Origin of the sequence: Gilliamella sp. B3783 (genome assembly GCF_026536125.1) — a bacterium.
Classification (GTDB): domain Bacteria; phylum Pseudomonadota; class Gammaproteobacteria; order Enterobacterales; family Orbaceae; genus Gilliamella.
In genome coordinates this window covers 1-57671 of record NZ_JAFNOU010000010.1, presented here as the reverse complement: position 1 = coordinate 57671, position 57671 = coordinate 1, and the positions used below count along the sequence as shown (strand labels likewise).

Below are 57671 nucleotides of genomic sequence, written 5' to 3'. Positions count from 1 at the left end.
AGAGGATCATTAGCCGGTTTACTCGCTTATGGTAATGCCAACGAAATTGTTATGGATATGGCAAAAGAGGTGTTACCGGTAGTTAAAAATACCCCTGTGCTAGCTGGCGTAAATGGCACCGATCCATTTTGTCAATTTGATCAGTTTTTAGATAAATTAAAAGAAACCGGTTTTGCAGGCGTACAAAACTTTCCAACTGTTGGTTTAATCGATGGTAACTTTAGGGCAAATCTTGAAGAAACAGGCATGGGGTATGCGTTAGAAGTTGAGATGATTCGTCAAGCAAATCAAAAAGATTTACTGACAACACCTTATGTATTTAGTGAACAAAATGCTATTGATATGGCAAAAGCCGGCGCAGATATTTTAGTACCTCATATGGGACTAACAACCGGCGGAAGTATCGGGGCAGAAACTGCACTAAAACTTGCTGACTGTGTACCACTAATTAATCAATGGGCAAAAGCAGCGAAGGCAATTCGACCTGATATCATCATACTATGTCATGGTGGTCCAATTGCAACCCCTGAAGATGCTGAGTATATTTTACAAAATTGTCCAGATTGTAATGGTTTCTATGGTGCAAGCTCAATGGAACGTTTACCGACCGAAATTGCTCTAAAACAGACCACCCAGCAATTTAAAGCGATTCGTCGTTAATCTATAATCGCCAAAAACTGCACAAAATTATTAAAGAACGGCTCAATCATCCTAGAGCCGTTACTTTAACATTAAATACCTCAAGCAATATTCTTTATAAAATACGTATAGCCATAGTATCCAAAAGATCGCGATAAAGATTCAATCAAATTTGATAAAATAATTGATAACAGATAAAAGGCCAAGTATAACTACACATAATAACTTGATTTAACTTCGTATAAAGGTAGCAAATGCTAGACATTCTTAATTTTATTGAATCATATCAGAAACATCATTCTGTATTTGATCGAAAGTTAGCGTTAATAAAACAGTTAATTATTTATCTCGATAAACATGATTTTCAAGGTCATATTGACAACATTTTGCCCATTTTGGATCAGCACACCGGTTACAGTGAATTCCGAATCATGAATGATTGTGAATCGAACAATCCGAATTTATGGATAGAATACCAATATCATGGCAAACATATTCGACTTAGTCCTGGCGATATTGTCATTACCATGAAAAAATGATATCAATGCTAAGTGATATCATTTTTCATAAATTTATAATGATTTTTTAATTTATTTAATCATCGGTAATGAAATTAAAAATGATAAAAACCATTACGTTGATAATGTCATTGCAAATGAGTGAGTCATTCAATTAAGAATTAACTTGACTATCATGGATTTCAACAACGAGCACATTACCTTCATCTTTTAGGAAAGATTCATCATTATTTGGTGCGCGTAGAGACATCATTTTGTCATCGCCACATTCCATTGTATCGCCCGCAACCATGGTTGCACCACTTTCACGTAAATAATTGAGCACATTACTAAATAACGTAAAGTAGTATTCGCTTTCATCATGACTTTTCGCTAATACAGCAAAATCTGGCAGCCCAAATGCATCGGCACCATAGGTACGCATCCAGACACCGTCGACGTTTTCCACTTGATATTTAACAAACCCACAGAACAATGTTGGTAAAGAAGTGGATAGTAAATCAATTCCATCTTCATCAGTAACTAATTCTAACAGTGATTCAATTGGGAAAGAAGTATGAGCTTGCTCATTTATGACGGCTAACGCATTAAACGTTGCAAAACTTGCTGCTAAACGCGCCAATGCTAAATATTGTTCGAGGACATCTTGCTCATAGCCTTTATAAAATAACATTAAATGACTATCGTGATGACGAACTTGTTCTTTGATATCTTGGCTATAATGTGCTGAGGCAATACAAGGCTCTAACGCATTGGCAGGATAAGGATGATTCATACCAATTAATTGAATAACATGTTTATCCCAACCAATTAACAAGTAACATCCTCCATCTAATTGCTCGAATGGTGTTTCATATTGAATATTTTTTATTGAAGGATCTATCTTAAGTAGCGCTTCTTTTAATTGATTTTTATCAAAATCCAATTTGCCCTTAAACAAAACACTTAGGCTTATGGCATTGTCAATATTTGGATTAGCCACTAATGTGCCACTCTCTAACATTGATTTGTTTTTTTTACCAAAAAGACGTGAAAAAAAATTCATTGATACCTTCCTTTATCATATACAATCAAAAAATAAGCACTAAATTGTCATTAGTGCAGGATGTTATTGAGAATTATACTTTACGATATTGCGCCACTAATACCAAACTTCCATCTTTTAAAAAGCCCTCTTCTGCTGAGGGTTCACGCAAAAGCATTATTTTACCGCGATCATCTTCGATAGTATGCCCTGCTGCTATTTCTGCATGAGTCTGATGCAAATACAATAATAGATTATTGAATATATTTAGGTATTTATCTGTTTCATCAAAACTATCAGCAAACGCAGCAAAATCGGGAAATCCTAGCTGACCAGCACCATAAGTTCGCATACAGATGCCAGTATGAATATCTACTTTCATGGCTTTAAAACCGACAAAAAATAGGGGTAAACATTCACAAAGTAATTCAATCCCATTATCGCTCTCGACTAACGCACTAACCACATGAGTTGACAAAATAGTCTGTGCCTTTAGGTTAAGTAGCCCTACCATATTAAAATGTTCAAAACCAATAGCAAATTGCGTTAATATCAAATACTGTTTAATAAGATCGTCTTCATAGCCATGATAAGAGATGATAATATGGCTATTATGATTTTTAATCGTTTGAATTAAATCTTGATTATCCTTGGCAAATTCAATACTTTGCTTTATTACCTCGGGTGAGCAAGCCGTATCAAAACCAACAACTTTAATTAAGTGTTGGTTCCAGCTCGCTAAAGCATTAAATGCTTCACCCTTGCCACAAGGCAAAGACTGGAACTTGACTTTCTTCATTGAAGAATTAATTTTGCCTAGAGATCGAGTTAATTTATTGAAATCAAAAGAGAGAGTACGATCAACTAAAATAGTTAATGAAAGTGGATTTTTTATAGCGGGATTTTCAATGATCGCACTGTCTGATTGCGCTACATTACTTTTTTTAAAAGTAAACAGTCTAGACAAAATACTCATGAAAATTTCCTAATACATTGTTGTGTTATAACATTATTTATAACAAAATATGACTTTAATCATTTTTATGTATACATTATATTATTTATCTATTTTTTTCAAATAGTATCGTTTTTTTCAACAACAACTTTACCACTGTACCTGTTCAAGCTCACTGATTAAAAAGTCGATTAAGCAACGAGTACGAAGTGGCAATAATTTACGGCTTGGATACATTGCATAAATATTATAATCTTCAACATAATAATTAGTTAAAACCGAAACTAACTGGCCGGCTTTAACATCTTGACCAATAATGAAGTCAGGCTGCTTTGAGATACCACCACCTTGAAGTATTATTTGCCTGCATGTATCGCCATTATTACAATAGACATTTGCACTCAAATTTACAGAATAACAGCGATTATTTTGATAAAAATTCCATTGCTCTTTTTTTGCCCAGTGACTGTACATAATAATTTTATGTTGTTTAAGATCATCGGGATTTATTGGCATGCCATAGTGAGCAATATAATCAGGGGAAGCGGCTACAATCATTTTAGTTGTAGCTAATTTACGACTAATTAAAGAAGAATTGTCTAAATTACCAATTCGAATAGCTAGGTCATATCCCTCTTCCAATAAGTTAACAAAGCGATCGGATAGAGTGATATCTAAAATGATTTGAGGATATTTTTTGCTAAATTTTTGCCATAATGGCGCTAAATGCAAAACACCAAAACTAACAGGAACATTAACTCGTAAAATACCTTGTGGGCTAGCTTGCTTTAAACTCAGACTTTCTTCTGCTTCTGCTGTAGCATTAATAATGGCTTTTGCTTGCCAGTAAAAGGTTTGCCCTTCATTAGTTACAACCATATTACGTGTTGTACGCTGTAATAATCTTACTTGTAGGCGATCTTCTAAAGCTTGAATATAACGGGACACCGCTTGTTTAGACAAATTTAATTTACCCGCTGCTTCAATAAAACTGTTACAATCAACAACGGTGACAAAAACTGTCATCTCCAAAAATTTATTTGATTTATTCATCCATTTTCACCTAGTCAAGTAATTGTTCCACTTAATGAGACAATAAGTCACATAATAGCTTATTTATCTACAAATAAATAACCATTATGATGAACTTACCATTTAAATGATAATAATTGTTAACATATAGGAAAAATAAAATGAAACAATATCGAATTGATTTAGCCTCACTTATTTTACGCATTACGCTTGGTGTCATGTTTTTAGCGCATGGTTTTACTAAATTAGTTGTGTTTACCCCTGCTGGCACTGCCCAATATTTTGAGTCACTTGGTTTTCCAGGTTTTGTGGGGTATTTAACTATTTTGTTTGAAATTGGGAGTGGTGTTTTATTATTGTTAGGGATTTTCACACGCATAATCAGCTTTTTAGCCGTAATTCAGATGATTGTTATTACTTATATTCATTCAGCAAATGGATGGATGTTTACAAATACGGGGGGCGGCTTTGAATACCCTGCATTTATGGCAATGACAGCATTAAGTTTATTGCTATTAGGTACTGGATGCTTTAGCCTTTTCTCTAAAAGGTATCAATTAATCAATCAGCTATAAAAATCAAACAATAAATTAAAAAGTTAATAAGAAAAAACAAAGGAAAGGCAAAATTAAGCAACAAGCTTATTGCCTTTCCTAATACAGTTGCAATGAAAATATTAAGGAAATTAATTTACGCTCATCTCTTCAATAATAGCACTAACAATTTTGTGCGCTTTGTGCGCTTTTTTTAATCACTTTACCACGTTGTTCATGCCCAATTACTGTCGGCAATATCATGGGACAATTTAAGCTTAATTGCTAAGATTTATCCTCCCCTTATGTTACCGAGTTAATATAATAATTTTTTTGATTTACTGTGGTTACCGAATCACAAAAATTGACAGTTGAAACATCAGTAGAATTGATCCCAAAATTTGCATCATAACCCTACTTGAGATAAATACGATAAATCGTATCGTTAGAAAAAAGACTAACCGCTACTTTGTTAACATTCATTACTTGGAAGTTTACTCAATCATAGTAGGGATAATCAGATAAATAGGCCAAAAGCATGTAGACAAAAACGGTAAGATAAAATAGATCACATCAAAAAATTTCTGTTTTTTACCTTGGTACGTTTTTCTATGTAATTGATAATATCGAATAGCAAAGGCAAAAAGAATACCTGTTATTGGAAATAATAAAAGGGAAAATTCCCTATAACATAGACTGTATGATAACCATCCAATGATAAGTAATGTCGCAACTTGAGTACAACGATACAAATCAACTTTATAATTATTAGATTTATTTAATCTGTTAGCACGATGGTATCGAATTGTGATCGGAAAAAGAATAGTAAAAATGGATAACAGCACTAATACCATCACACCCATATCCATATAGATATAATCAAACAAGTCAAAGCAAAGTAAACCAATAAAAATGACTAAACAATATTTAACAAACCAATGATATCTAATCCCAAAAAACAAAAAAGCACTTAAATAGGGTAAATAAAAGAAAGGAAACATAAACAGCCATACGAATATATAGCTATCGGTATGATCTGAAGGATGCAACATGACGAATTCTTATAATAAATAACCTTTTTTCATATAGTTAAATTATATCACATTGCAAATCAACAATAAAATTCAATAAAAACATCAAAAGAATCGATTTAATAATTGTTCATTCTATGACTTAACTAATCTCAATAAACTGTTTACAACTTATTACAGATGCAAAATTCATTAAAGCAGACATAAAACTGTTATGGACAGTTTTAGCCGGTATCAATTCACCATTAAACTCAAGATCTCGAGTAGTGCAAGCATCATCAATCAATATTGGTTGATAACCTAATTCGCTGGCACATCGCGTCGTGGAGTCAATACACATATGACTCATCATGCCACAAATAACTAATTGTTTAACATTTTGCTGCTGTAATTTTTTTTGTAAATCGGTTTGAAAAAAACTATTGGGATAAGACTTTTGTATAATTTGCTTATATTGATTGCTCGAAGCTAGCAAATCTGGGTGAATGTCGGCACCATGACTCCCTTTGGCAAAAAAAGTTGCATTAGGATCTAATTTAATATGTTGAATATAAAAAATGGGTAAGCCATTTTCGGAAAAATATTTTTGTATTGTTAAGATGTTGTTTAGAACACGTTCAGTATCAACTAATGTAAATTTACCTTGCGGAAAATAGTCATTTTGTACATCAATAATTACTAATCCTTGTTTCACTGCTTTCTCCTGTCATTGTTTTATACAACTAAATTATGCGATAATTTGTCATTGCCTAACATAGTGTATTGAAAGCATTTAGATAAATTAACTTTCAGCGTGAAAAAATGGATAAAAAAGATCGAGCTATTTTAAATGAACTTAAAAATAACAGTCGACAATCCTGGAAAGAGATTGGTGAAAAAATCTATCTGTCTGGTCAAGCAGTCGGTCAACGAGTAGTAGAGTTACAAATTAAAGGTATTATTGAAAAATTTACAATCAAAGAAAAAACCAAACATCTGCAATTCATCACTATTTACATGAACACGAATCAATTTGAATCTTTCGAGCAGCTAATTAAATCTTATTGCGAAATAATTGAGTTTTATAAAATTACCGGAGATGGCTGTTATTTTATAAAAAGCTGTTTTGATCCCCAAACACTAACAACTTTTTTAGAAAAAATAGAATATTTTTGTCGTTATAAGGTCAGCCACCAGCTAAAAAATATTCTATAAAATGGTCATGTTTATTCACAATAAAGAGGTCAAATCGACGTTAAGGTAAATTTTTTTTAGATTTTTTTGATCAAAACTAAAAAAACAGTTGCCAGTGAGCAAAAACTGTTATATTTTGTACAACAGTATTTATAGTCAATTAAATTATTGGTTTATTTTATGAATTGTTTTTGCGCTTTAGTTATTAAACATCATCACCATCATCATTCCTGAATAGTCTTCGGGCGATAGGTGCTGGAAGACATTTGATCTTCCGGTGATAACGCAAAAGCAAATAGAAAACCCTCGGAAGATCAAACTTCCGAGGGTTTTTTGTTTTTAGTTGATAAATTTTGGTTAAGTTGGAGAATAAATATGTTGGATAATTCACGTTTACGCATTGCTATGCAAAAATCAGGACGCTTAAGTGATGAGTCAAAAAAATTGCTTGCGCAGTGTGGTATTAAAATTAATCTTCAAGAGCAACGTTTAATTGCTTTTGCTGAAAATATGCCAATTGATATTTTACGTGTTCGTGATGATGATATACCTGGTTTGGTAATTGATGGAGTCGTAGATATTGGTATTGTTGGTGAAAACGTTTTAGAGGAAGAAGTGCTAGACCGTCAAGCAGAAGGTGAAAATCCACAATATAAAAAATTACGACGTTTAGATTTTGGTGGCTGCCGTTTATCAATCGCTGCGCCGCGTGATTTTGATTATACTGGCCCTGAATGTTTAAATGATTTACGTATTGCCACTACTTACCCACACTTATTGCGTCGTTATCTATCTCAATACAACGTCAACTTTAAAACTTGCTTGCTAAATGGTTCGGTCGAGGTCGCTCCGCGCGCTGGACTTGCCGATGTGATTTGCGATCTTGTCTCTAGTGGCGCCACGTTAGAAGCCAACGGGCTACGAGAAATTGAAATTATTTACCAATCTAAAGCTTGCCTGATTCAGCGACAAGGTGAAATGCCACAAGTCAAACAAGCCTTAATCGATAAAATAATGACACGTATTCAGGGTGTTATTCAAGCACGAGAATCAAAATATATAATGTTACATGCTCCAACTGAAGTGTTAGACCAAGTCGTTGCATTGTTACCCGGCGCTGAGAATCCAACAATCCTCCCGTTGACGGGCGAACAAAATCGAGTTGCGCTGCACATGGTTAGCAGCGAGTCACTGTTTTGGGAAACCATGGAAAAATTAAAAGCATTAGGTGCCAGCTCTATTTTGGTATTACCAATTGAAAAAATGATGGAGTAATAAAAATGAAAATCTCATATTGGCAACAATGTTCAGATAAACAACAGCAAGCACTACTCATGCGACCTGCCATTGCTGCATCAGATACTATCAGTCAGGCTGTTACGGCAATTTTAGAACAAGTAAAACAAGACGGTGATAAGGCACTAATAGCACTTAGTAATAAATTTGATAAAGTCCAAATTAAACAAATAAAATTAACTGAAGCTGAAATAAAAGCGGCAACTGCTCGAGTCAATCAAGAATTGAAGCAAGCCATGCAGTTAGCGGTATCAAATATCAAAAAATTCCATCAAGCCCAAGTTAAACCTGTCATCAATGTTGAAACGATGCCAGGCATAAATTGTCAACTAGTCACTCGACCTATTGATTCAGTAGGGTTATATATTCCAGGTGGTTCAGCCCCCTTATTTTCAACGGTATTAATGTTGGCCACTCCAGCAAAAATTGCCGGATGTCGTAAAGTAATTTTATGTTCGCCCCCTCCAATCGCTGACGAAATTTTATATGCTGCTGAACTTTGTGGCATAAGTGAAATTTATCAATTAGGTGGAGCCCAAGCTATCGCGGCAATGGCATTTGGCACAGAATCCGTCCCTAAAGTTGATAAACTCTTCGGACCCGGTAATGCTTTTGTGACCGAAGCTAAACGCCAAGTGAGTCAACGCCTTGATGGTGCTGCTATTGATATGCCAGCGGGCCCTTCTGAGGTTTTGGTCATTGCTGATAGTTTGGCAAATCCAGCCTTTATCGCAGCCGATCTATTATCTCAAGCAGAGCATGGCCCGGATTCACAAGTGGTTTTGCTTACCCCTGATGAAAAAATCGCGCAAGCAGTATCTACTGAAGTGGACAAACAACTTAGTACATTATCACGACATGAGATCGCCCAAAAAGCTTTACAAGAAAGCCGTTTGATTGTGACTAAAGATTTAGAAGAATGTGTAACAATTAGTAATCGCTATGGGCCAGAACACTTAATTATACAAACCCGAAATGCAGATGACTTAGTTGATAAAATAAACAGTGCTGGATCAATCTTTTTAGGTGATTGGTCGCCGGAATCTGCTGGTGATTATGCATCGGGTACCAACCACGTACTACCCACTTATGGTTATACAGCAACTTACTCAAGTCTTGGGCTAGCTGATTTTCAAAAACGTATGACAGTGCAAAAACTCACTCAAGAAGGGTTGAAAGAGATTGGTCATGCCGTTGAACTCATGGCAGAAGCAGAGCAGCTAACCGCCCATAAACAAGCGGTTAGTTTACGATTAGCGACACTAAATACAACCAAGTAAAATTAGGGATAAACAATGGACATTAATCAACTAGTCAGAAAGAATGTGCAAAAACTGACCCCATATCAATCCGCCCGTCGTATTGGTGGTAAAGGTGATGTATGGCTTAACGCTAACGAATACCCTGTTGCGCCTCATTTTGAATTAACTGAACAAACCTTAAATCGCTATCCAGAACCACAACCTGAACAGGTAATTAGCCGATATGCGCAGTATGCAGGAGTCACTAATGAACAATTAATTGTCAGTCGAGGGGCAGATGAAGCGATTGAACTATTAATGCGAGCATTTTGTGAGCCAGAACAAGATAGTATTTTATATTGCCCGCCAACTTATGGTATGTATCAAGTTAGCGCTGAAACACTCGGAGTTCAAACCAAAACAGTCCCTACTAAGGCAGATTGGCAACTCGATCTTGACGCAATTAAACAAAATCTTGATAGCGTAAAATTAATTTATGTCTGTTCACCCAATAATCCAACCGGTAACCTAATTAATCCTGATGATATTAAATCATTACTTAATATGGCAAAAGACCGCGCGCTAGTTGTTATTGATGAGGCTTATATCGAGTTTTCGCCTGAATCTTCTGTGATCAAATGGTTAGCGACCTATCCACATTTAGTGATTTTACGGACTTTATCTAAAGCATTTGCTTTGGCAGGATTACGCTGCGGGTTTACCATCGCTAATAAACCGGTGATCGATGCTTTACAAAAGGTCATTGCTCCCTATCCGTTAGCAACCCCAGTAGCAGACATTGCCGCTCAAGCTTTAAGTAAAGACGGCATAAATACCATGAAACTTCACGTTATCAATCTCAATAACCAAAAAGAAAAATTTGCAAACGCACTGAATCAATTATCGATTGTTGAAAAAGTTTATCCTAGTCGATCTAATTACTTATGTGTTAAATTCCAAGATGATAAAGATGTATTTAAGACCCTTTGGAATCAAGGTATCATTTTGCGAGATCAAAGCAAATCCATTGGACAAAAAAATATTATTCGAATATCTATTGGCACACAAGCCGAATGTGAAGCTGTAATATCAGCACTCAAAGCGATAAAATAGGAGCAATAATGTTACAAAAATATTTATTTATTGATCGTGATGGTACATTAATTACCGAACCACCTATTGATTTTCAAGTCGATCGTTTTGAAAAATTGGCTTTTGAACCTAATGTTATTCCTGCCCTACTTAAACTCCAATCAGCAGGCTATAAATTAGTCATGGTCACAAATCAAGACGGACTTGGCACTAAAAGTTATCCGCAACAAGATTTTGATGGACCGCATAATTTAATGATGCAAATCTTTACATCACAAGGAGTTAACTTCGAAGAAGTCTTGATCTGCCCTCATTTTCCTGAAGATCATTGTCAGTGTCGTAAACCTAAAATACAACTGGTTCTTCCTTATCTTACCAGTGGCAAATTAGATAAAGCGCATAGTTATGTAATTGGTGACAGACTTACCGACATGCAACTTGCCGAAAATATGCAAATAAAAGGATTGCACTATAATCCCGAAACACTTAATTGGAGCGAAATAGCCCAAAGGCTAACCACAGCTGATCGTTATGCTAAAGTTGAACGTAATACTAAAGAAACTAAAATTTTAGTTGAAGTCTGGCTTGATCGTCAAGGTGGTAGTCAAATCAACACCGGTATTGGTTTTTTTGACCATATGTTAGATCAAATAGCGACACATGGCGGAATTAAACTCAATATTCAAGTACAAGGTGATTTACATGTTGACGATCATCATACTATTGAAGATACTGGACTTGCCTTAGGCGAAGCCTTAAAACAAGCTCTAGGTGATAAACGGGGTATCACACGTTATGCTTCGGTCATTCCAATGGATGAATGTTTAGCAAAATGCGCGATGGATATCTCGGGCCGACCATATCTTGTTTTCTCGGCACATTTTACTACACCAAAAGTTGGCGATATGAGTACACAAATGGTTGAACACTTTTTTTACTCACTAAGTTATGCAATGGCAATTACTTTACATATCGAAACTGAAGGTGTTAACGATCATCATAAAGTAGAAAGCTTGTTTAAAGCTTTTGCCAGAACATTAAAACAAGCTATTAAGATTGAAAGTGACAGATTACCAAGCTCAAAAGGAGTCCTGTAATGAATATTGTCATTTTAGATACCGGTTGTGCTAACCTTTCATCAGTAAAATATGCCATAGATCGATTAGGTTATAAATCGATAATCAGTCTTGATCCTAATGTGGTACTTAATTCAGATAAACTGCTTTTACCTGGCGTCGGCTCGGCTTCATCGGCAATGCAAAAACTCAAAGATCGCGATTTAATTGATCTCATTAAAGTTTGCACCCAACCAGTATTAGGGATTTGCCTTGGCATGCAACTTTTAGCTGATTTTAGCCATGAAGGGCATGTTCATACTTTAGGCATTATCCATGAAACAGTAACTGAAATACCTGATCGTGGATTGCCACTACCTCATATGGGATGGAATCAGGTCTATCCCAAAGCCGGACATCATCTGTTTCGTGATATTCCAGATGGTGCTTATTTTTATTTTGTACATGGATACGCGATGCCATTATGCTCAGCAACTATTGCAGAAACCAATTACGGCGAAAGCTTTACCGCTGCCGTACAAAAAGACAACTTTTACGGCGTACAGTTTCATCCCGAGCGTTCTGGCTCGGTCGGTGCAACGTTGCTAAAAAACTTTTTGGAGATATAACAATGTCAACATTTCCAAATATTATACCGGCACTTGATTTAATTGATGGTTCAGTTGTCCGTTTACATCAAGGTGATTATGATCAAAAACGCAATTACGGTAACGATCCTTTAACTCGGTTACAGTCTTATGAAAAGCAAGGTGCAAAATTACTACATCTTGTTGATTTAACTGGTGCCAAAGATCCAAACGCACGGCAGATAGCCTTGATTAAAACGTTAATAAGTGGCGTTAACGTACCGGTTCAAATCGGAGGTGGCATTCGCACACAAGCAGATGTCACAGCCCTGCTCGATGCTGGCGCTGCACGGGTAGTTATCGGCTCGACAGCAATAAAGCAACCAGAAATGGTTAAACAGTGGTTTGAGCATTACGGTCCTGAAGCTTTGGTATTGGCACTCGATGTTCGAATTGACAGCCAAGGCGATAAATACGTTGCAATACATGGCTGGCAAGAGGACTCAAAGCAAAAACTTGAACAAGTTATTGATAACTACCTACCATTTGGTTTAAAGCATGTTTTGTGTACCGATATTTCGAAAGACGGAACCTTAAGCGGTTCAAATGTTGAATTATACCAAGAAATTAGTCAAAAATACCCACAAATCGAGTTTCAAGCCTCTGGTGGGATTGGTCAATTAGACGATGTTAAAGCATTACAAAACAGTGGTGTAGCAGGCGTAATTGTTGGGCGAGCATTACTTGAAGGTAAATTTACAGTTCAGGAGGCAATTTCATGCTGGCAAAAAGGATAATTCCTTGTTTAGATGTTCGTAATGGTCAAGTAGTAAAAGGTGTACAGTTTCGCAATCACGAAATTATCGGTGATATCGTACCTTTAGCGAAAAGATATGCCGAAGAAGGCGCTGACGAACTGGTATTTTATGATATTACAGCCTCATCTGATGGTCGAGTTGTTGATAAAAGTTGGGTGGCAAAAGTTGCTGAAGTTATTGATATTCCTTTTTGTGTTGCTGGCGGGATTAAAACGGTTGAAGATGCAGGTCAGATATTAACATTTGGGGCCGACAAAATTTCGATCAACTCACCCGCATTAGCTAATCCAGATTTAATTACTGAATTAGCAGATTGTTATGGTGTGCAATGTATTGTTGTTGGAATCGATACTTGGTATGACCAACAATCTCAACATTATCATGTTTATCAATTTACAGGTGATGAAAAGCGTACAGTTGCGACCAAATGGACTACCTTAGATTGGGTAAAAGAGGTACAAAAACGCGGCGCTGGTGAAATCGTATTAAATATGATGAACCAAGATGGTGTGCGTAATGGGTACGATTTGACACAACTACAAGCTGTGCGTGATGTTTGTCATGTGCCTTTAATTGCCTCAGGCGGCGCAGGCACAATGGCGCATTTTTTACAAGCGTTCAGGGACGCAAATGTGGATGGCGCTTTAGCCGCTTCTGTTTTTCATAAACAAATTATCAATATTGGTGAACTTAAACAGTATTTAGCTCAACATGGAGTAGAAATTCGATTATGCTAATTCCAAATTCCGATACCAAATTAGACTTAAGCAAACTTGATTGGCAAAAAGTGGATAATTTAATGCCTGTTATCATCCAACATTATGTCTCGGGTGATGTCTTAATGCTTGGCTATATGAATCAAGATGCACTAACACAAACACAAAATAGTGGCAAAGTAACCTTTTATTCACGCACTAAACAGCGTCTATGGACTAAAGGTGAAACATCTGGCAATTTTTTAAATGTAAAAAGCATTTCAACCGATTGTGATAACGATACATTACTTATTTTAGTTGATCCTGTGGGTCCAACTTGTCACACGGGCACTAACAGCTGTTTTGCGCAGGCACAAACGACATGGGGTTTTTTATTTCAACTAGAACAGTTGCTTGCAGCGCGCAAAAGTGCTGATCCAACATCATCCTATACAGCTAAATTATATCATGATGGAACAAAACGGATTGCACAAAAGGTAGGTGAAGAAGGCGTTGAAACTGCTTTAGCAGCTACCGTTCATGATAAAGAAGAGTTAAAAAATGAATCAGCTGATTTGATTTACCATTTACTGGTATTATTGCAAGATCAAAATCTATCACTACAAGATGTGATAGGTATTTTAAAAGCACGCCATAAAAAATAGTGCTAAACGAAAAAGTGCGAATGATTTCGCACTTTATTTGATTTGATTACTACGGACTTAAATAGATAGCGCTATTATTTCAATCTCATTAACGAATCGGTAATTTCACCCCATTGAACATAGTTTGAACATCAACGTTATTTTCGCACAAAATAAGGCGATCAACGGTTGATTTATTTAAATGTGGAGAAAATTGTCTTATAAAATCATACATGTAACTGCGCAAAAATAGTGAACGCGAAAATGCAATATACGTCGTACTATAAGGAAAGATATGCCCTGCACTCAGTACCACAAAATCATTATCCTCATTTTGACTCACTGCCATCTTTGCAACAATACCAACACCAACCCCCAATTTAACATAGGTTTTAATCAAATCGGCATCCGTTGTACTAAACACAATATTAGGTGATTGATTAGCCTTATTAAAAGCCTGATTCAAATCAGACCCATCATTCGAAAAATCATAACTAACTAATGGGTATTTAGATAACTCAGCAATCGAAATTAAACGACTTTTTGCTAAAGGATGATCTTTCATCACTATCACAGCCTGATTCCAGTGGTAACAAGGCAGTGCAATCATATCTTCACTTAATTGAGAGAGATCCGTCACAATAGCAAAATCGGCTTGTCCGGTTTGCGCTTGCAATAAACATTGTGGTGATGAACCCTGCTCCATATGTAAAGTAATATTGGGATATTGTTTCATGAACTGCTGAATGACAACCGGAAGTGTATAACGAGCTTGTGTATAAGTGGTGGTGATGGTCAAGGTACCTTGATTTGGCTGACTATACTCTTTGGCAACAATTTTAATATCATTGGATTTATTTAGAATTTCTCTTGCCAAAGTTATAATCTGTTCGCCAACATCAGTGACTTCGGAAAGATGCTTGCCAACGCGGGTAAAAATTTGCACACCAAGTTCATCTTCTAATAACTTAATCTGTTTACTAATACCAGGCTGTGAAGTATACAGCTTTTCTGATGTTAACGATACGTTAAGATCATTATTAACAACCTCAACTATATAACGCAGTTGTTGCAATTTCATGACAAAGGTTCCTTTCTTTTTATTCCCTTCACCTTTTCGATTAACAAAGAGGTAAAGGGACAAAATAACTCCTTTCACACTTTAGCACAAACGTAAACTCATTTTTATACTAAAACGCATGCATTACCTAAAACAACTTGGTAAACATATTAGGTTTTGTGACCTATTTTTTACTCTTTATCCATTGACCGTCAACGTATTGCATCACCCAACCTGTCGATTTTCCGTTAACTTCGGATGTGACATATTGCTGTTTGCTTTTACGACTAAAACGAACAATGGCAGGATTACCATCCGGATCTTTATTCGGTGCTTGCGTTAAATAGATAAACTTTTCGGGCAACCGATCTTTAAAACGTTGTAATTCTTCAATTAATGGTGCACGGGTTTCTCTTGATTTTGGAAAATTATGTGCAGCCAAAAAGATACCTGATGCGCCATCACGTAACACAAAATGAGCGTCAGATTTGCTACATTTAAGTTCAGGCAAATCGACTGGATCTTCTTTAGGGGGCGCAACATCACCATTTTTTAAAATTTTACGGGTATTTTTACAATCAGGATTAGTACAGCCCATATATAACCCAAAACGCCCTGATTTTAAATGCATCTCAGATCCACATTTTTCACATTCGATAATTGGACCTTCATAACTTTTTACTTTAAAGTGACCTTTTTCAACAACAAAGCCATCACAAATTGGGTTATTACCACAAATATGTAATTTACGTTCATTATCAAGTAAATAGCTATCCATTGCGGTATGACATTTTGGACAACGCTTACGGGCTCTTAATGCATCGGTTTCAGCGGTTTCCGACTCTTCTAAAATATTGAGAGTTTCGTGCTCTGGAATTAAATTAATCGTTTGTTTACAACGCTCTTTAGGCGGTAGTGCATAGCCTGAACACGCTAAAAATACGCCCGTTCCTGCTGTTTTAATGCCCATTTCGCGTCCACAATGAGGACACTTAATTTCAGGGGTGAGCACCAAAGGATTAAGTTGCATACCACCTTTATCGGGTGATTGCTCTGCCACTTCAAGATGTTTACTAAAATCACTAAAAAACTGATCGAGCACTTCTCGCCACTCTTGTTTTTTATTAGCAATCTGATCGAGTGCATCTTCCATACGCGCGGTAAAGTCATAACTCATGAGATCATTGAAGTTTTCATTTAAACGATCAGTAACAATTTCACCAATTTTTTCGGCATAAAAACGACGATTATCTAAACGCACATATCCACGATCTTGAATAGTTGAGATTATCGTTGCGTAAGTCGATGGGCGGCCTATTTCACGTTTCTCTAACTCTTTGACTAACGATGCTTCGTTATAACGTGCTGGTGGTTTAGTAAAATGCTGATTAGGATTAAGCGCAATCAAGCCCAACTTATCGTTAATTGATACAGCGGGTAAAATTTTATCATCATTATTTTTGGCCAATTGCGGTTGCACTTTAGTCCAACCATCAAAACGCAAGGTACGTCCTTTAGCTTTTAATAAGAAATCACCAGATTTAACAGTAATTGTTGTCGAGTTATATTCGGCTGAAGTCATTTGACAGGCAACAAATTGACGCCAAATCAATTGATAAAGTTTACACGCATCAGCTTCAACATCACTTATATTATCCGCCAGTAATTTAACGTCTGACGGGCGGATTGCTTCATGCGCCTCTTGAGAGTTCTTTTTGCTACTGTAAACATTTGGTGATTTAGGCAAATATTTATCACCAAAATTTTTACCAATATAATCACGTACCATGGCTAATGCATCTTGGCTCAAATTAGTCGAATCGGTACGCATATAGGTAATATAACCAGCTTCATAAAGACGCTGTGCAAGCATCATCGTTTTTTTGACGCCAAAACCTAAGCGCGTGCTCGCCGCTTGTTGCAAGGTCGAAGTAATAAATGGCGCAGTTGGATTGCTCTTAGTTGGCTTTTCTTCGATATTGGTCACTTGATATTGGCTGTTGTTTAATTCAGCTAGTGCAATATCAATGGCGACTTTATCTTTAGGTTCGAACGCTTCATCTTGATAATGAGTAACTTGTAAAGTGAGTTGCTCGTTATTCGCTGTACTTAAATCAGCAAAAAGATCCCAATACTCTTCAGGAATAAAGGCATGAATTTCGCGCTCGCGTTCTACCACAAGTCGAACGGCAACCGATTGAACACGACCTGCTGATAATCCTCTAGCAACTTTCTTCCAAAGTAAAGGTGATAGCATAAAACCAACAACGCGATCCATAAAGCGACGGGCTTGCTGGGCATTAACTCTATCCATATCAAGCATGGAAGGATGATTAAACGCATTTTTGATCGCTGTCTTGGTGATTTCATTAAATACCACACGACGATATTTGCTATCTTCACCGCCAATAACATCTTTCAGATGCCATGCTATTGCTTCCCCTTCTCTATCCAAGTCGGTTGCGAGGTAGATCATATCGGCATCTTTAGCGAGTTTTTTTAGTTCTGAAACAACCCTTTCTTTACCAGGTAAAATTTCGTAATGAGCTTTCCAACCGTTATACGGATCAACACTCATACGATCAACTAAAACCTGTTTTTCAGAACGTTTTACTTTTTTTTCGGCTTTATCTTTTGTGGTTTTTTCAACTCGATGGCTACTGCCACTTACTGGAAGATCGCGAATATGCCCTACGCTTGATTTAACCACAAAATCTTTGCCAAGATATTTATTTATTGTTTTTGCTTTGGCAGGTGATTCCACAATAACAAGGGATTTTCCCATAATTAAACCTATTTTATCCTGTAATTTACGTTATTTACTGTCTTGTTTCACATCAAGTAATGACAGTAAATCATCTTTTATTGTCGATACTTTCGTTGCATATTGCTCTTTTTGCTCAGCATCCTCAATAAGTTGTGTAATGGTCTGTGACAACGTGCAACCTCGGCGTTTTGCCAAATTAGCTAATCGTTGCCAAACTAAAAATTCCAAATCAATAGACTTTTTTCGTGTATTTTGTTGCTCAGCGTTAAAATGTCGTTTTCGTTTCGCACGAATGGTCTGCTTCATGCGATTATCTAAATCAGGGTTTAGATGCTGTTTTATCCATTGCACAACACCTATTGGATTATGTTCTAAAAGTAATAATTCATTTACGGCGTGCTGAGCTGCGCTCTTCTCGATATAACGAGTAATCAACTCGCCTTCTAAATGCCTTTTCACAAGATAGTGCCATTTCCATCCACATTCAAGGTTTTCGAGTTGTTGATATTTCATCTTTTCACCTTGTGACGCTGTAACTAAAGGTTGTAGTTGTAGCATAATCTCATCACACAATAAAGAAAATTATTGCATTTGACAAATTTTTTATAAATCTGCTATCGTTCACGTTTATTTAGAACTTGATTTAAGGAAATCACCAATAATGGCTAAAGCTGATGTTATTTATATTAATGGCTATATTTATACTGCAGACAAACAAGACAGTGTTTGTCAGGCTATTGCTATCGAAAATGGCTATATTATTGCAACGGGGAGCACGCAACAAATAAATAGCAGTCAGTATGTCGATAATAATACGACAGTTTACGATTTACAAGGAAAAACGATGATTCCCGGTCTTATAGATGCGCATTTGCATACTTTTTGGGGGGGAATGCAACTCTCTTCTTGTAATTTAAATTATCAAAGTTTAACCGTTGATCAAACTTTAGCTATTATTCAAAAATATTTAGATCAAGACTCAACCGATAATGATACCAATTGGTTACAAGTACGAGGATGGCTACGTCAAGAAGTGTTGCCAATAGGTACCGATATTACACGTTTCGACCTTGATAAACTTAATACCCAGCGCCCGGTAATTTTGTTTTCAAATGATTGCCATACACTCGTTGCCAATAGTCTGGCATTAGAAAAATTTGGTCTTAATAAAGATACGCCTGAACCATCAGATGGTAAGATTGGTCGAACTAATAATGGCGAACTTAATGGCATTTTAGAAGATGCACCGGCGATGCGTGCATTTGACAGCATATCTAAACTGACCGATCAGCAAGCGGTGAATATTGCAAAATTATCACAAGCAGAACTGAATAAACAAGGCGTAACGGCAGTGATGGATGCTCGCATTACTGAAACCATTGCTGATGCTTTTTTGACCCTTAAGCAACAAGACGCACTTTCAATACGCCTATTTGGTGCACATGAGTTACCACCCGATGATGTATCTTCAATAGATCAAATTCCGCTGTTATTGGACAAAGTTAAGCAATTTGCTCATCATTATGATGATAAAAACTGGCAACCTAAACCAGGTATAAAAATTTCGCATACTAAATTGTTTGTTGATGGTGTTATGCAAGCACCATTAATGACGGCACGGCTATTAAAACCTTATCAACTTGAACACGAAAAAGATCGTTACGGCGATCTTTACTATTCAACAGAAATGCTTGATGCGTTAATCCTTGAATCAGCAAAAGCAGGCTTTCACCCACATACGCATACAGTAGGAGAAGGTGCAATTGAAGTGGTACTCAATGCTATTGAAAAAATGCGAAAAGCATTGCCTGATGCGGATATAAGACCAAGTACGGCTCACAATGAGCTTAGTGCTGCGCATCAATTTGCACGCTATCAAAAATTAAAAGCTTGTGTGGTGTTTTCGTTCCAATGGGCTGGATGCAGCGCAACAATGGTTGAACAATATCATACGCTTTTTGGTCCAGAACGTTATAATGGATTAGAAGCACATGGCCAATATATTGATGCTGGTGTGAATTGTGCATTTGGTAGTGATTGGCCAATCGATCCCCTTAATGAATGGTACGATTTTCAAGTGGCAATGACCCGACAAATAGATACCGATCACCCTCGTTTAAACAGTGATCGAAATTTGACAGTAACAGAAGTGCTGCGTTGTGCAACCATAGGAGCCGCTTATATATTGAAACAAGAGCAATACATTGGTTCAATTGAAAAAGGCAAATTTGCCGATCTAATCATTTTAGATCGTAATCCATTTACCATACCGGCAACAGATATACAAAATGTTAAAGTATTAACCACGATCGTTGGTGGTAAAACGGTATATCAAGCATCGTAATTGTTCATTTAAAGAATCGAGTTATTTATCACGACGCCAACAAAACGGTAGCGTCGTGATAAACAGTTATTCAGCTTCGATTTCAATTGGCTCGGCACTTTCTACTGCTCTCTTTTTCGTAAAATGTAATATTGCGGCAATAATCAATGCACCAATAAACATGTCAATAATATACCACATTGCACCTTTTGTTACGCCACCCAAGGCAACCAGCCCACCAAACGCTACTAATGACTCAATACCATTAATCATGCCTAACATACCTGCCACTGCCGTACCGATAACAATAGCGATAATCACACGTTTTGGATCTTTAGCGGCAAATGGGATTGCACCTTCGGTTATACCGGCTAATGATAAAAAGAAAGCGGTAATGCCAAACTCTTTCTCTTCTTTAGTGTATTTAGAACGAGAAATAATCAATGATGAAATCGCTAAGCCTAATGGTGGAATTGCACAGCACATACGAAACACACCATTTGGTCCATAAACACCTTCTGCCATAGCTGCCAAAGTAAAGGCCGTTGCTGCTTTACTACATGGTCCCCCCATATCTAGTGCTGCAAGAATACCAATACCAATGCCTAAAAACGCTGCATTGACTTCTGACATGCCTTTTAACGTAGCAACCATTGCTTTCACAAACCAATCTAACGGGTAAGATAGTCCGTAAATATAAATGGGCGCCATCACCAATATCGTCACTGTTGGAATAATCATGACTGGCATTACTGATGCAATGACAGGATGGACTTTAACGGTTTTAAACCATTTTACAAAATAACCAATTAAAACACCGAAAATCATCGCACCAATAAAGCCTGTACTGACATGATTAACACCAATTGGGTTATTAACGACATAGCCCATAATAAACGCAGGCGCTAACGCCGCATTACCGCCAATAGAATAGGCCATATAAGCTGCAAGCACAGGTACCATCATAGCAAAACCATAAATTGCTACTTGCTGTAAATCAGCAAAAAACTGATTACTTGGCAAAATCGTATCGTTGGTTACATCACCTGTCATTAACACAATCGAAAAAAGAATTCCTGAAGCAATAATAACGGGTAAAAATTTGCTGATTCCGGTATTTAATGCACGAAATATTTCTTTACCAATACTGTCTTTTACTACTTTAGTTGACATTTGTTCGGCATTATTGAAAATGTTGACCGTATTTTTCACGGCTTCGCCTGTGCTTACTTTAATGACGTTTTTATACGATTCTAACCGCTCGGCATTTTCAATTGAAATATCAGTGGCTAATATAATCACATCTGCAGTTTTTAAATCATGTTCAGTTAATGGATTATCAATACCTGCTGCGCCTTGAGTTTCTACTTTACAATCCCATCCCCGTTTTTTTGCCTCATTTTCAATCTTTTGTTTAGCAATATAAGTGTGAGCCATACCAGCAGTACAGGCACAAATTGCAACAATCTTCTTTTTGTCAATCGCACTATTATTCATACAAACCTCGTACTTTATCTGCTAATGACTGGGTATCACTATTAAGTGAAGTTGCAATAAAATCATCATCCGCTAAATGAGTTGCTAATTTAGCAATAATCGCTAAATGCGCCTTGTTGGCATGTTCTGGCGCACCAATCATAATCACCAACTTCACTTGTTTACCGTTATTCCAAATGATGCCATCAAGATATTTTCCCACCACAATAAATGGCGTTTTTACTGCGCTACTTTTTGCATGAGGCAAAGCAACATCGGGTAACACATCGGTTTCCATCTCTTGCTCATGAGCCATCACATCATCAAAAAAAGTTTTTATATTGGTTAAATAGTTTTGACTGGCATTGGACATTAAATGAATAACCGATGATTTTTGATTAACGATATCACTGGTAAGCTCAACCGATAAAACAGGTATTGACTGCATATACCGCTCCTTTTTAATTAAATATAGATATTTAAACTTACTGATTTTTATGATCTCTGTTTATTAAATATACAATGAATTATTTTCGGTGACACTAATTTTGTCTTATCAAGAGTTAGAGCAAGATCACAAATATGCACAATTCAATTTTACGTTTTAACGAGCAATTCCAGTGTAAACAGCTTAAAAATAATGACTAATGTGTGTTAAAGTCTATAAATCGCTCGCTTTAGTACCTTTTTACTAAAAATTAGCTTGCATAATTATCATAATGTGGCAGAATTCCTTGCCGCTTTAAGCGGGTAAAAAGGCAAAACTATACTTAGTAGTTTTTTATTGTTTTTTGGGACAGAGGAGCAAAGTCATGTCCGCAATAAAAATGAAACGAGTTTTAACCACACCTGCATTGATTGCATTTGGTTTAGCTTATATGGTTCCTTTGGGGATCTTTACCACTTATGGGGAAGTCACTGTTGATAGTAATGGTCACTTACCTATAGCCTATATCATCACCTTAGCCATGATCTTTTTTACAGCATTGAGTTATTGTCGAATGGCAAATAAACTGCCGATTGCTGGATCTGCCTACTCGTATGTACAACATACTTTTGGTGGAAAAGTTGGATTTTTGGTAGGTTGGGCACAAATCCTTGATTATCTATTTTTACCAATATTGAATTATTTAGTTTTAGGTATCTACCTCAATGAAGCATTTCCAAGCATTCCTGCTTATGTTTTTGTATTGGGTTCATTAATCAGTGTAAGCTTTTTAAATTATTTAGGGATTAAACTGATTAACTCTGTAAACTTTACATTGATTATTGTACAAATGATTTTTATAGGGTTATTTATCTTTTTAACTTTAACTAATGTTAATTTAACCCCTGAGGCAATGATGAAACCTCTGCAAGTTAATGCAGGAGATTTTAGTGGCTTAATGTCTGGAGCGGCAATATTATGTCTTGCCTTTTTAGGTTTTGATGCCATAGCGACTTTAGCCGAAGAATCTAACGATGCACAAAAATCATTACCAAGAGCAATTATCTGGACAGTTCTAATTGCTGGCTGTATTTTTCTAGTCGTATCGTATTGTGCTCATCTGGCATATCCTATGTGGACAGATTTTGTAGATAATAAAGATACAGCCAGTTTAGTGGTCGTTCGTCGAGTGGGTGATATAAGCCAATTAGGCGGTAATTTTATGTATAACTTCTTCCAAGCCGCATACTTAACTGGTGTTTTTGCATCAGCCATGACAGCGCAAACCAGTGTATCAAGAATTTTTTATGCTATGGGACGTGAAGGTGTTTTGCCTAAAAAAATCTTTTATAAAATTCACCCTCGTTATAGAACACCTTATTTATCGATTATTTTTGTCGCCTGTTTTTCATTGTTAGCGCTGGTATTAGATCTTAGTTTAGTGGTGTCGATGATAAGCTTTGGCGCATTAGTGGCTTTTACTTTTGTCAATTTATGCGTGATTAAAAGTTACTTAGGTGATTCAAAAGCGAAAACAGCATTACTGCTATTTAAATATGGATTATTGCCTGCGATTGGTGTTTTACTTTCACTATGGCTATGGACCAGCCTTGATGCAACGGCGATGATTGTTGGTTTAGTTTGGTTAGCAATTGGATTTTTCTATCTACTTTATCTAACTAAAGGCTTTACTGCTTTATTGCCATCGATTGATCATCATGAATTAAATTCAATCATCAAAGATTAAGTTCTTATAAATTGGTCTACTTTAAAGTATCTAGTTACTGCCCTTTTAAAACAACTCCGTCGACCTAAGTCGACGGAATAATAATCTTGTAAGCGTGGCTATTTGTTTAACCGATTACTCACCAAAACCACTAGCAAATAATTCGCGAATTTCATCCATTGCGGCTTGTTCGTCTTCACCATCACAAATAATTTCAACAGTTGAACCACCTTTAACACCAGCACCAAGTAATCCCATCATGCTTTTTAATTTGATTGCTTTGTCATTATAAACAAGTTCAATTGATGATTTGTAACGACCTGCTAATTTAACAAGTGTGGTAACAGGGCGAGCATGAAGACCAGTTGAATTTTTTACTACCATTTGTTCTTTTAACATACTAAAGTCCTTATTTATATCTTTACGTTAATACAATGAATGGTATTTATATCATAAATTGAGTTATTTTGCTCTTTTTTTGCATACAAATTTCGATAAAAAAATTAAAAAATTAACTACACGATGATCGGCTGAAATTTACATTAATTATATAGCGAAATTGTACGCTTATCTGTGTTTTAGTATTTTGTTAAATTTAATTCACCCAAAAAAGAGAAACGAATAGACTCTGTAATATATCGATTATAATTGTATTTTTGCTAGAATTTTAAATATCAACATATATGATCAATCCTTTTTCAGCTCCTTAAATAAAGCTATACAAATAATTGTATTGAAGCTATTTGTTCATTTTTACGCGATAATTGAAATTAACACAATTAAAATTAACATGTTATCTAAATAAAGGACGTTACAATAATTAGGTATGATTTCATCATAGATAGAGGCGAATAACGATTTTGAATAGAATAAAACTAAAGTGTTTCTGGTTTTGAATGCTTAATAAGGGCTTTATTTAATATTAAAAGCCCTTAATAACAATTTATTTATATCTGTTAAACAATTCGTTGCAATTGGGTATACTTTAACGAACTGACCATAAAATGCAAACGATTGAGTACATTGACTTCACCAGCACCGTCGTCAAAATCTAAATAGAGCAAATTAAGTTTAGGGTTAAGATCACGCATCCGTTTTTCTACCCCTTTTGATACTACATGATTAGCAATACAACCAAATGGTTGAAAGCTAATGACATTATTAATACCATATTCAGCAAAGGTCATAATACCGGCTGGAATCAACCAACCTTCGCCAAATTGATTGGCTAAATTAAGAATTTGCTCGGCTTTTTTAGCGATATCACGGATATTATGAAACGGTTGATAATATTTAAAATGCGATAAAATCTGATTAGTTTTATTGATATAGCGTTGGGCCACTTTTTCAAAAAAGAACAGTAATGACGATAGATAACTTTTTGGTAAAAGATGATTATCAATATTACTGTCATAATTGACAAACACTTGAGCAAAAAATTCAATCATGGGTGGAATTACTGGCTCAATTCCCTGATCGACTAACCATTCGACACTATGCTGATTGCCAAAGCTGTTATATTTTACATAGATTTCACCAACAATCCCTATTTGTGGGCAATCTTTATTGACGGTTTCAACCTGATTAAAATGCTCAACAGCTTGCGCCAATAACGCATAAATCGCTCTATGCCCTTTCTGCTCATTAAGTAGCTGCTGTAGCTTTCTAATGTACAGCTCTTTAAGTTGATTAGCCTGTTGTTTCACTTTGGCTCTAGGTGCCACCGCGTAATACATTTTCGATAATGAATCAGCAAATAACATAGCAAAAAAGGTGGTTGGCAGAGTTTTAAGCCAATTAATTTTAAAGCCAGGTTGTTCACTTGCATTCATATTATCGGTACTAAGTGACACAATCGGCACATCTTCAAAACCATTACTAATCATGGCTTTTTTGATTAACGACAGATAACTGCTCGCACGGCATTGCCCACCGGTTTGCGTGATACCAATTGCCACTTCATCACGATTATATTTACCCGATCGTAACGCTTTAATCACATCGCCAACAATAATCGTTGCTGGGTAGCAAATTTCGTTATTACAGTACTTTAATCCCCACTCAACCGAGCTTTTATCTGGTTTTGGTAACGTTTCTAGCTTATAACCTGATAATGCAAAAATCGGCGGTAATAACGGTGAATAAAAATCAGAAATAAATGGCGCTAAAATAGTACGACGCTGTTTATCCTTTTTACTGAAAACTGCCGTTTTTTTACGTTCCACCATTTTCAATGGTTGATGTTGATTCATACGAATTGATTCGATAATCGATCGTAAGCGTAAACGGACAGAACCCGTTGCGGTGATCTCATCTACACGAATGATCGTACAAGTTTTACCCTTAGATTCTAAGATTGCTTTACACTCATCAGTGACAATCGCATCAGGCCCACAACCAAATGAATTGAGCTGTACAAATTGAATATTATTCGGTTGCTGTGCAACAAATGAAGCGGCAGCATATAAACGATTTGGATAGCTCCATTGTGAACAAATTTGCAGTTCTGGCGATAATTGATGAATGGCACCTAATACCGAATCTTCGGTAATAACATCACAGCCTAGCGCATTTAAAATTTCGGGCGTTTTGTGATTAATTAAACTATCACTATGATATGGCCGTCCAGCTAAAATAAATACATAGCGCCCAGTTTGTTTGGCATTATTAAGTACTTCAACCGCTTTACTGTATAAATCATGTTTAAACTCAGCTTGTGCAATTAATGCAGCTTCAAACGCTTTGTCGGCAACTTTTTTGTCGATACCTAACGAAGTTAAATAATTGATACAGCCTTTTTTAAGTAACTTACTATTGGTAAAGTTAATAACGGGATAATCTAATGGAATGCGAAATTTTTCTTCGGGATTGATCGCACTGTGGATCACTTCAGCATAACTGCTGACAATTGGACAATTATAGCTATTAACCGCATTGTCAAACTGAGCTGATTCAAACACAACCATCGGCATAAAAATACGATCGACCTTCTGTTCAATCAACTCCATGATATGACCGTGCACTAATTTTGCCGGAAAGCAAATGCTATCAGACATTACCGTTCCAGCCCCTTTTTCATAAATACTTTGTGTTGAAAAAGGTGAAAGTGTCACGTTTATACCACTTTGAGTCAATAACGTGTGCCAAAAAGGGAAGTTTTCATATTGCCCTAATACACGAGGAATACCAATATTAATTTTAGCTTCGGCATTAACCACATTAGTTCGTTTAAATAGCAGATCATTTTTATAATCAAACATATTAAACGAGCTGTTATCGCGATATTGATTATTACTTAAAAAACGTTCACATTTATTACCCGAATAGTAACGTTGACCGTTGGCAAATCGGTAGATGATAATATCGCATTTATTTTCACAACCTTTGCAGCGAGACGGTTTAGCTTTATTGTCTTTTGCTTTGTGAAGATTATCTAAACCAATAAATTGCGAAGCTGTAGGGTGCGCTAAATAATGGTTTTTAGCGACCAACGCTGCGCCATAAGCTCCCATTAACTCAGGAATATTAGAACTGGTAATTTGCGCACCGGTTAACTGTTCTAACGCACGAAATACCGCAGGATTTTTAAAAGTACCGCCCTGCACCACGATATGATCGCCCAGTTTACGTATATCATGCAGTTTCAGCACTTTATGAATGGCATTTTTAATCACAGAAAACGCCAGTCCTGCCGAAATATCACCCATGGTGGCATTTTCACGCAATGCCTGCTTCACTTTAGAATTCATAAAAACAGTACAGCGTGTACCTAAATCACATGGATTAGAAGATTGACACGCGGCATCAGCAAAATCAATAGTATTAGAGTTAAGTGATTTGGCAAAAGTCTCAATAAACGATCCACAACCCGATGAACAAGCTTCGTTTAATTCGATATGATTAACCACACCATTAGCAATAAAAATGGCTTTCATATCTTGGCCGCCAATATCCATCACAAAACTGACATCAGGATCGATATGTTTAGCTGCGGCAAAATGCGCCATGGTTTCGACCAAACCGTCATCAATAGCAAAAGCGGCTTTTAATAGTTCTTCACCATAACCTGTCACACCGGTGCGAGCAATAATAATCTCCTTACCTGATGCAGTAATTTCATCGTTTAATTTAGTTAAGCCATGAATTAAGGCGCTAATCGACTGACCATTGTTGGGTGCATAATGCGTAAACAACAGCTCATTATCTTCACTAACAAGCGTAATTTTGGTGGTAGTAGAGCCACTGTCAATGCCTAAAAAAGCATTCTGTTTTTGATAATCTGCTAAATTGCATCTAGCAATTTCGATATATTTGCGCTTCTTTTTCCAATTATCAAATGACAACGACTCATTAAACAACGGTTTTAATCTAAATGATTCATTAACTTTAATTTGAGTAGAAGCATTTAATCGTGCAATAAAATCTGTCAACGAAAGCTCGGTTCGCTCAATAATGTGAATTGCAGCACCCCAAGCGGACAGTAAGGTCGGATGTTCGGTGGTAACAACCTGATCATCTGTTAATTTTAGCGTATTTAGTGCGGCTTTACCTAATGTTGGGATAAATGAGAAAGGCCCACCAATTAACATCACTTTTGGCACAATATCATAGCCACGAGCCAAGGTGTTGACTAGCTGAATACATACGGCATGTAAAACTGAATAAGCGATATTTTCTTTCGAGACATTGCGGCTAATTAAATTTTGGACATCGGTTTTGGCAAAAACACCACAACGAGAAGCGATAGGAAAAATTTGGTCATGATTTTGAGCAAGCGCATCAAACTGCTGAACGGGAGTATTAAGCAAAGTTGCCATCTGATCGATAAATGCGCCGGTTCCCCCTGCACAGCTACCATTCATTCGAATATCGGGTGGTCGATCGGGAAAAAAGAAGATCATTTTACTATCTTCACCACCAATATCTATCAACGTCCGTACTTCAGGATATTTGCGTTGTACCACTTCCGATGCTGCAACCACCTCTTGAATAAAGGCGATATCGGCTTTTTCGGAAATGCCCATTCCGGCAGAACCCGTCACTTTTACAGACAAGCGTATATCATCACTAAGCTTCTGTTTAATTTCACTGAGCAATTGAAGTACTGTTGCCACAATATGCGTATTATGGCGTACATAATTAGTATAAACAAAATTGTCATGTTCATCTAACACAACGCATTTTGCTGTAGTGGAACCCACATCCAATCCGAGCCTATATATTTTTGACATAATAAACTCACATTTTATTAATTTAGATTTAATTTATTACAAAATTGGTAATAAATCTCAAATTATTAATTTTATTTTTATATAAATCATTATAACCAAATCTTAGTTCTTTTTAATAGGGATGGATAAAAAATCCCCTAAAACAAAAGCGATACACAATAATAATTTATCTTAAGAAGGCGTGATGTGATTTGTAATTCTGTCTAAAACTAACTGGAATCTGACCTATATCATACAAATACAGGTCATAACAATTATAAAATAATCAGTAATCTAATGAGTTTGCAACGGCTTAAAGTGCTTTTTCTAAACCTTGTTTAGCAATGGTAATCACATTTTTTAGATCGACACCTTGAGCTTTAGCAGCAAAAATACAGCCACAATAACATTGACGATAAACATCGTATTCTTTGCATAACTCAATAGAGCGTTTATAGCCATTGTTCTTTTTAAAATCAGAAGGGAGATAATTAACAGAAAAGATCTCTTGGATCTCAAATCCTAATTCATTAATTTTTTGACTGTTCTTTTTAGGGCTGAGCGTCAATGCACTTGCAAAATAGTCAAATCCTAACTCTTGCGCTTTAATTGCCGCCAAATCTAAACGCATTTTATAACAAATATGGCAACGCTCACCGCCTTCGGGGGCATCGCGCAAATGACCAACTTGCTTAATAAACTCTGCTGGCTGATAAGGTGCTTCTAAAAATTGTACGTTATTTCCGGTCTTTTGATTAAAATCAGCAATAAATTTTTGTTGCACCACACTTCGATACTCATATTCAACGCGTGGATGAATATTAGAATTCGCAAAATAGATAGTAATATCGGCATATTGTGCTAAATACTCCAATACATAAGTACTACAAGGTGCACAACAGCTGTGAATCAATAATTTAGGACGAACCGCACCCGACTGCCAATCGGCAATGACTTCTTTTAAAACGGAATCATAATTAACTTTATTATGTGGGTTTAATTTATCAAGAATTGTTTTCGCATTAATTAACATGAGGGCTCATTTATTTATTATTTTGATGATAGTAGTCATTATTGGTCGCTATAATATAGCGTTAAAGATTTACGTCAAGATAAACGCGCCAATTTTTATACTGAAACACATATATTCCCTTAAACTTTCCGGCAAGTTTATTACCTAAAGTGAGTTCAATATTTGTTAACTATTTTCGCATAGTGCTAAAAGATCTTCATAAGTTAACTTATGCTTATTGCTGTTACACCAGCTTGCCGCTTGCTTTGCCATTGCAGCTTTAAGTGACCGACTTAATTTAAATGGACGAATGACCTTTTTTGAAAAATTAAAAAGAAACACATATTGTTGTGATTGGCTAGGATAGATGCCTAGACAATAAAAAAACGCAATCTCTTTACCTTGGTTATTCATACATAAAATTAGCTGATCTACGCTAAAATCCTTTTCATATTTTTTTTCAACCAGTAAGCAATCGCGATTCATATCAAATTTTATAGTTGGATGCTTTCTGGCGACGACTTCTTCAGCCACTTGTTCATCCTCATCGCTTAAATACGAATCCCAAACCAAAAGTCCTAATTCAATCATAGGATTTATTGCTAAATAATTGGCTAAAGTTGGAATAGATGCTTTTGTAATACGTTGATGTAGGGTTTTATAATTCTGTAAATATCGATCAAATTTTTGATCACTAGATTTTACCACTTCTGGTAATTGTTTGAGTTGTTCGATATCAGCTAAATAATCTGCATACAGTTTTTTGTTTTGTATCATTACACATGTGTCACGATTAAGGCCGATACCTATGTTAGTAAAATTTGCACTACCAATAATCACCTTTTCTGTCTCTACTTCAGACTGAATCAAATAGAGTTTCCAATGGACACTTTGGTTATAGCGAAAATCGACATAAAAACTGAATTTATCACAATCTTGCGCTTTTTGCTGGCAAAACTTAATAAAATCTGGCGAGTTAAAAGCATTAATGGTGCTGATAATCAGTTCCAACTTAATACTATTATCTTCTAATAATTGTTCTACTATCATTTCGGTATGACTGGCAAAAGCAGAAACAATGCTGATTTTTTTATTGCCCTTTTTCAATAACGCATTCTCTAAATCATCATTATGAAGAATTTTCATACTTTTCCTTATCTTTTTTTCGACTTAACACGCTTTACCCTAAAACTAGCAAGACTACCAAACTTTAACTGGCAATGAGCTAGAAATAAATCGGTAACTGTTATCAGTAATAGTAAACACTGATTAACAGCTACACTCTGTGTTATTACCTCACCAGTCATCAAAATAGCATAAAAGATGAAAAAAATAACATATTTAAACTATAGCGTTCTTAATCCAAACTTATATTTAATTCTTTTTAGCATCAACAAATATATTAAAGGTTAGTTTTATAATATGTTATTTTTTAAAACACACATTCATTTTTGTTCAATAAAGGAGTTATAATTATCACAATAATTTTCAGTTATAAGATTTAGGCTTCCAATTGAATGTTCAACTCATTAACCGTTTAAAAAATCTGCAATTATATAAAAAAAGACATTCAAATAGTGTGCTACTATGGCGTGAAATTTATCCATTAGCTATGCCAATCTTTATAGAAAATCTTTCAGTGATATTGATGGGTATTTTTAGTACCTTTTTAGTTAGCTGGATAGGTAAAGCGCAAATGGCGGCTGTCGGTTTAGCTGAAAGCTTTAATATGATTATCATGTCATTTTTTATGGCAGTAGCATTAGGAACCTCTGTAGTCGTTGCGTTTAGCTTAGGTCGTCATAATCGTAAAAAAGCGGTTTTTGCTGCCAGACAATCCATTACCCTATTAGTATTAGTATCCGTACTATTATTTGGATTTGTCGAATTCTCGGGCTATTGGATTGTTGATATCATTGCTGGAAAAGCCGATCCCGAAGTTAAAAATTTAACCTTAACATTTCTACGATTAACAGTATTAGGCTACCCTGCATTAGCGTTTATTTTGGTGGGATGTGGTGCATTAAGAGGCGCAGGCAATACCAAACTGCCCATGTACCTAAACATCATTATGAATATTTTAAATATCTCGATTAGTTATGTACTTATCTATGGAATTGGCAGTTGGCAAGGTTTTGGCTTTATTGGTGCAGGTATTGGTTTAACAACATCGCGTTATTGTGGCATGTTTTTTATCTTATTAGTCTTGACGATAAAACCTAGTCGTGCGCTTTTTATTCCATTGAGAAGTTACTTTCATTCATTTAATGCTAGAATTTTGGTTGATATTCTTAGCATCGGTATTCCAGCTAGTGTTGAATCAGTGATGTTTAATGTTGGCAAATTACTGACGCAAACGTTTGTTGCCGGTATGGGCACGTCAACGATTGCAGCAAATTTTATCGCTTTTTCCATTGCAGGACTGCTTAATTTACCGGGTGGAACTTTAGGTGCAACCTCAACCATTATAGTTGGAAAACGCCTTGGTATGGGGCAAATCTACCAACCAACCAGACAACTAAAATTTATTTTTCAATTTACCAATATATTGCTCTGTTTGATTGCATTTGTGACAATGCCCTTTGCTGGCCTACTCAGTTCACTTTATACCAATGATCCTGAAGTTATCGAAATATCAAAACATTTACTGTGGTTAAATGCTCTATTTACACCATTTTGGGCTTCGTCTTTTGTGTTACCTTATGGGTTTAAAGGTGCCAAGGATGCCAGTTATACTATGTGGGTGGCAATCGGTAGTATGTGGATGTGCCGAATTGTCGTTGGTTATCTATTTGGTGTTTATCTTGGCTTTGGTGTAATTGGCGTGTGGTTTGGAATGTTTCTTGATTGGATCATTAGAAGTATATTCTTCTACTACCGCTTAGTCAGTGGTAAATGGCTATGGCGACATCAAGAACACAATTAACTATAAGTTTTCTCATTGAGCTATTTTAATTGTTCATGATAACGAGTGGTTTAATTAGGATTTAACCATCGACTATACAATTATTAGCTAAAGGTGTTTAAATTTTATTATCAAAAATTTATTATTTACCACTAGTAAAAACCAATTTGAAGGTAGCATAAGTTATCGTTTTAAATAAATCACTATTTAATTAAATAACTTTTTTCATCAAGCGTATTGTTACTATATTAGTATCATCATGTTAATAACAATCTAAATCTAATATCGTTTTGGACTTTGCGTGAGTAACAAGTTGATCAGGACTCCACCAAATTTATATACTCAAATTATAAAAATCCAACAAAATATCATTAGTAACGCAGCACAATGAATACCCCTATTTTTTGTGAATAATATCCGAAGTATGGTATGGCAGACATCGATTAACGTTGAGTTATCATATCAATATCAAATTGTGTTTATATCTTGGTATCATTTCGACTATCTGTACATTACCAAGAGTTTCAAAATTAACAACACCATAAAACTCTAAAAAAATTCTAGTATTTCATTACCAATCAAATGTTGATATTAAAATCTTGCTACTGTTAGCGAAATAAATTGAATAAAACTTTTAAGTAATAAAAAATAAATTAATTACCGACTGTATTTATTGGCTTGTAAATAAGCATGTCGAAAACAACTATTTTATACACGGCGATGAAACAACTGAAAACATATTGTCTGGCATAAGCAAGAAATGGGCAAAAATTTTTGGTTGTTTGTTAATTTGAAAGTAATTTACCCAAACCATTGAATTGGTTAACTTTAAATCACAAGGCATCGTTACAGCTAAACTTTTCTACATTAATATAATGCCCCAAAATTGTAATAGCATAAATTTATAATAATTAACTTTTGTAATAATTCATTTTCAAGGATTGATAGCGTTAAAAAAGTGCGATTATTCCTTTGATTACCAAATTGTTTATTAGATGACTTTCCATAGATTTACTTTTTATCATTGGTTAGATAATTAAATATCACAATAAAATTTGTGATATTTATCACATTAACCATATATCGTAATTTCAGTACGCAAAATCATAATATTGTTTTGATAATGAATTTTATACACTCAATCCATCGTTGTTTATTTTCAATAATTCGAAATAGAAACAAATATGCTTAAAAACTGTTTAGAAAACAGTGTGTTTATATAATTATAAGGAGATGATGATGGATAATAAAAGATTATCAGTCATGGAAAAAATAGGCTTTGGAATGGGTGATGCAGCATGTGGAATTGTTTATTCATCAGTCACCATGTTTTTGACCTACTTTTATACCGATATTTATGGACTATCAGCTGCCGCAGTCGGAATCATGTTTTTAGCAACACGAATTTTTGATGCCATTATCGATCCTATTACCGGTATGGTAGCCGATAGAACTAAAACTCGCTGGGGAAGATTTCGACCTTGGTTGATTTGGTTTGCCATTCCCTATGCTGTGCTTGCAGTCATGACCTATACTACACCTGATTTTGGTTACTCTGGTAAACTCTTATATGCCTACATTACTTATGCGTTGTTGATGCTATGCTATACCTTTATTAACATCCCTTATTGTGCACTAGGAGGGGTCATTACGCGTGATGAAAAAGATCGTCTTTCTGCACAATCATTTCGTTTTACCATCTCATCAGCAGCTGGACTAATGGTGTCAATCGGTACTCTATTTTTGGTGGATTGGTTTGGTAAAGAGAATAAACAACTCGGCTTTCAAATGACAATGGCAGTAATGGGCATTATTGCTATTGCGATGTTAGTGTTTTGTTTTGCAACCACTAAAGAACGCGTAACACCCATTGAAGATAAAAATGTCAGCATAAAAAAAGATTTAAAATGTCTGCTAGCTAATGATCAGTGGTGCATTGTTGCTATTATTACGTTTTTTTCTAGCATGGCTGGGGTGATGCGTAGCTCAGCAACACTCTATTATGCAACTTATTTAATGATGGGCGGTATTAGCTCGGCAGCGGGAACAGCAATGAAATCAGCTTTTGTGTCAACCTCAGTAATTGGCACTATTTTAGGTGCAATGGCTGCTGGATATTTTGCTAAACGTTTTACCGCGATTCAATTATTTAAAAATATTAATTTAATTTTGTTTGCCATTGGCGTCATTATGTTTTTTATTCCACCAGTTTGGTTAGCTGTGGTATTCCCTCTTTATTTTTTAATCGGCTTTTTCCATTCAATGTATCAACCCTTCAAATGGAATATGATGGCAAATGCGGCCGATTATGGTGAATGGAAATTTGGTCGACGCGCAACAGGCTTGTCTTTTTCTGGAAACTTATTTGCACTTAAATTGGGTATGGCAATAGCGGGCGCATTGGTTGGTATTTGCTTAGGCTTATTAGGTTATCAAGCTGGTGTGGATGTGCAAACGCCACTTGCAACGATGGGCATTATTGGGCTGTTAACTATAGGACCTGCGTTTTCATATTTGTTACTTTGGTGGCTTATGCGTTTTTATAAATTAGATGACAAAATGATGGAAAAAATTCAACAAGATTTACTTGCCAAACAAAAAAATATTGAAAACAATAACTAGGATAAAAGTTACGTTAATAACGTAATGTAAAAGGTAATTATATGCGTTTTGATTATTATAACAATCCCATTATCTGTGCTGATTATTCAGATCCAGATATTGTCAGAGTCAAAGACGATTTTTTCATGGTTTCATCTAGCTTTAATCATATGCCAGCACTGCCGATTTTGCATTCTAAAGATTTAGTGAATTGGCAAATTATAAATCATGTATTTTCGTCTCTTGATTTACCGGGTTATGATTGTGTGCAACCAGGGAAAGGCGTTTGGGCGCCATCTATTCGATATCATGACCAAAAATTTTGGGTATTTTTTAGTACGCCCGATGAAGGAATATTTATGTGTAATACGCATAACCCATGGGGGCAATGGAGTAAACCACATTGCGTAAAACCCGCATTAGGTTGGATAGATCCTTGTCCATTTTGGGATGATGATGGTCAAGCCTGGTTAGTTCATGCTTTTGCACAAAGCCGTTCTGGCATCAAGCATAAATTACAGCTGTTTCGTATGAGTAATGATGGCACGGCTTTAATTGACGATGGAAGAATTATTTATGATGGCACAGCCGACTTACCAACACTTGAGGGTCCAAAACTCTATAAAAGAAACGGTTGGTACTATATTTTTGCGCCAGCTGGCGGCGTTGAAACCGGTTGGCAAACCGTATTACGTAGCCAACACTTAGAGGGGCCTTGGACTGCTCGTAATGTCTTATTTCAAGGTAATACCACTATTAACGGTCCCCATCAAGGCGGCTGGGTTGAACTTGATAATAATCAATGCTGGTTTGTACACTTTCAGGATGCCAATTTATATGGACGAATCGTACATCTACAACCAATGCACTGGGGTGATGATGATTGGCCAAGAATCGGAACCGCCATCGATGATAACTGCGGTCAACCTGTTGTGTCATATCCAAAACCATTAACCACTTGTAATTCAAATGATTATACCATGCAAACGAGCGATGACTTCAAGCAAGGCAAGATCGGTTTACAGTGGCAATGGCAAGCCAATCCTCAAAAAAATTGGCTTGCAGAACAGAGCGATGGCTTAACGTTAAATTGTTACCCACTACCAATACATAACAAACAGCAAACACTCTATTTTGCTCCTAATTTATTATTACAAAAATTTTCGTCATGGCAATTTACTGCTGAAACTGCATTAGAGCTCAATCCAAACAATTCGGGTGATTTTGCCGGTTTGATCATTTATGGCGAACGTTATGCGGCCCTAACCCTTTGTTATAAAAATAATCACTATTTTTTATGTTATCGATATGGTTGGATGAAAGATGCTGGGATAGTTGATGAATATCAAGAGATTATTACTCAATTTGATTCACCGAATTGCCAATTAAAAGTTGAGGTCGGATTAAACGGTATTTGCCAATTTTATTATCAAGATACTAATAAAGTGTGGCAAAAGATCAGCCGTGATTTTGCGGCAGGCAAAGGCAAATGGGTTGGCGCGAAAGTGGGTATTTTTGCTGCCAGCGAAGCAAAACAAGCAATAAGTGGTAAAGGTAAATTCAAGTATTTTGAAATTATTGCCAAATAGATCACAATACAAGGTAATATCAAAAGTAAATATACTATTTTTGATATTACCTATTTATGTAAAATTAGACCACTGTTAAACAACGATATAGCTAGATGAACTTATAGCTTTATGATACAAAAAATTGTAATTGAGTTATAAAATTTATTACAGCTTAATAAGCATAAATGGCTAATATTTTTTAATTTAAATTCTGAGCCTATTATCAACATCACGATTTATAACGATCATTATTACTACTGTTTAAATAGCAAGCAATAACAATGCGTTAAGTACCACTTATTTATAAATTGACCACTGATTAGTGTAATAGTAACCAGTGGCCAATGCATATTCTTATCATTAAATTTTAGTCATAAATGATTGGTAAATTAAATGCTAGTTTTAGTAATTAGTATATTAGTTTACAGCTTATCCAATAACTGTGCCTTTTTCGCGTTAAATTCCTCTTGAGTCAAGATACCTTCATCAACCAGTTGTTTGAGCTGTTTTAATTGGTTAATAATTTGTTCATTATTAGCCGTCGCTGCGGTATTTGTGGCATTATTTTTATTTAAATCAAACGATTTTGCTAAATCTAAACCTGCACCAAGTTGTAAACCTGCACCAGCCAGTCCACCTTCATTTTGAGCTGCATCGCGTAATGCTTTGAGTTTTTCATGCTCGACATAATCTAAACCGACCTCTTTGGCAGATAATGCATCCGTTCTTGAATTAGCTATTTTACTAATGCGCTCCAAAGTCTCTTCACTAAATGTGGCGGACTCAATTTGAAAATCCTCTAACAAAAGACCTAATTTGCCAAAGATAGCTTGCAAACTCTGTTTAATTTGGTCCGATAATTTAACTAATTGTGAATCAATATTTTGATAAGAATAACTTTCTGTTGCTAATTGTGAGGTGATAGTTGGAATGATACGCGAAATCATTAATTGACTCAGATCGTTTGCGGTATAAACTGATTTACTGCCTACTACTTCGGTAAAAAAATGCTGAGCTTGTTCAATTTTAATTGCATAGGTTCCATAAGCACCAAGTTCAATTGGAAATTGATATACACTATCAATATATTTTATCGGCGTTGATGTACCCCATTTTTGATTAACCAAACTTGCTAAACGGAAAAAATACACATGCATTTTGTGTTCGCTTTCCAAGCTTTGCAGTATTTTAACTAAGTTAGTAATGAAAGGATGATTTGATGTAGAAAGTTCATAAATACCCGATTTAGTCATCACATCGATCACTTCACCCTTATAAACTAAAATGCAGCCTTGTCCTGGATTGATAATTAATTTACTGGCATTTTTTACTTCATTAGTTGGCGTTGGAAACTCATAAAATAAAACATTTTGCTCTTGGTTTTTCCACTCTATTACTGTTTTTAGTTGTCTTTTAAAAAAGTTGCCTAATCCCATATCATATTCCTTATACTAGTCATACTTATTATTTTTCATTTACTAAAGTTAGTTTTTTAATGATAGTACCATCAGAAGCTATTTGCGCATACTTATCGCAACTCTGTTTAATGATAAATCCATCATTAAAAGGCATGATCTCTTTTATGGTGATATCATCACTTGATAATGTCCAAATCACTTTACCGTTATTAATATCCAATCGTTGATAATTATAATTTGAATCGGGACTTGCACTAGTTCTGGTTTTTATAATTAATGTATTATCGTCAAAATAGATAATTTCAGGATTAAAGTAAAGTCTATCCGGAGTAAGGTTTTGATGAGAAACCAGTTGATATTTTGGATTATCGTAATAAGGAAGACTGTAATTATAAGCGCTTGCCGCATCAGTAAACTTGCCAGAACCATCAGTATGTTGATCACCAACTTTAGCTGATGTAAAAGTGTAATGGCTTTTACCATCAGGACTAATAAAAGTAAATTTAATTAACTTAAAATCCTCACCATAATTATTGGCAAAGCTAAAAGCAGTGTGTTTACTGGTATCATCTGCACTCCGCTCAAAATCTTTAATTGTCATATAAAAATCATTATTATCAACAAAAGCTTTATCCTGCAAAGGGAAATAATAGATCTTTTGCCCATCATCAGTCAGTATATGTAAAACGTGACCAACGGCGCCTTGTGCGGTCGTGATATTGACTGAGGCAATGCCTTTATTAAATTGAGGGTAATTTTGCAATAACGAAGATGTCACATCAGTTAGGGTAAAATTCCTTTTATCAAGTAAAAAAACAGTGCGTTTGCTTGCAACTAGATAGGTTTTATCTTTAGTAAAGTCATATGAAGTCCAATTAACTTTACCAAACTTATCAAATTTCACATTAGCAATTGGGCTTTCTTGCACAATTTTTTCGGAAAGCAAATCATACACAGTAAAATAATACTTTTGTTCATAGGGTAAACCATTGGAACGATTAATGATTCCTATCACAAAAGGTTTATTATCGACTAAAACTAATGAGCAAAAATTATAATTAACACGCAATGTACCACTACTTTGCGCAATTTGCGGATTGGCCGACACTGATTTAGTGGTTGTAGTCTGATTTTGTTGTATTTGCGTAGTTGCGGCTGGGGCATCATAAGAAGGCTTCGATTTAAAAAACATATTGAGCAAACCAACACAAACGCAACCAACCACGATACAGCCTAGAATAACAATTATTTTTAATTTAAAATCACCAAAATACTCATTATCTAAATTAGTTTGTTTATTATCATAAGTGACATTAACATTAATATCATCACTATCTAAAAAATATTCAGTATGACAATTTTCACAACGATAATGATCGGGTTTAATTTCAGTTTTTTGTATGCTACCACAATTTGGGCACTTGATTATTTTGATTTGCTTTGCCATTCCTATTTACTCTTATCATTATTTAATTTTGGATAAATATCGGCTATTTTATCGATTAAATAAGGGAGTGTCACTTGAAATATAGGTTTAAATTTAACGCTAACTTGCCTAATTCATCAGCAAATTTGTAAAACAGATCAAATGAAGTTGCTGCAATAACGATGACTTTTATTTTAATAACAAAGTGACAAAATTAATCACAAAATTAAGTAACGCTATTCAAAAAAACGATAAATAGATACTCAATTGAGATCAAGTAAATCAATTAATAATTATTCTGTTAGTGTAGTAGAGAATTTTAAGTGTAAAAATGAATGATAACAAATAATACACTACCAATTTTGAAAGGAATGATGCCCTGATATTTAAAAATAATTGTTTATTATCAATAATATGAATAAATAAAGCGAGATAATTTATAGGATTAAGCAAAAAGAAAGCTTATCTGCTTAATTATAAAAAAGGATGGATAAGATGAATGGAAAAAAATTGGTAGTGTTTGTTTAATTTATTCGGGCTTAGCTGGAAACGAAATATTCGCATCAGATACATCAACACGAGTTAATAATATGCGATATTTTTTCCATTGTTTTAGCTGTTCCTCTTCATTAGATTCTTGCATATCTAAATCGATAATGTCCTGAAGCACCGCTATTTTTTCATTGGCTTGATTTATTAGTGAATTTTTCATAACTTGATTTTGTTCAATGGTAGCGTTATTTTCAGCTACTTTATCTTTCACCCATTTTTTCCCGTTCCATTTGCAAAATTCGAATGGTTCAAATAACGTAAATCCTGCTTTAAGTTCACCAAGGTAGTCAATTTTAACAGCTTCCTTTGTTTCAATATTAAAGGCTGTTTTTTCGCGGTTATCTTCGACTAAAATCCATTTACCATCTTGCTCACACGGACAATACCCGTCTTTAAATTCAGGAGCAATCCGTAACGCATTGTCAGGTGGCATTGTGTCGTCGTTAGCCTCTAATTGATGTGTGTACGGTTTAAGGTCATCTGAATTATCATAATAATAATTAATCATATCAAACTCCAAGGTAAATTACAGGTGTCATACCAATGTTAAGTGGGCGATTTTCATTTGCTGTTGGTACTACTCGTGATGCATAAAAATCATAACCCCATGCCCACCAATCCTTTTTAGGTTCAAATGCGCCGTTTTGCGGATAGATTGCATTCGTACCCTGAAACGCACCGCGTGTATATAGAGTATGATTATCAACGACGCCGGAATCGAAATGCCCCCAAATTTCTCGAATAGCATCATCTTCAACACTACCTACTTGTCGGCTAGCTCCATCAACGGCTCGATCAAAAAAACCACGCCCATCGGCAGAAAATGCCGTTGGCACATTAATATATTGTTGTCCATTTATAGTTTTAATCGTAATACGATGGTCGTTTTTATAATTGGCAGACAAACCATTTAAAGCCTTGCCTTGCGGTGAACTTAATAAGTAATTATCGCCATTACGAAAATACCAACCAAACGGCAATTCATCACGTCGAAATGGCATTAAACGTTGGTCACCAATGGCATCTTTGAATACTACATGGCTACCTACCATATAAGTAGGTGTATTATTAACAACAGTTTTAACCGCTGGTAAAGCCCCTACAATATCGGCGGAAGCATTCGCCGTCGTTATTACTTCATACCAATTTTGCTTACCATCATCTTTTGAATCTGTACGATAATAAATGCGCGGGGTCTTGCTATTAACTACAGCTAATTGCTCGACTTTCCAATATGAGCTGTTACTAGGATACGCAAGCAATGTTGCCGTACAATCTCCCCCATTGAACGGCAAATTAGGAAAATTGGATGTCCTACATTGATAAAACCCGCCCGCTAAGCGTTCATCAAAATTATTGACAGCAGCACCCTTTTGGCCGCCGATACCATAGTCACCTACTTTTAGTGCGGATTTGCCGTTAATAGTAACATCATCAATATTATCAAATTTCCACGCATTACCATCTTTAGCATATCTAAGCTTTGTAAACCAATTCTTTTTTTCTGCATCATAAAAAAGAAATGAGAAATTGTCTCCAATTGGGCGAATTACTGTAACATTATCAGGATTTTCATAATTGAATTTGATACCGCACGCTTTGTATTTAAGGGTAAGTTGACCTGTAACTGTATCTCCGTTTTTTTTCACAAATGTCGATGTATCTACTGTTGAAGCCCAGCTTTTCGCATCATCTGCTGATTTAGCCGCTGCATTCGCTGATGTTTTAGCATTAGTTTCGGATGTTTTAATTGAATTAGCGCTATCGCTAGCGTTTTTAGCTGATACGCTCGCTGCTGTTGCTGATTTATTAGCTGAATCAGCACTTGTTTTGGCTGCATTAGCGCTATCTGTTGCTGATGTACTTGCCTTTTGAGCGTTACTTGCATTTTTTGCTGACTCACTAACATAAACTTTACTTTCTTCAATAAGCTTAATAAGTTCTTGTTGAATAGAGTATTGCGAAATTATTGTAACAACGCTTCCATCAGGTGCTGTCAATGTAACTTTACCATCACCTGTTAATATTGTCTGCCAAGCATTAAGTTGTGTTTGATAATAATTTAACATTTCAGAGATGCGTAATGCTAAACTTTCAATTGAAACCGTTGGTGATGTAGGGATTTGATATATACCCCCTGTTTTACTTTCACCACGATAATCATCTGCCAACATTAATTGCGTATCAGATTGTACGGATGCTATTTCATAGATTTCAATTTGATTTGATGATTGTAGCAATAACATTCTACCAGCAGAAATACCCAACAACGGATTAGCCCATTTAGTGCCAATCCCTGTCACGATGTTACTGCCTTTTGTTACATTGATCGTACCTGTTTTGTACCAAGACATAGTATTCCTCGAATTTTAGACATAAAAAAACGCTACGAGAGCGTTTATATTTTCCGGTTTTAATTTATAATTTAAATAATTTTTTTGAGTTATCCCTTTTTATTTGTATTTGAGCTCCTCACATATAATTAATATATGGGTGGAAAAATTATCGAGTATCTAACGTATAGTTCCATCAACGTTCAAACTCAAATCATAGTGATTATCATTAATTTTTTTTATCTTGATGATATCAAATCCATTTATTGCATTACCCAATGAGTTTTCTTGATAAATAGCTCTACAACTTGAATAATTTGCAAAAGATAAAGACGAAAATAATATTACAGATAGAATTATTAATCTTTTCATTGTTAACCTCAAAAATTGAAATAATTTTCAGCGTCTAAAACTAGGACCTTTTGCGCAGAAATATAGAACCCATAACTCAATTCAGATTCAAACCAAAAAACTTTATGTATTCGTTGCTCTGACGTAGAGAGTTGATAACCATTTGATCTTACGCCGATGTCGCAAACCCAATTTTGATTTTTGTTGCCATTAAAAAAACTAGCTCCGACTGAAACCGTTGCGTGCATCGGGCGTTTAATACCATTTATTGACTGCCATTGACCAAGTGAGTATCTTTCAAAACTTGTTAACACCGGATTAATGAAGATTTCATTACAAGAATCATATACAACATTTTTATTCTTATATATTCGCAAGCCAAATTTTGATGTTTTTATGTGACCGACACCAAAAATGACAACTTTAACTTTAATTGTTCGATTACTTACATGCCCATTATGATCGTAAGGAACATAACCAAAAACGTCATAATATCTGTGCTCAAAATCTTTACCAATTGAAATGGTTGGATCGTCGCAATAAAAAAATACAAATGAATTATAATTTGATAATGACGGATCTATATCGCTAACTCTCCATCCTTGATTGCTGATTTCTATATCTCCTTTCCATATTACATTAGTAAAATTACTATACTGATTAATTTGAAAAAAAGAACTAACACCATTAAATAAAATGCCGTGACCATTAGCTTTAATGGATTTCGGCCACGTCAAAAGAACAAGCTGTTGATTTTGGTCTAAATATACTTCATCAGGATACTTCGACCAAGAATTTCTCCCGTATTCACCATTCTTGAAACATAATTGACGATTTTGATCTAAATAAGCAATAGGATCACTTGATGCATCAATAAATGTTGCCCCTGTTGAATCAGTACCAAAAGACCAAAACCCACACGGCTCTGACAAATGAGCATAATAATCATATCCCTCAGGTACATACAATCCTGTTTGCGGATATACATTTGAACCTAACGCGCCTGAAATACACATTGTCGTACACTTGCTATCTAATTTATATGCCGTACCCGTTTTTGTGAAAACTTTAATTCCAAATGACATTACACCTCCAAATTACCGATTTGAACAACTAAAGCACCTGTTTCATCGAAAACTTTTAAACCTTCACCATTGAGTACAATTCGACCCTCATTATAAAATGAACTATTTATTTCAAAAGTACCATCCTTAAATAACCTCCACCCAGACTTACCTGGTATATAGTTTTCTGATTGTATAGTATCTGATATTTTTGCAAAATTTAGAGTTGAGTTACCTATGATTGCATCATTCATGATGACAAAACCATCCTTGACGATGAAAGCGGGTACTGGTGTACCATTAGCTTGATTCATGACCATCAATTTATCAGCAAGGAAAATAACATTTGACTGCATACCTACATCGGTATTTTCAACACCCATGGTCATACCCGCAACATACTGCCTACCATTATTATCAACCTCCACTTTCATTGTGCGGTAGGCAGATAATTTACCATTGGTGTCTTGGATGGCTTTTGACACATCATTAACTTGCGCAGACACATTACCGATATTAGTATTAATTGAATTAATACTATTAGCCTGTGAAGTAATTACATTACCTTGCTGGGTAACTTTTGTATCCATTTGATTAATGGCTGTTGCATTATTTTTAACACTATTATTTACACTATCTATTGATGATGATAATTGCGTTAGAATGTTACTTTGAGACTCAATCGATTCACCTTGTTTTACTGTCGTTTGTTTAAGTTCATTGATAGAAGCGTTCGCGCCATTTAAATTTGATGAGATTTCGGTCAATTTAACTGCGGTTGCCTCACTTTCATTTACAACCAAAGCTTTCGTTTCTTTTATTTCAGCATGAGCATTACCGATTTCTTTTCGCCACCTTTGAGAATCAACATCATTTGCTAAAGCGTTTTCAATAATGGACTTAGCATTTTCGATTGATAAACGTGTATTTTCAGCCAGCATAGTAGTATGGTCTGTGATTGAGCTGGTGTTATTATTTGTTTGTTCGACTAATGAGTTCCATGCGTCAGTCTCTTTTATTTCCTCAAAAATGTGATCAGTTAAGTCATTGGTATTGGTACTGGAAATACCTTGCACCCAATCGGTCCAATCACTCACATTACCAATTTTATCAACTAAACGAGCACGATAGAAAAAGGTTTGACCAATTGCAAGTCCCATTTGTGAATAGCTGCAACTAGGATAACTGACATTAGAAAGTAATCTTGCATCTTCTTCATTTTCATTGTTGGAATATTGAATTTCGGTATGGCTGGTATCGCCCGCGCCTTTAGGAAAGGACCAAGTTAAATCTATACCCAATATCACATCATCACTTGCGCTAAAGCCGACAGGTTTTTCGGGTGTTCCAACTTTGCCTTTAATGAATTTTGATTGTGAATATGTCCAAGGTGATGAAGTATCAAGCGCATTAACAGCGCGAACACGCACATCATATGTACCCGAATAAATACCTTCAATGGAAAAATTAGTTCCATTAGTTTTGCCAATATTATTCCAAGATGAATTATCTTTTCGCCATTGGGCAATATAATTTGTTGCACCTTCAACGGCATCCCACTGAGCATTCAAACACGAAATAGACAGTCCTTGTGAGATATAGCTACTTTCAAAAACACTAATAGTTTTTGGCGATGATACCGCTGTCGGCGGTACCACAGTAATTGGTTTAGGCTCAATTCGGATTCCATTATCAATGTAGTTGAATTTATTGGGGTCATGCTCCACAGCAGTAATGTTGAATTTACCATTTTCACTTGCCGATATTGAGGTAACCCGAAAATATTGAATAGCAACATTATCACTGTCAATACACCAGATTGCTCCAGCGACAGGTGTTATTTTATAGTTTGCAGTCACCGTAATTGTTTGCCGATCTTCACTAATTGATCTAATTGTTCGACTTTGCGCGGTACCATCGGGCAAATTAATCACTAAACGATCTCCGGCTTGATAATCTATCTTTCTATCAAGTGTGATTTTTCGACCAGTAACTGATTGTATTCGTCCGCCGTTTTCTTTACCTGAACGTGAGGGATCAGCGATACCAATAATTCTGGCTGGTAAAGGAATATAACCGTCTAATCCGACGGTAAACGTAACCACTTCATCTTTCGCATTTGAAAGCAAAGCCCATCGTCCACGCCTTTGGGCTTCGGCTTGCGATGTACAGCCTATAGCGGTTAACTTCATGACATTAACATCATAACGACGCATCAAGTCATAATCCCATACGGGTTCAACATCGTCACAGTAATGGTTATTCGGATCTGAATAGGCCACTAAACATGATGTATAGCGATTTTTATATGAACCACTTGAATAGGTAAAATCACCAACAACATTTGAAGGATGGTAAATAAAATCAGGTTCATCTTGTGGCATATCCGCCGTTAGACAGATTTGATCGTTACCCCAAAATAGTATGCCACGAAATGAAGCCACCAGATCTTTTAAAACAGTATAGGCTTCTTCCTGACTTTGTATATATTCATTACAAACAAAACGTGGTTCTTTTCCGCCTCGCCCATCAGATACCATCTGATCACAATACTGACCCAGTTGATAGATAGACCATTTATCAAGCATGCTGGCATCAATTCTTAACCCCATTCCGGCTATTTCATCACGCATTAAGTAATAGGCAAGCCAAGCAGGGTTGTTGGTATAAGCCATTTTAAAACCACCTGTCCATGTGCCAATGTATGTTCGACTCACTGGATCGTAATTATCAGGAACTTGGACAACTTTACCTTTAACTTTACAACTAATTTTAGGTATTGAACCATTAAATTGACTCGCATCTAATTCGATATAAAGCAAAGCGGTATTTGGGTAACGTAATTTGCTATCAATTATTTCAGCATAGGATGACACGCCAAATGCATTAACCAATTTACTCGATTTTGAATCAGGAGTGAATCGTCTTACTCGTATAGCCCAACCATCAATAGCTTTCGGTAGATTAATCCGGTGATCACGCTGATATTCTGAAGTGGTTTTACCCTGAAACGTCCCATTTATCACCGTTTGAAAAGCACCACCATCAGTTGATAATTCGATAACATATTTGGTAACTGTACCAACTGAGTCACCATTATCCTTATACTCAACGTGAGCCGGTAAACTCAATTTAATACGAACTGCATCCAGATCTAAATTCGAAAATGCACGCACCCACGGTTTATCGGCTTTGACTGTAAAACCAGCTCGCAGTTCATTACTAATTTCTGGAATACCCTGAATGTAGTCTTGTGTTTGTGAACCGTTACGAAATTCCCAATTGACGCCTTTGAAGTTACGAGAACCATCTAAATTAGCCAGCGGAGTGTTATCAATAAAAATGTCTTGCTCTGTTAAATGTCCCTGAATTTCACCTTCGCTTAACGCTAATAACAACTTAAGTTTAGCGTTTGACAGTAAATTATCTGGTTGTTCATATGGCGTATGTTGTTTTTTACTTCCGCCTTTTTGCCCTTCTATCAATTGCATAACTCACCTACTGTTGGTCTTCTGAATAAATACCGGCATTAATTACCGCGCCACCAATTTCACGTTCACCAAGCAAAACAGGCACAGGATAGCCAACAGCATTAGTATTCACTGGCCCACCAAATCCATAATTGGGTTTATTTTCGGCACTCGATGATTTACCTGCATTAAATTTAGGCTGTGGAGTCAGTAGTTGAACCACGCCCCCCAACATCATGCTAATACCAATTCCTGTTAAAATAGATGTTGCGCTCATCGTACTAGCCGTCAAGAGAGTTCCCCACTGAGCTAATGTTGCTCCTGCTGTAAAAAAAGCGGCAACTAATGCAACTGCACCAATAATAATTTGAAACATGCCTCCACTTTTTGCACCTTGTGTAACTGGCATAATCATATAATTTTTACCATTCGCATTAATATCAAACTCATCAATACCAATATTTTTGCCATCAACAAAAAAAGCGAACTTAATACCTTTTAAATGCGCTGAACACATGTATTTTTCAAATCCTTTGATCGTTGCACATAGTGCGCGTAATAGTTCTTTAAGATTTTGTACATCATATTGATGATTCTTACCAAACTGCTTAGCCATTGCACCTTTTAGTGTTAAATTACTGAGCATGAAATAACTCCTTATGTCGTACTATGCGAACTGTTCTATCTCGAAAATATTTACCGTAAGGTGTACGAGTCGATAATTGACCGTATAAATGATGTAAAATAAGATTGTCACCAACATAAATAGCAGCATGATTGGTCACTTGCGCACCAATACGCATCATGATGATATCGCCAACTTGCATTTCAGTGATGTTGACTGCAACAAATCCTTCAGCTTGCCAATTATCATCATAAAGATGTTCTGTTCCGCTTTCCCACCACTGCCTTGGAACCGAATAATTATTTAAATCAATATTATATTCTCGCTGATAATAATCCATAATCAGTGACCAACAATCAGCATGCCCGAGTAGCCATTGGCGTCCGGTATAATCTCGATTTACGCGTGGAGATATTGTGCAAAAATCACCATCGGGTACAGATATAATGCCCCACTCAATACCTGAATGATCACATTGAATACGGTCAAATTCAGATGGCACTAGTGATACAACATCAGGATGAGAGTGAATAATCATGATAATTTCGCCTTGCTTTTCGGCTTGTAACTGTTCGTCAGCGGCAATCAAAAAATGTTCTTTAGGATTATCAGAAATATTCTGACAAGGAACATATTTTTGTGATTTACCCGTATCAATAATCAATCCACAGGCTTCATTTGGGTATTGACTTTCTGCATGATTTTTTATGGCATCTAATAATTTTTGTCTCATATTACTTACTCTGTAAATTAGCTGCTGGAAAACCACCGAAAGGAAGCGAAGCATTACCATGTCTTGCTTTACAATCTTTTAAAAGTCCACCGCATACATCTTTTGCAGGATCGTCCGTTGGATCACCAGTTTTGGTGAAATATTTATTACCAGCATAATCACAACCAGTACCACTTCGATACCAGCCACGCATACACCAAGTGCAAACAGTGGTAATTTGCCTTGTTGGTAGCTGTAGATTTTGAATATCAAAAGGTGAACACAACTCAAATTCAACCATAGTTTTGGTTTCTGTTTTTTTGCTATTTACATAAAATAGTTGTACGCGTTCTTGAGCTGGATCTGCATTTGGATTACCATTAATCCAGTTGGCCGCATCCAGATACTTAGCCATTGTGGTATGGATTTTGATTTTTGCTTGAACTAAATCTGCATAATCCAAGCAAAGCCTTGTCACTTTTCCTTCAATATTGCCAACTGATAACGTTGGTGTTGGTTGGGCGCCTGTGCTACTCAACTCAAGACCTTTTAGTTCGTAAGGATAAGGTAAGTATTCTTTTCCTTGCCATTTAATAGAAGGTAAATTATCAACAACAAAAGAGGCCCAACCCTCTGATGAGACATTATGCGCATGAAAGCGAAGGACTTCATCTAATCCAAATTTTGTACCATCAAGTTCAATAAGTTGAATTAGCTCGTTGCCTTCAAGTGCTTGTAAGTCCTGTGTTATTGGCATTTATGTTCTCCAGACATAAAAAAACCACCTAAAGGTGGTTAATTGAATAGGTAATAATAATTTATGGTGCATAAGCCTGAATAAATTTAAATGATAGTGAAACAACATTACCCCCCATAAATTCTGATTCGATAGATTTATTTACGACTCGGTATAACTTTTCTTCACCATAGGGATTAGTCCATTTGAAAGATTTTATAATATGAGAATTTAAAAAAGCGCGAACTTGTTTAACTTCGCTTTGTTGTCCTATGTAAGTTAATTGCCACTCTTCTGTAGTACTATTAATACCGGTGCTTGATAATTGTGTATAACCATCGCCAAAACTAATTTCATTAATATTGGATAGATCCGAAACTTTTGGATTTCCCATTGTTTTCCATTGAAATTTATCTACTGCCATAACCTCTCCAATAACTTACCTTGCATGCATCACGTTATATAAGTCACCACCAGGTGAAACAAGTTTTTTCATCATCTCATTCATGCGTTGCTGTATAACGGCACCGACTTGAGCCTCAACAGCTTTTGCATCAATATTATTTGTTGTAGTTGTTGCTGAGTTGTTTTCTGAGGACATATTAACAGCAATATTTGCCGATACATTTACAGCACTTGTTGATTGATTCGATTGACGAGTAAAAGCAATGGGTGAAGCCTGACCAACATCGACATATCCACCATTAGCATACTCTTGTTTTTTATCATTCATTAATGCATAAAGTGTATTTACCCCTATACGTTTGGTTGCTTCTTTAGTGAAGACAAATTCACCTTTGTGAACAATACCGGCTGGTTGATATTTATTACCTCGACCGGTAAAGCCCCCTGGGTTTAACGCATATCCAACATTACCACCCATTGCATAGCCACGAATTTCGCCGCCACTGTAGGCATCTTGAAGCCCCCCCGTTGCTTTACTTGTTCCACCACCAAACCTCATCCACCCTAAAGCAGTTTGAATTACTTGAGCTAGTATTAGCTTATTAATAATTTCAATAATATTAATTAAGATAGAACGGGCAAACTCGTTAAAATTGGCTTTTCCTGTAGTCACTAATTGAGTCATCATATTTGCCATAGAGCCCATGGTATTTTGTGCAAACCCTTTGGCTGCGCTAAATACGTCTTGTGCAGTATCAGCATAGTCTAAAAGTCCCACTTTTAGCCCCATTAACCAATTACCTTGATTAGCATCATCTTGCTGCCAACTTTTTTGTAATGTCTGTTTAGCTTGATCATATTGGTTTGTTAAATTTTCTATCTGGCTTGGATCTTTTGTTTTATCCAACTCATTTTGTTTATTTATATCAAGTTGCCTTAATTGAGCTTGTCTTGCAGCATCTTTTGATGACATACCAAATGTTGCTTGTTTAATTTGACCTTCAATAGATAAATTTGCTGTATATTCTTTCATTTTTTGAATAGCTTTGGCTGCTGCTTCGTATTTAGCAATCTCATCACCAATAGCCGCATTTTTTGCATACTGAGTAAGTAACGCTTCTTTGTGCGCTAAAACATATTTTTCTTCTTCAGTAAGTCTCTTTTTATTATTACTGCTTTCTAATACTTGAATTTGGTTTTGTAGATCCAGATATTTTTTACGTTCAGATGTAATTGCTTCTACTGTTAAACTTTGCTCTTGTAATTCTTGAAGTTGATTTCTAAGACTTATTTCTTGCTGTTGGGATGTTTGTAATAAATTTGTTGTTGAATTTCTTCTGCTCGAATTACTCGCTTCAATTGCAGCTGCTACAGCGTTTCTTTTACCTTCTGTCACATAACCAGGTTGATCTTTTTTAAAAATTTTATTAGCTGCATCTGCCAGTCTATTCATTTCATCAAGTTCAGCTTTTGTACGCTGACTTGGATTCATGATCATTCTTTCGTATTGATAGAATGGGCTTTTTTTAGGATCTTGTGCTTGATCTAAATTTGTAATTAATTTTAAAGATTTTAGTTTAAGTGATGCATTGTTCGCTTTTTTTTCAATTTCAAACAAACTATCTATCAACATTTTGAATTTATTTGAACTATTTTCAGAAGTAAGGTAAAGATGGCTTAGTTCTTCTATTAAATTGTTAATTTTTTCTTCTACTTTAATTGAATCAGTTTCAGACCTTATATCAGCTAATTGTTCTAATACTCTTCTAGCGCCTTCATAAGTCATTCCATAATATTCAGCTAATTTTTTTGTTTTTAGTTCAATATTATCAATTTCATCCAAATCAATTTTGCTTCCGGATTTGAGTTTATCTATACTATTAAGTACTGAATTTAAATTTGTTTCAGCTCTCATTCCCATTGAATTCGCTGAATTAACCAGATCAACTAAGCCATCTGTCGCGTTCTCTATATCATGATGCAATTGTTGTTTGATAACTGAAATAATGGTATCTAAATCTATTTTACTTGATTTAACCATGGCTTCAACCAACGCTCTATTTCTTCCAAGTAAATTCATCATTTCATCAGATAAAAAAGTAAATCCTGTGTTTTTATCTGTGTCCAATACTTTATTTAAACGATCTTGTGCTGCGGCTAGTTTTTCTGTTGCTGATTCAGTTTCGAATAATTTTGGTACTAAACCTGTTAAAAAATTAGATAATGCCGAAATACCAATATTTATTGGGTTAATCGTGGTCAATAAGTTATTAAATGACTTACCTATTTCGGTTTTAATTTTATTAGTAAAACTATTTCCAATTGATGGAGTGGTTTCTTTGCTCTGATTTGTGTTTGCTACCGAAAGATCTTTTCTGGCATTTTTTAACTCTTTCGAAGCTGAGGTTAGATTTCTTACACTATCAATCTGATTTTTAAAGCTTTTAAATAATTTATCATTAAATTCTATTAAACTTCTTGTTGTATTACTGCTAAAAATTAAGCTTTTTTGATACTCATTTAAACTATTTCGACTATAGTCAATGCTTTTAGTTATTTGAGAAAATTTACTATTCATCATTAACTGTGCATTACTGAATCTATCTGATGCTGCGGTAGCTGCATCAGCTTTTTTCGTAAAATCATCCAATTTTTTATTTACTTCTGTAACGCTTTTAACATTAATTTTTAACGTTAGCGATGTAATTTGTTCTGCCATAATACTCTCCAGGCATAAAAAAACCCGCCAAAGCGAGTTTATTAAGTAATAAGTTGTTATACTAAAATAGAGAAGCCAATCTTAAATTAAATCTGTTGCTAAATATTATTTAAGGAATTTATTACCAACAATAATAGTGCTTACTTTATTTCTTGTCTTTTGGTTATTATATCTTGCATTTCATTTGATATGGTTGAAATCGCTGAAATGCTATTTAGCACAGTCTCATCGGCCCAATGCGAATTGCCCATATCACTAATTAATAACTCAGATATAGCGGTGATATGACTTAATTTTGCATATAACTTATCAAAATCTGATTCGGCAATAATAATATTTCTGTTCATCTCTATTTCCTTAACTAACTTAATTTTCTATAAATCTAATAAATGGATTGATTCATTAATGGCTCTATTATGTATGCTTACTTTGCTATTTGTAATTTAGATTTGATTGTTTATTGCAATTTTACAAATTGCAAATTAATCAATAACTTTTGTTTGCGCACCTTCACTAGGCTGTTTTAATATGAGTATTTCAATTTTGTTATCACAATCTTTATTTGTTTAATATCAATAAATTAATTTATTATGCTATTTTTTATTGGTAATAAATCCGTTTCGATTCGTTTTTCCATTGCTCATTTATGAATAAATAGATGTGACTTATCGCTTATCTTATTTAGATTAAAAATAACAAGTGTTAGATAACCGACTTTCGTCGGTTATTTGGTTTTATGAATTATTTTTAAGGCTTGGCTTTCCATTAGTTGAATATCGTGAAAAATCGTTTCGCTTTCTAAAATATTATTCACTTTCATCACCCAAGGAAGGCAATTATAATCAAGCCCGATTAGTCCACTCATGCTTGTACGCCATTGCGTTGACATGGCTTTAAATAATCGAAATGAATCTAAATTATCCTGCCATATCTCTATAAATTCGCCATCATAATCATCCTCAGACAAACCAAAAGCAGCTAATTCATCTTGAGAAGGTTCAGGCGTATATAACGCAGTGACAAGCTCAATTAGTTTTTTTCGCGTTGACCAAATAATTCTTTATAGTAAGTTGTTGTAATTGCTTGTGAAGCAGATGGATAGTTATTTAATAAAATTTGCATATTGTCTTGATTAAATTCATCATTTAAACTCCAACCAGCGACAATTTTCATGATAAAATCAATAACACCATTATTTTTCAGTTCATCTTCAAATTTAGCAAGCTCATTGACTGGATAATGTTTGAAAGTAAACTCAACTGATCCGTCTTCTTGGCCAGGCCGAGCAATTAACACTTTGCATTTAAAAGTGGGATCTGCAATTAATTTAAATTTTGCCATTGACCATTCACCTTATTTATCTTTATAAAATGTAATAGCGGGTGATTCAACAGTGGTACTAATTTTTACTGTTTCAACTTCGTTAATTGTGGTTTCTGGTGTTGGATCAAATGAAACCCGCACCGCGTCATAACGTGTTTCATTCGCTTTTGGTACATACATTTTCATAGCCACAACTTCATTGGTTTGATCTAAGCTTTGTAGTAAAGGATAAATCGGTAATGAGCTATCATGAGCAATGGTAAAAGTTTTGGTTTTAGCTGATTTTATCGTCGGTAATTGACGTTCTGTTTCATCTTCTAAAAATTGAATTTGTACAAATTGTTGTTCACCGCCCTCGCTGGCTACTTCTTTAATTTGTGGCAATCGTTCCCAATCGGTAATTTTAGTAAGACTACCAAAGCCTTCGTTAGCTGGGAATACATTAACATTACTTGTGTTAATATTACCTAAAGTGACATCGGTATTATTAACACGTACAATTCGTGCCACAACATTATTTAGTTTATTCCAAGACGAAGCAATAACAACTTCGTCATCAACATTAAGTCCATGCCCAGCTTTTAATGTCACGACAGCCTCTTTATCGTTAGTAATTAGATTAAAATCAAGCTTAGCATCTTTTGATTTTTGCACGTAAACTCGTGCACCATTAGGTAAAGCAAAACCCATGTGTTAACTCCTTTATTTTATTACATTAAAGTGTCAGCAAGATAATTCATACTGACGGGAATAGTGTAAGTGGTTTTATCCGTTATAGTAGGATAAGCACTTGGTACAAAATTAATATAAAGCGCAAAATTGTCTTTTTTTAACTCTAAATTAAGTGGGAAGTGAGCAATAATCGCATCACATATACGCAAAGCATCTGATTTGCCCGTATTGATTGGTACTGATAAACACCTTAATAAACTCTTGATTCACTGTCCAAATCGAAACAGGTTGTGATCGCTGGTAATAAAGTTGATCTTAAATAAGCATTATCGTTCTGTTGAATAGTAACATTTTTATCAAAAATGGATAATTGTACTTGTTTTGCAACTATTTCAAGATATGATTCAAGCCGTGCCGAAATAGGCAAAATCAATTTTTACCTCTTTACTAAGTTTATTATTAGAATATATCTATGCTTTCAATATTGCTTTTATGATCGTTTTGTTTGGTGTATGTCTTACATTATCAAATTCCAATCGAGTAATATTTTGAATGTGATTAGTGATATAAATGAATTGCACATCACAAAACATATTTTTATTTGTGCCATGCAGTATTTTGAAGTGTTAGTAGAATCAATGTAATTGACATTTTCTCTATCAACTAATTCTACTTCTGTAGTATCAGATGATACGTGCCAATTGGACTCAAATTGTCGACTAAAATCTGTCTGATGATTTTCTAATTCAAGAAATTTGAGATGAGTTATTCGAAGGGGGTAGAAGACGATGTCTTGTAAAATATCGATACTTATTTGTTTTACCAGCGTATCAGGCTTATCTTTCCCTTGATTAATAAACTAATTGATTCCATTCAAAAAATTTTGTAGTTGCTAGACATAACCAACATCTATTGTTAACAAAATTCATTTAAGCACTGAGCAAAATTGATAAGGTTAAAGTAAGAGTAGTAACTAGATTAACCCATTTACATATGTTGTTTTCCCACTGTTTTTTATCGCGGTTAACACCTGTTGACGGTTAGATGTAGGACTAAAACTTATGTGCACCCATTGATTATGTTCTTGAATAAGCTTATCAAATTCAACTCTTGCATCGATTAATCGTTGACAAATTTCTTTAGGTGTACCAAAAGACGAATGAAAATCGACGGCTAATCCTAGCGTGTGGGCACTGGTTGCGACTCCACCAACACGCGCATTTAGCGCAGGGCAACGATAACCAGAAGTGATAATAATGGGCTTTCCTAAAGCTTGTCTGACTAATTCCAACTTTGCAGCGGTGAATTTAATATTAGGCATCAACTCTGTAGGCACGCTATTATCTATCTTTAATCTGCTGGCTAATAGAGAGTTAGTAAATTCCTCTAATTTAAAGTTTGCTGTAAGTTTCACGGTTATTCTCCTTTAGCTTTTTTTAACAGTTTTTCTTCGAGTATTTTTATTAGGGTTGCACCAGACCAACCAGCTAGACCAGCTACGCCTCCTGCTAATTCAAATTCCCAGTTGAAATAACTTGCGCCCAGTACAACCAATAGACCGGCAAATATTGAAATAAATATTTGTGCAAATAACACCCAGACATTGAATTTGTTGCCATTGAGCACGTGATAGCAATAACTCGCTAATGAGCCCAATAAGGTGACAATCATTAAATAAATGACAACATACCAATTAATGTTGTTAGGATCTTTTATAGGCATAATAAATCTTTATATAAGTTAACAACGGTAATTGAATTTAACCGCTGATTTTGTTTATTTAAAATAGGAAAGATAATGAATAAAAACAATGTGATAGGTTAATTTTATTGAAAAGAACATGTATTAGAAATAATGCATAATACTATGAATTTCTTAATCTTTATCTTGTCATTATTAGACAAATTATTTAATTTTAATGAGTAATAAACGATTGAACCCAATATCCCTAATATTTTACTATTTTCTAATCATGCAATATCAAAAATAGTTGCCGCCTCCTTTTTTTAATAATAATTTCATATAACAAATTGATAAAATTATAAAATATTTACCAATAAACATTTTTATAATGTCAATTAGACTAATTTACATCAAAATCATTGCTACTGTTGTAGCAAGTAGAAATCGATAAAAGGTAAATAATAAGATTGATACGCAAAAGATTATCTTGTTTTCTTGATGAATTAAGATGTTTGGTATCATTTAAGAGCATTAATACACTATCAAATAAAATTTAATATATTATTGATTATTTACCTAATTAATCTCTAAATATTTGCATTACCCTATTTCGAACGACTCAAATTCAAAATTAATTTAATTAGCCAAATATCCTATTTTGCAAATATTTCACATAACAAAAAAGTCCGTCTATTGCTAGCGGGCTTTTTTATGCGTTTAAATTTTGATTATGGACTAATTATATATGCTTATTTGCGCAATGTCAAGCAT

Annotated in this window: 49 protein-coding genes and 1 other annotated feature (1 of these 50 running past the window's edge); of the genes, 17 read left to right on the top strand and 32 right to left on the bottom strand. The window is 35.2% G+C overall.

The window, feature by feature from the left end:
- Both J3U59_RS10575 and J3U59_RS10570 read left to right on the top strand, forming a co-directional pair.
- Positions 1-660 carry the 3' portion of a phosphoenolpyruvate hydrolase family protein gene (locus J3U59_RS10575; protein WP_065634629.1) on the top strand. It extends 168 nt beyond the left edge of the window, so 660 of the gene's 828 nt are visible here — the last part of the coding sequence; its start codon lies beyond the left edge, outside the window; the stop codon is at positions 658-660.
- Positions 661-893: 233 nt separating this feature from the next.
- Positions 894-1178 (top strand): hypothetical protein, encoded by a 285-nt coding sequence (locus J3U59_RS10570; protein WP_065634630.1) that lies wholly within the window; start codon positions 894-896, stop codon positions 1176-1178.
- A 133-nt stretch (positions 1179-1311) separates the two neighbouring features.
- Here J3U59_RS10570 and J3U59_RS10565 read toward each other — a convergent pair whose 3' ends face one another.
- The 3 genes from J3U59_RS10565 to J3U59_RS10555 form a co-directional block, all read right to left on the bottom strand.
- The gene (locus J3U59_RS10565; RefSeq protein WP_065798263.1) at positions 1312-2202 is read right to left on the bottom strand and encodes a DUF4261 domain-containing protein; all 891 of its coding nucleotides are present in this window, start codon (positions 2200-2202) and stop codon (positions 1312-1314) included.
- A gap of 73 nt (positions 2203-2275) precedes the next feature.
- On the bottom strand, positions 2276-3157 hold the full coding sequence (locus J3U59_RS10560; protein ID WP_267334230.1) for a DUF4261 domain-containing protein: 882 nt from the start codon (positions 3155-3157) through the stop codon (positions 2276-2278).
- Positions 3158-3286: 129 nt separating this feature from the next.
- Positions 3287-4189: a LysR family transcriptional regulator gene (locus J3U59_RS10555; protein ID WP_267334229.1), complete on the bottom strand. Its 903-nt coding sequence runs from the start codon at positions 4187-4189 to the stop codon at positions 3287-3289.
- A 140-nt stretch (positions 4190-4329) separates the two neighbouring features.
- Between J3U59_RS10555 and J3U59_RS10550 the strand changes: the two genes are divergently transcribed.
- Positions 4330-4743 carry a DoxX family protein gene (locus tag J3U59_RS10550; protein ID WP_267334228.1) on the top strand — a complete coding sequence of 138 codons (414 nt, stop codon included), beginning with the start codon at positions 4330-4332 and terminating at the stop codon, positions 4741-4743.
- A gap of 452 nt (positions 4744-5195) precedes the next feature.
- On the opposite strand, the gene J3U59_RS10545 is transcribed toward J3U59_RS10550, so the two are convergent.
- Both J3U59_RS10545 and J3U59_RS10540 read right to left on the bottom strand, forming a co-directional pair.
- On the bottom strand, positions 5196-5753 hold the full coding sequence (locus J3U59_RS10545) for a hypothetical protein (protein ID WP_267334227.1): 558 nt from the start codon (positions 5751-5753) through the stop codon (positions 5196-5198).
- 121 nt (positions 5754-5874) lie between these two features.
- Positions 5875-6426: a cysteine hydrolase family protein gene (locus tag J3U59_RS10540; protein ID WP_267334226.1), complete on the bottom strand. Its 552-nt coding sequence runs from the start codon at positions 6424-6426 to the stop codon at positions 5875-5877.
- A 107-nt stretch (positions 6427-6533) separates the two neighbouring features.
- Here J3U59_RS10540 and J3U59_RS10535 point away from each other — a divergent pair, with 107 nt between their 5' ends.
- The 9 genes from J3U59_RS10535 to hisIE all read left to right on the top strand — a co-directional run bounded on the left by J3U59_RS10535 (position 6534) and on the right by hisIE (position 14354).
- Complete coding sequence (locus J3U59_RS10535; protein WP_267334225.1) at positions 6534-6926, top strand: AsnC family transcriptional regulator; 393 nt, start codon at positions 6534-6536, stop codon at positions 6924-6926.
- 191 nt (positions 6927-7117) lie between these two features.
- Positions 7118-7243 (top strand) — a sequence feature (His leader region).
- A 37-nt stretch (positions 7244-7280) separates the two neighbouring features.
- Positions 7281-8180: an ATP phosphoribosyltransferase gene (gene hisG / locus J3U59_RS10530; RefSeq protein WP_267334224.1), complete on the top strand. Its 900-nt coding sequence runs from the start codon at positions 7281-7283 to the stop codon at positions 8178-8180.
- A 5-nt stretch (positions 8181-8185) separates the two neighbouring features.
- Positions 8186-9481, top strand: coding sequence for a histidinol dehydrogenase (gene hisD, locus J3U59_RS10525; protein ID WP_267334223.1), 1296 nt, complete (start codon positions 8186-8188; stop codon positions 9479-9481).
- A gap of 15 nt (positions 9482-9496) precedes the next feature.
- Positions 9497-10555: a histidinol-phosphate transaminase gene (gene hisC, locus J3U59_RS10520; protein WP_267334222.1), complete on the top strand. Its 1059-nt coding sequence runs from the start codon at positions 9497-9499 to the stop codon at positions 10553-10555.
- Positions 10556-10563: 8 nt separating this feature from the next.
- The gene (gene hisB, locus J3U59_RS10515; protein WP_267334221.1) at positions 10564-11631 is read left to right on the top strand and encodes a bifunctional histidinol-phosphatase/imidazoleglycerol-phosphate dehydratase HisB; all 1068 of its coding nucleotides are present in this window, start codon (positions 10564-10566) and stop codon (positions 11629-11631) included.
- Positions 11631-12218 carry an imidazole glycerol phosphate synthase subunit HisH gene (gene hisH, locus J3U59_RS10510; RefSeq protein WP_065634642.1) on the top strand — a complete coding sequence of 196 codons (588 nt, stop codon included), beginning with the start codon at positions 11631-11633 and terminating at the stop codon, positions 12216-12218. Before hisB ends, hisH begins: the two co-directional genes overlap by 1 nt.
- Before the next feature lie 2 nt (positions 12219-12220).
- Positions 12221-12973 carry a 1-(5-phosphoribosyl)-5-[(5-phosphoribosylamino)methylideneamino]imidazole-4-carboxamide isomerase gene (gene hisA, locus J3U59_RS10505; RefSeq protein ID WP_267334220.1) on the top strand — a complete coding sequence of 251 codons (753 nt, stop codon included), beginning with the start codon at positions 12221-12223 and terminating at the stop codon, positions 12971-12973.
- Positions 12955-13731, top strand: a complete 777-nt coding sequence (gene hisF, locus J3U59_RS10500) for an imidazole glycerol phosphate synthase subunit HisF (RefSeq protein WP_267334219.1) — start codon at positions 12955-12957, stop codon at positions 13729-13731. Before hisA ends, hisF begins: the two co-directional genes overlap by 19 nt.
- Positions 13725-14354, top strand: a complete 630-nt coding sequence (gene hisIE / locus J3U59_RS10495; protein WP_267334218.1) for a bifunctional phosphoribosyl-AMP cyclohydrolase/phosphoribosyl-ATP diphosphatase HisIE — start codon at positions 13725-13727, stop codon at positions 14352-14354. Before hisF ends, hisIE begins: the two co-directional genes overlap by 7 nt.
- An 88-nt stretch (positions 14355-14442) precedes the next feature.
- Here the strand turns inward: hisIE and cysB are convergent, their stop codons facing one another.
- The 3 genes from cysB to matP all read right to left on the bottom strand — a co-directional run bounded on the left by cysB (position 14443) and on the right by matP (position 18673).
- Positions 14443-15414, bottom strand: coding sequence for an HTH-type transcriptional regulator CysB (gene cysB / locus J3U59_RS10490; RefSeq protein WP_267334217.1), 972 nt, complete (start codon positions 15412-15414; stop codon positions 14443-14445).
- A gap of 163 nt (positions 15415-15577) precedes the next feature.
- Complete coding sequence (gene topA, locus J3U59_RS10485) at positions 15578-18178, bottom strand: type I DNA topoisomerase (protein WP_267334216.1); 2601 nt, start codon at positions 18176-18178, stop codon at positions 15578-15580.
- Positions 18179-18208: 30 nt separating this feature from the next.
- Positions 18209-18673, bottom strand: coding sequence for a macrodomain Ter protein MatP (matP, locus tag J3U59_RS10480; RefSeq protein ID WP_416379607.1), 465 nt, complete (start codon positions 18671-18673; stop codon positions 18209-18211).
- Between the two features lie 148 nt (positions 18674-18821).
- Between matP and J3U59_RS10475 the strand changes: the two genes are divergently transcribed.
- Positions 18822-20504: an amidohydrolase gene (locus J3U59_RS10475; RefSeq protein ID WP_267334214.1), complete on the top strand. Its 1683-nt coding sequence runs from the start codon at positions 18822-18824 to the stop codon at positions 20502-20504.
- Positions 20505-20570: 66 nt separating this feature from the next.
- Here the strand turns inward: J3U59_RS10475 and J3U59_RS10470 are convergent, their stop codons facing one another.
- A complete protein-coding gene (locus J3U59_RS10470) occupies positions 20571-21980 on the bottom strand; it encodes a PTS fructose transporter subunit IIC (protein ID WP_267334213.1) in 1410 nt (469 codons plus the stop codon).
- Positions 21973-22407, bottom strand: a complete 435-nt coding sequence (locus J3U59_RS10465) for a PTS sugar transporter subunit IIA (RefSeq protein WP_267334212.1) — start codon at positions 22405-22407, stop codon at positions 21973-21975. The genes J3U59_RS10470 and J3U59_RS10465 overlap by 8 nt, the downstream gene beginning before the upstream one ends.
- Before the next feature lie 364 nt (positions 22408-22771).
- Between J3U59_RS10465 and J3U59_RS10460 the strand changes: the two genes are divergently transcribed.
- Positions 22772-24133 carry an APC family permease gene (locus J3U59_RS10460; protein ID WP_267334211.1) on the top strand — a complete coding sequence of 454 codons (1362 nt, stop codon included), beginning with the start codon at positions 22772-22774 and terminating at the stop codon, positions 24131-24133.
- A 114-nt stretch (positions 24134-24247) separates the two neighbouring features.
- On the opposite strand, the gene J3U59_RS10455 is transcribed toward J3U59_RS10460, so the two are convergent.
- From J3U59_RS10455 to J3U59_RS10440, 4 genes are all read right to left on the bottom strand, one after another.
- The gene (locus J3U59_RS10455) at positions 24248-24511 is read right to left on the bottom strand and encodes an HPr family phosphocarrier protein (RefSeq protein ID WP_065634652.1); all 264 of its coding nucleotides are present in this window, start codon (positions 24509-24511) and stop codon (positions 24248-24250) included.
- A 557-nt stretch (positions 24512-25068) separates the two neighbouring features.
- Positions 25069-29343: an acyl-CoA dehydratase activase-related protein gene (locus tag J3U59_RS10450; RefSeq protein WP_267334210.1), complete on the bottom strand. Its 4275-nt coding sequence runs from the start codon at positions 29341-29343 to the stop codon at positions 25069-25071.
- 292 nt (positions 29344-29635) lie between these two features.
- The gene (locus tag J3U59_RS10445) at positions 29636-30355 is read right to left on the bottom strand and encodes an epoxyqueuosine reductase QueH (protein WP_065634654.1); all 720 of its coding nucleotides are present in this window, start codon (positions 30353-30355) and stop codon (positions 29636-29638) included.
- Positions 30356-30520: 165 nt separating this feature from the next.
- The gene (locus J3U59_RS10440; protein WP_267334209.1) at positions 30521-31480 is read right to left on the bottom strand and encodes a phospholipase D-like domain-containing protein; all 960 of its coding nucleotides are present in this window, start codon (positions 31478-31480) and stop codon (positions 30521-30523) included.
- A 367-nt stretch (positions 31481-31847) separates the two neighbouring features.
- Between J3U59_RS10440 and J3U59_RS10435 the strand changes: the two genes are divergently transcribed.
- The 3 genes from J3U59_RS10435 to J3U59_RS10425 all read left to right on the top strand — a co-directional run bounded on the left by J3U59_RS10435 (position 31848) and on the right by J3U59_RS10425 (position 37429).
- Entirely contained in the window at positions 31848-33260 is a 1413-nt protein-coding gene (locus J3U59_RS10435) for an EmmdR/YeeO family multidrug/toxin efflux MATE transporter (protein ID WP_267334208.1), read from the top strand.
- Between the two features lie 1215 nt (positions 33261-34475).
- Positions 34476-35861, top strand: coding sequence for a glycoside-pentoside-hexuronide (GPH):cation symporter (locus J3U59_RS10430; protein ID WP_416379606.1), 1386 nt, complete (start codon positions 34476-34478; stop codon positions 35859-35861).
- Between the two features lie 41 nt (positions 35862-35902).
- Complete coding sequence (locus J3U59_RS10425) at positions 35903-37429, top strand: glycoside hydrolase 43 family protein (RefSeq protein ID WP_267334206.1); 1527 nt, start codon at positions 35903-35905, stop codon at positions 37427-37429.
- A 404-nt stretch (positions 37430-37833) separates the two neighbouring features.
- On the opposite strand, the gene J3U59_RS10420 is transcribed toward J3U59_RS10425, so the two are convergent.
- From J3U59_RS10420 to J3U59_RS10335, 18 genes are all read right to left on the bottom strand, one after another.
- The gene (locus J3U59_RS10420; RefSeq protein ID WP_267334205.1) at positions 37834-38847 is read right to left on the bottom strand and encodes an SPFH domain-containing protein; all 1014 of its coding nucleotides are present in this window, start codon (positions 38845-38847) and stop codon (positions 37834-37836) included.
- Between the two features lie 28 nt (positions 38848-38875).
- Positions 38876-40276, bottom strand: a complete 1401-nt coding sequence (locus tag J3U59_RS10415; protein ID WP_267334204.1) for a hypothetical protein — start codon at positions 40274-40276, stop codon at positions 38876-38878.
- A 508-nt stretch (positions 40277-40784) separates the two neighbouring features.
- Positions 40785-41315: a tail fiber assembly protein gene (locus J3U59_RS10410; RefSeq protein ID WP_267334203.1), complete on the bottom strand. Its 531-nt coding sequence runs from the start codon at positions 41313-41315 to the stop codon at positions 40785-40787.
- Between the two features lies 1 nt (position 41316).
- On the bottom strand, positions 41317-43161 hold the full coding sequence (locus J3U59_RS10405; RefSeq protein WP_267334202.1) for a hypothetical protein: 1845 nt from the start codon (positions 43159-43161) through the stop codon (positions 41317-41319).
- Between the two features lie 359 nt (positions 43162-43520).
- Positions 43521-44576 carry a hypothetical protein gene (locus J3U59_RS10400; RefSeq protein WP_267334201.1) on the bottom strand — a complete coding sequence of 352 codons (1056 nt, stop codon included), beginning with the start codon at positions 44574-44576 and terminating at the stop codon, positions 43521-43523.
- Entirely contained in the window at positions 44576-48046 is a 3471-nt protein-coding gene (locus J3U59_RS10395; protein WP_267334200.1) for a host specificity protein J, read from the bottom strand. The genes J3U59_RS10400 and J3U59_RS10395 overlap by 1 nt, the downstream gene beginning before the upstream one ends.
- A gap of 7 nt (positions 48047-48053) precedes the next feature.
- Positions 48054-48671 carry a tail assembly protein gene (locus tag J3U59_RS10390; RefSeq protein WP_065634662.1) on the bottom strand — a complete coding sequence of 206 codons (618 nt, stop codon included), beginning with the start codon at positions 48669-48671 and terminating at the stop codon, positions 48054-48056.
- Positions 48661-49383, bottom strand: a complete 723-nt coding sequence (locus tag J3U59_RS10385) for a C40 family peptidase (RefSeq protein WP_267334199.1) — start codon at positions 49381-49383, stop codon at positions 48661-48663. The genes J3U59_RS10390 and J3U59_RS10385 overlap by 11 nt, the downstream gene beginning before the upstream one ends.
- 1 nt (position 49384) lies before the next feature.
- A complete protein-coding gene (locus J3U59_RS10380) occupies positions 49385-50119 on the bottom strand; it encodes a phage minor tail protein L (protein ID WP_267334198.1) in 735 nt (244 codons plus the stop codon).
- A 61-nt stretch (positions 50120-50180) separates the two neighbouring features.
- Positions 50181-50522: a phage tail protein gene (locus J3U59_RS10375; protein WP_267334197.1), complete on the bottom strand. Its 342-nt coding sequence runs from the start codon at positions 50520-50522 to the stop codon at positions 50181-50183.
- Between the two features lie 15 nt (positions 50523-50537).
- Positions 50538-53222, bottom strand: coding sequence for a phage tail tape measure protein (locus J3U59_RS10370; protein ID WP_267334196.1), 2685 nt, complete (start codon positions 53220-53222; stop codon positions 50538-50540).
- A gap of 140 nt (positions 53223-53362) precedes the next feature.
- Complete coding sequence (locus J3U59_RS10365; protein ID WP_065798291.1) at positions 53363-53569, bottom strand: hypothetical protein; 207 nt, start codon at positions 53567-53569, stop codon at positions 53363-53365.
- 377 nt (positions 53570-53946) lie between these two features.
- Positions 53947-54189, bottom strand: coding sequence for a DUF1799 domain-containing protein (locus tag J3U59_RS10360; protein ID WP_065798292.1), 243 nt, complete (start codon positions 54187-54189; stop codon positions 53947-53949).
- Between the two features lie 62 nt (positions 54190-54251).
- Positions 54252-54563 (bottom strand): phage tail assembly chaperone, encoded by a 312-nt coding sequence (locus J3U59_RS10355; protein WP_267334195.1) that lies wholly within the window; start codon positions 54561-54563, stop codon positions 54252-54254.
- Positions 54564-54575: 12 nt separating this feature from the next.
- Entirely contained in the window at positions 54576-55235 is a 660-nt protein-coding gene (locus J3U59_RS10350) for a phage tail protein (RefSeq protein WP_267334194.1), read from the bottom strand.
- Positions 55236-55255: 20 nt separating this feature from the next.
- Entirely contained in the window at positions 55256-55450 is a 195-nt protein-coding gene (locus J3U59_RS10345) for a phage tail terminator-like protein (RefSeq protein WP_267334261.1), read from the bottom strand.
- A 740-nt stretch (positions 55451-56190) separates the two neighbouring features.
- Complete coding sequence (locus tag J3U59_RS10340; protein WP_267334193.1) at positions 56191-56631, bottom strand: D-Ala-D-Ala carboxypeptidase family metallohydrolase; 441 nt, start codon at positions 56629-56631, stop codon at positions 56191-56193.
- A 2-nt stretch (positions 56632-56633) separates the two neighbouring features.
- Positions 56634-56939 carry a phage holin family protein gene (locus J3U59_RS10335; protein ID WP_267334192.1) on the bottom strand — a complete coding sequence of 102 codons (306 nt, stop codon included), beginning with the start codon at positions 56937-56939 and terminating at the stop codon, positions 56634-56636.
- Positions 56940-57671 lie beyond the last annotated feature (732 nt).

Bases quoted from the DNA above. Each gene is read 5' to 3' on its own strand.
- hisD (WP_267334223.1), top strand. From the start codon at position 8,186: ATGAAAATCTCATATTGGCAACAATGTTCAGATAAACAACAGCAAGCA.
- J3U59_RS10355 (WP_267334195.1), bottom strand. From the start codon at position 54,563: ATGGCAAAATTTAAATTAATTGCAGATCCCACTTTTAAATGCAAAGTG.
- J3U59_RS10405 (WP_267334202.1), bottom strand. From the start codon at position 43,161: ATGTCTTGGTACAAAACAGGTACGATCAATGTAACAAAAGGCAGTAAC.
- J3U59_RS10475 (WP_267334214.1), top strand. From the start codon at position 18,822: ATGGCTAAAGCTGATGTTATTTATATTAATGGCTATATTTATACTGCA.
- J3U59_RS10450 (WP_267334210.1), bottom strand. From the start codon at position 29,343: ATGTCAAAAATATATAGGCTCGGATTGGATGTGGGTTCCACTACAGCA.
- hisA (WP_267334220.1), top strand. From the start codon at position 12,221: ATGTCAACATTTCCAAATATTATACCGGCACTTGATTTAATTGATGGT.
- J3U59_RS10545 (WP_267334227.1), bottom strand. From the start codon at position 5,753: ATGTTGCATCCTTCAGATCATACCGATAGCTATATATTCGTATGGCTG.
- cysB (WP_267334217.1), bottom strand. From the start codon at position 15,414: ATGAAATTGCAACAACTGCGTTATATAGTTGAGGTTGTTAATAATGAT.
- hisB (WP_267334221.1), top strand. From the start codon at position 10,564: ATGTTACAAAAATATTTATTTATTGATCGTGATGGTACATTAATTACC.
- hisF (WP_267334219.1), top strand. From the start codon at position 12,955: ATGCTGGCAAAAAGGATAATTCCTTGTTTAGATGTTCGTAATGGTCAA.
- J3U59_RS10350 (WP_267334194.1), bottom strand. From the start codon at position 55,235: ATGGGTTTTGCTTTACCTAATGGTGCACGAGTTTACGTGCAAAAATCA.
- J3U59_RS10465 (WP_267334212.1), bottom strand. From the start codon at position 22,407: ATGCAGTCAATACCTGTTTTATCGGTTGAGCTTACCAGTGATATCGTT.
- J3U59_RS10535 (WP_267334225.1), top strand. From the start codon at position 6,534: ATGGATAAAAAAGATCGAGCTATTTTAAATGAACTTAAAAATAACAGT.
- J3U59_RS10365 (WP_065798291.1), bottom strand. From the start codon at position 53,569: ATGAACAGAAATATTATTATTGCCGAATCAGATTTTGATAAGTTATAT.
- J3U59_RS10560 (WP_267334230.1), bottom strand. From the start codon at position 3,157: ATGAGTATTTTGTCTAGACTGTTTACTTTTAAAAAAAGTAATGTAGCG.
- J3U59_RS10555 (WP_267334229.1), bottom strand. From the start codon at position 4,189: ATGAATAAATCAAATAAATTTTTGGAGATGACAGTTTTTGTCACCGTT.
- J3U59_RS10370 (WP_267334196.1), bottom strand. From the start codon at position 53,222: ATGGCAGAACAAATTACATCGCTAACGTTAAAAATTAATGTTAAAAGC.
- J3U59_RS10375 (WP_267334197.1), bottom strand. From the start codon at position 50,522: ATGGCAGTAGATAAATTTCAATGGAAAACAATGGGAAATCCAAAAGTT.
- J3U59_RS10385 (WP_267334199.1), bottom strand. From the start codon at position 49,383: ATGAGACAAAAATTATTAGATGCCATAAAAAATCATGCAGAAAGTCAA.
- J3U59_RS10565 (WP_065798263.1), bottom strand. From the start codon at position 2,202: ATGAATTTTTTTTCACGTCTTTTTGGTAAAAAAAACAAATCAATGTTA.
- J3U59_RS10390 (WP_065634662.1), bottom strand. From the start codon at position 48,671: ATGCTCAGTAATTTAACACTAAAAGGTGCAATGGCTAAGCAGTTTGGT.
- hisH (WP_065634642.1), top strand. From the start codon at position 11,631: ATGAATATTGTCATTTTAGATACCGGTTGTGCTAACCTTTCATCAGTA.
- J3U59_RS10415 (WP_267334204.1), bottom strand. From the start codon at position 40,276: ATGGCAAAGCAAATCAAAATAATCAAGTGCCCAAATTGTGGTAGCATA.
- J3U59_RS10455 (WP_065634652.1), bottom strand. From the start codon at position 24,511: ATGTTAAAAGAACAAATGGTAGTAAAAAATTCAACTGGTCTTCATGCT.
- J3U59_RS10550 (WP_267334228.1), top strand. From the start codon at position 4,330: ATGAAACAATATCGAATTGATTTAGCCTCACTTATTTTACGCATTACG.
- J3U59_RS10380 (WP_267334198.1), bottom strand. From the start codon at position 50,119: ATGCCAATAACACAGGACTTACAAGCACTTGAAGGCAACGAGCTAATT.
- J3U59_RS10335 (WP_267334192.1), bottom strand. From the start codon at position 56,939: ATGCCTATAAAAGATCCTAACAACATTAATTGGTATGTTGTCATTTAT.
- matP (WP_416379607.1), bottom strand. From the start codon at position 18,673: ATGAAATATCAACAACTCGAAAACCTTGAATGTGGATGGAAATGGCAC.
- hisC (WP_267334222.1), top strand. From the start codon at position 9,497: ATGGACATTAATCAACTAGTCAGAAAGAATGTGCAAAAACTGACCCCA.
- J3U59_RS10400 (WP_267334201.1), bottom strand. From the start codon at position 44,576: ATGTCATTTGGAATTAAAGTTTTCACAAAAACGGGTACGGCATATAAA.
- J3U59_RS10570 (WP_065634630.1), top strand. From the start codon at position 894: ATGCTAGACATTCTTAATTTTATTGAATCATATCAGAAACATCATTCT.
- hisG (WP_267334224.1), top strand. From the start codon at position 7,281: ATGTTGGATAATTCACGTTTACGCATTGCTATGCAAAAATCAGGACGC.
- J3U59_RS10425 (WP_267334206.1), top strand. From the start codon at position 35,903: ATGCGTTTTGATTATTATAACAATCCCATTATCTGTGCTGATTATTCA.
- J3U59_RS10440 (WP_267334209.1), bottom strand. From the start codon at position 31,480: ATGAAAATTCTTCATAATGATGATTTAGAGAATGCGTTATTGAAAAAG.
- J3U59_RS10395 (WP_267334200.1), bottom strand. From the start codon at position 48,046: ATGCAATTGATAGAAGGGCAAAAAGGCGGAAGTAAAAAACAACATACG.
- J3U59_RS10470 (WP_267334213.1), bottom strand. From the start codon at position 21,980: ATGAATAATAGTGCGATTGACAAAAAGAAGATTGTTGCAATTTGTGCC.
- J3U59_RS10420 (WP_267334205.1), bottom strand. From the start codon at position 38,847: ATGGGATTAGGCAACTTTTTTAAAAGACAACTAAAAACAGTAATAGAG.
- J3U59_RS10410 (WP_267334203.1), bottom strand. From the start codon at position 41,315: ATGATTAATTATTATTATGATAATTCAGATGACCTTAAACCGTACACA.
- J3U59_RS10430 (WP_416379606.1), top strand. From the start codon at position 34,476: ATGATGGATAATAAAAGATTATCAGTCATGGAAAAAATAGGCTTTGGA.
- topA (WP_267334216.1), bottom strand. From the start codon at position 18,178: ATGGGAAAATCCCTTGTTATTGTGGAATCACCTGCCAAAGCAAAAACA.
- J3U59_RS10445 (WP_065634654.1), bottom strand. From the start codon at position 30,355: ATGTTAATTAATGCGAAAACAATTCTTGATAAATTAAACCCACATAAT.
- J3U59_RS10460 (WP_267334211.1), top strand. From the start codon at position 22,772: ATGTCCGCAATAAAAATGAAACGAGTTTTAACCACACCTGCATTGATT.
- hisIE (WP_267334218.1), top strand. From the start codon at position 13,725: ATGCTAATTCCAAATTCCGATACCAAATTAGACTTAAGCAAACTTGAT.